Origin of the sequence: Rhodovibrio salinarum DSM 9154 (assembly GCF_000515255.1) — a bacterium.
Lineage (GTDB): Bacteria > Pseudomonadota > Alphaproteobacteria > Kiloniellales > Rhodovibrionaceae > Rhodovibrio > Rhodovibrio salinarum.
On sequence record NZ_KI911559.1, the window covers coordinates 3,394,891 to 3,451,615 of the forward strand.

Here is a 56,725-nt window from a genome sequence, read left to right on the forward strand (position 1 = left end):
GCCACGGGAATATTTGATGTTCATCACACCCTCGGCAGCCATGCTGCATTTCCGCTGGCGGGGTGAGGCATGATTCGCGAAGACGATATCGAGGCGCTGCGCCGTCTGACGCCTTTCTCCGAAATGACCGAGGAGAACCTGCAAGCCCTCGTGCGCGCCAGCTACTTGCAGCGATTCCCGGCAGCCACTCAGTTGATCGAGGAAGGCGACCGGGCGGACATGCTGCACATCCTGCTCGACGGCGTTGTGGAGCTCTACGGCAGCTTCAAGGACCGGGAAAGCACGATGATCATCATGCATCCGGTGCGCGCCTTCATCCTGGCGGCGATCGTGCAGGACCTGCCCTACCTGATGTCCGCGCGGACCATCTCGCCAGCGCGCATCTTGATGATCCCAGCCCCGATGGCACACGCATTGTTGCGCGAGGACCCGGCGTTCAATGATGCCATGATGCGCGCACTGGCCGAGGAGTTCCGGCGCGTGATGAAGGGGCTGAAATCGCAAAAGCTGCGCGACGGCACGGAACGGATCGCCGCGTATTTCCTGGAGCTACGGCACAAGGCCGACAATGCCGACGTCGTGCGCCTGCCAGCCGACCGTAAAACGATCGCCACCTATCTGGGCATGACCCGGGAAAACCTGTCCCGCAGCCTACAGACCGTCCGCGACCATGGTGCTGTTGTGCGCGGCAATGAGGTGCATTTCCGCGATATCGACAAGCTGCGCGCCCTGGCGCAGCCATCCCGGCTGATCGACAACGTCGACCCGGACCCCGAGCGTACCTGAAAGAAAGGCCCACCATGTCGACCAACAGCAAGCTTCCCACCGCCGCCCAACAGATCGCCCAATATCATCCGGACGTCTGGGATGCCTACGAGCAGCTGGGCAAGGCGGTTGCCGAGGCCGGCCCGCTGGACGCACGCACCATCCATCTGGTGAAGATCGCCGCGGCGATCGCCCAACGCTCGGAAGGCGCCACGCACTCGCACGTCCGCCGGGCGCTGGAAGCCGGGGTAAGCGCGGCGGAAATCCGCCACGTCAGCATGCTGCTCGCCCCCACCTCCGGCTTCCCGCAAGCGGTCGCGGGACGCACTTGGATCGAGGATATCCTGGCCGAGCAGGACACCTAGTCGCCTTCGGTGCGAAATCACCCTGTCGTGGCGCCGGGGCGCGACTTGGGGCACATTCCGACAGTAGACAGGCGTGATCCCAGGAGTGCGCGATGACCAGCCGCCGCCGTTTCTTCCTCTCCAGCGCCGCCATGGCCATCGCCGCCGGCGTGCCGGTCAGTGCCAGCGCGTTCCGCCGCGTCGACCCAACGCCTGAGGCCCAACGCGGCTACCAGGCCGCGTGTTCGTCAAGCCGCTATCATGAGGATCTGATCGACCAGGTTGTGCAGAATCTCGAGAAGCAGGGAATGGAGATCGGCGAAAGCGACGTCCGCAATCTGCTGGCGGCACGGACCTGTCCCTGGTGCGGCTGCTCCGTCGCAACCCGCACGCGCCCGACGCCGGAATCAGGCGAACGCCCCGCCGGTACTGACAGTTAAGACCAGCCGGTGGTTGTCGTTCCCCTGCGCTGGGGGGGGGGAACGATGCAGCAAGCCAGGCGACTGCGTGTCAGGCGTCCGCCCGCGAAACAGTGCGATCGACCGGGTTGGCACCTGACGGATCAGATGGGGGGCAGCTTCCAGCACGGACGTAACTTCCGGGCCGCCGGTGCCGCGCACCGACGTCTCCGGCGCGACCCATTGTGTGCCCGGGCCGCGGTAGGTGCACAGCAGCCGCATGGACAGGCGATCGACGTGGAAATAGCGGCACGCATCGTCGTCGATCGCAGCAAGCCGGACGTGCATGCGCCCGCCCCCGGTCACGGCGGCATAACGGCAACACAAGCCGGCGATGTCGCTCTCCAGCCATCGGCCCATCGCGCTGCCCGCCAGCGCCGACCGATCGATCGCCGCTCGGGCCTCGGCCCGCACGGACACCACGCCGCCCAGCACGTCGAAGGCCGGCAGACCGTCGAAGGCCAGCCGGTCGAGCTCCCGGGCGACGCAGTCCGCGATCTGGCGGTGCCATAACGCCAGGACGCAGGCCTCCTCGCGCGCGGCGAACAGAATAGAGCCACGCGGGCCGACACGCACGTAGGCGCCTGACATAACCCGACGGTCGATCGGGCCGCCGGACGTCGCCAAGTTCTTCGGTATCTCATTCATGCCACTTGTGTCTCCATGGCACCGGCGCCGGCGAGGCGCCCGGGTTGCGCGCGGCCCCGAAGCGGGTGCGTGGCGTCGACCGACGAGCAGTCGCCAACGCGCGCAGAACGTCGGCGCGTTGGAGGCCGTCGCGACGCCGCAGCAAAGCGGCGATCGGATCGTCGAGCAGCGCGGCCAAGCTCGGTTCCCGGCCTGCATACCGCCAGCGTGTATTCATCTCGTTCGATGCCAGCTGCTTATCGCGATCGTCTGTCATGACCATCCGAGCCGGGTCACGTCCGCCCGTCCGGGAGACAGGACAGACGTGACCCAAGACCGTTAAAGCGTCAGCTGCAGGCGCAGCAGACCCGTATCGACCGTCTCGTCTTGACCGCCCGGTTCGTCGGTCTCGCTGTGCAGATAGTTGACGCTCATCTTCACCAGCGTGTTGCGGCGGTGTGCTGCAGGCTCGAAAGGCATCTTAATTCCAATGTTATATCGTTACTTTCGATATCTCCAAAAACGCCCGGAGGCGCCGCGCGGGACGGCACCCCCGGGCTGTTGCGTTGGCTTATTCCTGGGCGGACAAGCAGTTGCGCAGGTCGGTCGCCAAATCGCGCATGGTCTGTGGGTAGGCGTCCGGTCCGGCCGTGTGGTCCACGCCCAGCGGGTCGAGCGTGCCGATCCGTGCCTGCGTGTTTTCAACGACCGTCGCCACCAAATCCGGGGCGAACTGCGGCTCCCGGAAGACGCAGCGGGCATCGAGCTCGGTGATCTTGTCCCGCACCTCGGTCAGCCGCTTTGCCCCCGGCTTACGCTCCGGGCTCAGGGTGATCGACCCGACCGCATTGGTGGCATAGTGCTGCTCGAAGTAATGGTAGGCATCGTGGAAGACGACGTAAGGTACGTCCTGCACCGGCGCGATCGTCTCCGCGATCGTGGCATCGAGTTCGGCGATCCGCTGCACCGCGGCTTCCGCGTTCGCTTGGTAGGTTTCGGCGTGCGCCGGATCCAGTTCGGCAAGCCGGTCCGCCAGCGCCTGCAGGATCAGCTGTGCGTTATCGGGATCGAGCCAGACGTGCGGATCCAGTTCGTCCTCTGGAATCCCCTGGACCTCGCCGCCGGCATGATCGTGCCCCTCGCCAGCATGCGCTTCGTGCGCATGGCCGTGATCATGCTCGTCCGCATGGTCGTGGGCATCAGCATGGTCGTGGGCGGCGGGGTCGTCCTGCTCATGCCCGTGCGCCTCCTCGGCTTCGTGGGCATGCTCTTCATGATCATGACCGTCGTGGTCATGATCTTCGTGATCGTGCGCATCGTGCCCTCCGCTGCCATGGTCGTGGGCGTGCCCTTCCCAGGCGCCGCCTTCGCGGGTGCGCAGCAGGTTCAAGCCGTCCAGATGCAGCAGCGGAAAGGAGGCGGACTCTTGCGCAATGTTGCGCACGGGGCGCACTAGGAAGGATTCCAGACTCGGGCCGACCCAGACGACGAGGTCAGCGCCCTCGAGCGCGCCGGCGTCGGATGGGGTCAGCGAATAGGTGTGCGGCGATTGCCCGGCCTCGACCAGCAGGCGCGGCGTGCCGACGCCGTCCATCACGGCGCTGACCAGGCTGTGCACGGGCTTCACGGTCGCGACCACCTCGGGCGCGGCCTTGGCCGGCCCAGCAAGCGCGGACGCGGCCAGCAGGCTGGTCGCCAGCCAGGCGGCGCGATGCGGGGTGCGCATGCGTACCTCCGTTGGTGGGATGTTGAATTCGACGGACGATCAAGATACGATATAACGTGTCTACGTCAACCCGATGGAGACGGCGATGGAGTCCTCGCAAACGCGCGCGGCGTTCGACCAGCACGAGCACGACCACCGCGACTGTATCGACGCCGCGCTGACGGTCGCCCAGGAAATCTGTGCGCGCGACGGCGCGCAGCTGACCAAGACCCGCCGCCGGGTGCTCGAGCTGATCTGGGCGCACCGCAAGCCGGTCGGCGCCTACCAGCTACTCGACGACCTGTCGCGCGAACGCGGCCGGGTCGCCCCGCCAACCGTCTACCGCGCGATCGACTTCCTGCTCGACCATGGCCTGATCCACCGGATCGAGAGCCTCAACGCCTTCATCGGCTGCCACCACCCGCGCGAAACCCACACCGGCTGCTTCCTGATCTGCCGCGCCTGTGGCGCCACCGCCGAGCTGGAAGACCCCAAACTGGACCGCGCGCTCAACGACGCCGCCGCCAACCTCGCCTTCCAGGTCGAACGCCGAACCGTCGAAATGCGCGGGCTTTGCCCTGTCTGCGCGCAGACCGCCGAAGGATCCCAGTTTGCGCACTGACAAGACCGACCTCCAGGCAGCCGAACGCCCGGCTACGCGGCCATCCGATCCCTCAAGCCAAACGCCGCTGATCGAGGTCAGTGATGTCAGCCTGCAGTTCGACGGCACGGCGGTATTGGAGCATGTCGACCTGAGCCTACACGCGGGAGAGGTCGTCACGCTGATCGGCCCCAACGGGGCGGGCAAGACCACCCTGCTGCGCATCGCCCTCGGCCTGACGAAGCCGACCACAGGCCGCGTCTGGCGCAAGCCGGGGCTCGCCTTCGGCTACGTGCCGCAACGCTTCGCCGTCGACCCGACCCTGCCACTGACGGTCGGGCGCTTCCTGTCGCTGCCGCGGCGGCGGGCGCGCCGGGAGATCGAGCTCGCGCTTGAAGAGGTCGGCGTCCCGGACCTGCTCGGACGTGAATTGTCGACCCTGTCGGGGGGCGAGTTCCAGCGGATCATGCTGGCCCGGGCGCTGCTACGCCGGCCGGACGTGCTGGTACTGGACGAACCGCTGCAGGGGGTCGACGTCACCGGTCAGACCGCCCTGTTCAAGCTGATCAATCAATTGCGCAAAAGTCACGGCTTTGCCGTCCTGATGGTCAGTCACGATCTGCACCTGGTGATGCGCCAAACCGACCAAGTGCTGTGCCTGAACCATCACGTCTGCTGCCGCGGCGAACCGGAATCCGTCAGTCAGCACCCGGACTATCAGCGGCTGTTCGGTCACGAGGCTGCCCGCACGCTGGCGGTCTACGCCCATGCCCACGACCATGCTCAAGACCACACCCACGACGCCCACGGCGCGGTCGTCCCGCTGGACGGCACCGACGTGCCAGCACATCGGCACAACGAAAACGGCCAGCCATGACCCTGCCCGCCCTGTTCCAGCTCGAATTCCTGCAACGCGCGCTGCTGGCCGGGCTCGGCATCGCCGCAGTGGCCGGGCCGCTCGGCTGCTTCGTGGTCTGGCGCCGGATGGCCTACTTCGGCACCAGTCTGGCCCACAACGCCTTCCTCGGCATCGCCCTCGGCGTGCTGCTGGGTATCGATCCGATGTTCGGGATCGCTCTCGCGGCGGCCGTGGTCGCGCTGCTGCTGGTCGGCCTGCAACGCCAGCACCGGCTGGCTGACGACACGCTGCTGGGCATCCTGGCCCACGCCGGCATGGCGCTGGGGCTGGTCGCGATCTCCTTCATGGAGGGCATGCGCGTCGACCTCCTGACCTACCTGTTCGGCGACGTGCTCGCGGTGAGTTGGCGCGACCTGGCCTGGATCTACGGCGCCGGCGGCGCGGTATTGGCCGGCCTGATCGTGCTGTGGCGCTGGCTGCTGATGGTTTCGGTGCATCCCGAACTGGCCGCCGCGGAAGGCATTCCAGTGCTCGCGGTGCGGCTGGCCTTCATGCTGATGCTGGCGATCCTGGTCGCAATCGCCATGAAGGTGGTGGGCGTGCTGTTGATCACCTCGATGCTTATTATCCCGGCAGCCGCGGCCCGGCGGTTCGCCATCTCGCCGGAAGGGATGGCCGTCTCTGCCGTAGGGGTCGGCTGGGTGTCGGTGATCGTGGGGCTCGCCGCATCCTACCAGTGGGACCTGCCGTCCGGCCCGGCAATGGTGGTCTCGGCAACCGCGATCTTCGCCCTCTCGCTCGGCGCTGGCGCCGCGCTTTCCCGCACCTAAAGACTTGGCGGACACAGATAGCTAGGCGCCCTGGGTCCAGTCGCTCGCCCCAAGAATGTACCGGACCGGGGCGGTCGTCTGCGGACGGTCATCGGCATCGCGCAGGGGCAGCAGCACACCGTAGCTCCGCTTTCTGCACCCGGTCACAGTGCGATGGCGCAGCACATAGAACAGCGGCGATTGCTCCCTGACGACGTCGTTCAGCGCCTGCCGGAACAGAACACCCGAGCCCGCCTCCACCTCCACCTCGGATAGGCAGCGCCCGGCCAAACCTGTCCCCATAACCTGTGCCGCATGCTCCCCGCACAGCCGCCAGCGGTAGTCGTCCCCGTCTTCGACAACCTCGATCAGGGTCAGATTGGGCAGAACCGCAGCCCCGAAGCGCACCGGATCAAGCTGCTGCCGGCAAGGTATCCGGCCCGCACAATGATCCCACCACACGGTGTAACTCGTTGCCGCAACCTGGAAGTACGGGACGGTGCGCGCCTCGGCTATCGCTACACGCTCGACGGCCGCCTGACACCAGGACGCGAAATCTCCGCGGTCTTTCACCCTGCAGCTCCCATAACGTGCGCCCGCCCACCTATTTATATAGTTAATATGTCCATTCGGACCCCGAGATAATTAACTCTTATCAGGTTCTAACGCGATAAATTTGTGGATTATCTAAAGTCTACAACTCAGGCAAAAGATTATACACCAATATAAACGAATATTATCTGTCTTGGTTGTTTGACTCGAATAGATGCACGCGACGCCAAACGCACAATTATCCGGTGAACACATACACCTGGGGTCGGGATTCAGGCGCAACATAAACAACGCGCGCTGAAGCACACACGGCAACGGCCTGATGGACCTCTTTGCACACAAAAAAGCCCGCCAAGGGAGTGGCGGGCTTCAAGTTAATTGCGGGGATTCGTATCCGAGGGTGCCGAGATGGCTGCGGCTAGAAGGTATAGCTCAACCCGAGAAAGGCGGTGGGAGACGTCTCCTGTTCGACCATGGGGCTGTCTGCAGCCTCCCCCAGTAGGTGGGTCACGCCGACCGCCCCGATCCCAGTGATGCTGTCGGTAATGCGGTAGCGGGCGCTGATACGCAACGAAACGTCCTTGAAGCCATTGCTCGGTTCGTATCTCCGCAACCCCGATGTCGCGGACTCCGACGAACTGATGCCAAAATAGCCGTCCATGTAAGTGCCGTTAGCCCAACTCAGGCTGATGCTTGGCTTGATGATGAAGCGCTTGCTCGCCGCCCATGGATAGGCAAGTTCTGCATCGATGAGCAGGCCACGGTCGGTATCGGTCACAGCCTGGGTAGCCCCGAGCGTGGCCTCCACCCCCTGAAACCGGGTCGACGCGAACAGACGTGCGCCAAGCTCCCCGTCGACGTCGTCAATGCCACGCGCGACGTCGTCGCCATCGTACCCTTCCATCCAATTGACGCTGGCGCCGACCGTGAAATCGGGCGTGTCGACGACATAGGCTCCGATACCATCGCTGGTTTTCGCAAAAAACCGACCGTACTGCACGTCGACAATCGGAACCGGGCTGGCGGCATACTCATCGGACCCTTCGAATTCAGGCCGCGCCGCAACCCCCGCGCCAAACGTCCAATGATCCGCGCTCTCCAAACCGGCCGCACTTGCGCGATCCGACCGGTCGGCACTCTCATCATCGCTCTGCGGACCTGCCTGCGCAGGCGCACCGACGCCACAGACCACCCCGATCAAAGCCACTGCGGTATACCCTCTGGCGGTCGCGCCCGGCCAGAGCCGCTCAAACCTGCTTGTCATGGCATCGCCTCGTGCATACGACTAATTCCCGTGCATAATTGTCATCACGATACACTCGCGCATCTTATAGGCGTCCTTTTCTTCGACCGTCAAGATGCGGATGTGTATCTTATTGGAGGAAGCGTCGGATGAGGCAACGTCGGCGCGGCGCAGACCTTGAGCGCGCCATCCTGGACGCTGCCTGGCTGGAACTGACCGAGCGCGGCTATGCCGGACTGACGATGGAGAACGTTGCCGCGCGGGCTCAGACCAGCCGGCCGGTCCTGGCCCGCCGCTGGAACGGGCGGGTCGATCTCGCGATCGCGGCGATCCGGCAACAGAGGCAGAAATTCCCGCTGGAGGTGCCGGACCAAGGCGACCTGCGCACCGAATTGTTGGAATACCTGGAGCGCCTATCCAACCGCGTCAGCGGAATCGCCGCCATTTTCACGCTGTTCGCGAGCGAATACTTCAACGAAACCTCATCGACCCCCCAGGACCTGCGCACGGCGCTGATCGCAGGCGAGAAAAGCGTACTCGCATCGATTCTCGACAGGGCCGTGGAGCGGGGCGAGATCGATCCCCAAAAGCTCACGCCGCCAATCAACTCGCTGCTCACCGACCTGCACCGCCATCACGCCATCATGACGTTCTCACCACCACCGCCGGAGTTGCGGACGGCCTGGGTTGATTCGATTTTCCTGCCGCTTGTGAAAACCAGCTAGCGCAACGCGCCTCCTACGAGCCCCCAAATCGCGGTGCTCATCATAGGTTTCGGGAAAGGTTGCTCGATGCAGTCGGACCTGGGAAGTTGCACAAAATCATTCCTGGAATAAAAATAATTTATAGAAAAACTCCAATTATTTGAATAAAGCTCGAAAAATCCACCGAAGTGGGCGATGTTTATATTCGGTAGCGGGAGGGTATCCCTGCCACCTCCCTCTCGCCATGCCTATTTTGAAACGTTTCATTGCATGAACGACAAAGCCCCCCTATACGACTCAACATCATCAAAGCGGTGCGGGCCGCAAGGCATCCTCGTTTCTCACATGCCTCCGCACGCGCCCCGTCGCGTCCAAGCCCCGGAGCCCTCTAACCTGAAGGCTCGCCCCCTGCCCTGTTCCGTTGCGCTCCGACGCGGCGGGAGCGCAGAGGACGTCCCGCCTATCCAAAAAGCCGGACACAGGCCGGGATAAGGACGCATCACGACCGAAAGGAGGTTCGAGAACGTCAGAGAACTCCAAAACCGCAAACACGTTACCGGACTACAGGCGGGCGATGGACATGCTCCGGTCCCGCCGATCAGAAGGAGTCATACGATGATCTTGTCACGCAAATCGCTGTGGGTGACCGCGACCGCGCTCTGTGCCGGGCTGGCCATGCCGGCAAATGCGCAGCCGGAAACTCCGGAGCCGGTGGGCCACCCGAACTCCAAGAGTCTGGGGATTTATATCGGCCACGAACTCACCGCCGACGGTTCGACGCTGGTCGGCGGCTTCGGACACGAGCCGTCCAGCCACTGGATCGAAATCGTGCCGCGGCGCTCCTTCCCCGAAGACGCCACGATGAAGGTCGGGGTGACCGACGCCGCCCGCATCCCGGGCGAGCTCACCACGATTCCGCAGGCGCGGCAGACCGCCAAATACATCACCTCGAACTATTCCGAGTTCGCCGGCTTCCCGCCGCCGCTCACCAATGGCGGCCTGAACGAATACGGTGTGGCAGCGCGTGACATCTGGTCGCCGTCGCGCCAGGAACTCGTCGACATCGCCAAACAGAACGCGCCGCAATCAGGCCCGAACTACTCCGATCTGGCGCGCGTGGCGATGGAGCGCGCGACCAGCGCGCGCGAGGCTGCCGCGCTCGTGGGACGTCTGATCGATGAGCACGGCTTCTCCACCTACGGCGGCAACTCGCACCTGTTCGCCGATTCCGAGGAAGCCTGGGTGTTCATCAACTACGCCGCCAAAGGCCTGTGGGCGGCGAAGCGCATCGGCCCGGACGAGGTTCGGGTGATGTATCCGGGCTACATCCACGCGTTTCCGGCCGACTTCAAGCAGCGCGACGGCTACATGGGCTCGGACAACCTGGTCTCCTTCGCCCGCGAACAGGGCTGGTGGGACGGCGAAGGCTCGCTGAACCTGCAGGAGGTCTACGGCAAGCCGTTCCCAGCGGACGTCGAGCAGGATTACTACCCGCAGTTCTATGCCGACGCCCGGAACCCGGTGGCCCGTGAAGCCGAGCTGCGCGAGATGGCCCCGGTGTCGGTTAAGGACCTGATGGCCTATGTCCGCGATCCGCGCTGGTCGACCGATTTCACCGGCTACAGTCAGGTCGCCCACATCCGCCCCGACGCGCCGAAGCAGTTGCATACGCTGTGGACCGCGATCACCAGCGGCATCACCACGCCGTTCGTCCCGATCCCGATCGCGACGACCTCGGTGCCGCCGGAGTTCAGTCAGCACCGCTACATGACCAAGAACGCGTCCTCGCACTTCCTGGACCCGGATTATGGGCCGCTGGAGGCGACGCGCTACGCGACCCGGACGTTCAAGCGGCTGCTGTACCACACCTGCGAGCACCCGAGCGATTTCCTGCATCCGGTAACCGGCGAGATCGAGCGCTTCGAGACCGGCCTTCTGGCCCAGCGCGATGACGTCGAGGCGCGCGCCAAGGCCTTGCTGGCCGACGGCAAGACAGACGCCATGCAGCGCCTGCTGACCCGCGACGTGCACGACAATCTGCTGGCCAGCCTGAACCTGGGCCAGGACCTCGTGCAGGCGGTCGAGCAGCAGACCCGGACCAAATACGGTATCCGCATGCCAGAAGGCGAGCGCGCAGCGGGCGAAACCACCCCGGCCACGAGCCAAGCCATGGCACGCCACGGATGGGGAGCGATGATCCACTGCTATCAAAAGGAGTTGGACGAGTACCCGCGCCCGCACGGCCTCTACAACGATAGTCCCGATCTGACCTACTAACCGCTGATCGGGAAGATTTCTGCTGTAAAGGTCGGGGCCGCCAGCAAAGCGGTCCCGGCCTTTGTCGCCTTCCGGCACCAATGGCCTGACAGCTGTGCCTTCGGACCGGTTTGAGTGAGCGGACTTCCTACCGCAGGCGCGGCGTCTTCGCCATCACGCACGCCCCGCCGTTAAAATGCTCGGAGCCGCCCCCGCCAGAAACTCATCAAGAGGATTGGGGCGGTTCGATATGGCGAACCGCCCCAGCCCGCTAATAGATGAGGCTTATTGATCAGCCTCCATATACTCGGCCTCGTTGGCTTTCTTCACTTCCTGCTTAAGCAGGCCGAGCATGTCGACGGCCTTATCGCCGTAATTGCTCTCGATGTAGTCGATGAAGGCCGGCCGTGTGGCATCGCGCATCTGATCACGCTGGTCGGGCGAAAGCGCGGTGACCTGCATCTCCTGGCGCACCCCCTTCAGCCCACGGTCGGAAGCCTCGATGATCCGCGCCATGCCCCGCGAAGCGGTGACGCAGGAGTTCGCGGCGTAGCGCAGAATATTCTGCTGCCGGGCGTCCAGACCGTCCCAGAAGTCCTTCGAGAGGAGCAGCGTGTAAGGCGAGAACAGGTGGCGCGTCAGCGTCAGGTACTTCTGCACCTCCTGAAAATTGGAGAAGGAGATGATCGGGATCGGGTTCATCTGACCATCGATCACGCCGGTTTGAAGCGCCGAATAGACTTCGCCCCAGGCCAGCGGATAGGCCTCGGCCCCGAGGGCATTCATGATCACCTTGTGGGACGGGAGTTTCATCGTGCGGATCCGGACCCCGTTGAAGTCCTCCACCGTAGCGATTTCGTGCTGGGAATTGGTCACGGCGAAGAACCCGCCCGTGTCCGGGAACCCGAGAACGACGACGTCTCCAAGCGTGTCTTCGATGTCCCGCTTCAACGCCTTGCCGAACGGCCCGTCGAACACCTGATAGGTCGCCGCGTTGTTGGCGAAGGCGAAGGGCAGGTTCAGGACGTCGATCCGCGGATAGTACGACGACATGGCGCCGGTCGAGACGATGGTCGCCTGGATGACGCCGTCACGCACCATTTGGATGTGTTCGGAGCCCGAACCGAGTTCGTTGTTCGGATAGAACTCGACCTCAATCTCCCCATTAGTGTCGGTCTCGACAATGCTGGAAAACACCTGCGCGCAGGCGTGGGCGGGATTGTCGGTTGGATCCGGCTTGTTATCGTGCCCGAATTTCAGGGTTGCGGCGTTGGCGACACCGGAAACCGCGATGGCTCCGATGACCAGAGACGACGCAAGCGCTCGAACGCTTTTACTCATATTAAGCCTCCCTTCTGTTGTCGTTCGGAATATCCGAGAGAACTTGCTCGGGCGCGGCCCGCGTCAGGCGAACCCGAACAATCTCGGCACGAAGAGGGCGGCATCGCTCCAGAAGGCGAAGAGGAGCAGCACCGCGACCTCCGCGAGCAGGAATGGCCAAAGCCGATAGGCGATCGCCTCGACCCGTTCACCGGTCACTGAAGACAGCACGAACAGACAGGCACCGACCGGTGGCGTCATCAGCGAGATGTTTAGGGCGATGACGAAGATGATCCCGGCGTGGATCGGCGTCAGGCCGATGTCGGCGGTCAGCGGGACCAGAACCGGCGCCAGGATGATCAGCGTGGCCGTTATATCCATCACCATGCCGATCACGAGCAGCAGGACGATAATCAGCAGCAGGACGACATGCTTGTTGGCGGAAACCGAGAGCACGGCCTCTGCCAGCATTTGGGGAATGCTATTGAAGCTCATCCACCAACCAAGCACGCTCGCGAACGCGATGATGACGAAGATCACGCCGGTGGTCCGCCCCGTGCGGAGCAGCATGTTGTAGAGGTCTTTCGGCGTGATGTTGCGGTAAACGACGACCCCCAGCCCGAAAGCGTAAGCCACGGCGACCGCCGCAGCCTCGGTCGGGGTTACAATGCCGCCCAGAATCCCGCCCAGGATGATCACCGGCATCAGCAAGGCGGCCAGGGACTGCCGGAACGCACTGGCGATTTCCCGGAAGTTGGCACGCCGCTCGCTTCGCGGCAGATTGCGCCGGCCCGCACCGAGCCAGATCACACCCATGCAGACCAGGCAGATGAGCAATCCTGGCAGGATGCCGGCCGCGAACAGCCCGCCGATCGATACGCCAAGAAGCGAGCCGTAGACCACCATCAGTCCCGATGGCGGGATCGTCGGGCCGATGATAGACCCCGCCGCGGTCACGGCGCAGGCATAGTCGCGTGGATACCCCTGCTTCACCATCGCCGGCACCAGCGTCTTCCCGAACGCGGCGGCATCGGCGGTCGCCGCCCCGGTCAAGCCGGCGAAGAACACAGACGCCACCATGTTGGCGTGCGCGATGCCGCCCCGGAAATGGCCGACCAGCACCTGGGCAAGATGCATGAGCTGTCGGGTGATCCCGATGTGATTCATGATCTCACCGGCCAGGATGAAGAACGGCATCGCGAGAAAGGGGAAGATGTTGAGGCCGTTGAAGATCTTGCTCGGCCCCATCGCGAGAAACCGCTCGCCGCCCATTTGCACCAGACCAAACAGGCCGGTCAGACCGATGGCAAAGCCGATCGGAACCCCGATCGTCAGCAGTAGGAGGAAAGCCAGTGCAACGAAGACCATTATTCAGACCCCATAGCGTCGCCCATGACCGGGTTCTGCCCCAGGTCCCGTAGCATCACGAGCGCGAGCTGAATGGCGCTAAGACCAGCCGCAACGGGAATCGCCGCGAACACGGGGGCAAGCGACAGGCCGAAGACCATGGCCTGCCGGTTGATACCGCCAGCAGCGAAATCCAGGCCGTACCAGAAGAGGTAAGCGAAGAGCGCAAACCCCAGAAGATCGGCGGCGATCAGGAGCATCCGTCGAACGACTTCCGGAACCAGTTCGATCGCCAGCAACAGCCCAATGTGCTCACGTCGCGCGATCGCACAGGAAATGGCCAGCAAGGCCGTCCAGATCATCAGATAGCGCGCGAGAATTTGCGGCCAGGGAAGCTGCCAGTGAAAGATGTAGCGATCGATCACACCGATCCACACCACCAACACAAGCAGTGCCATCAACAAGACGACGAGCGCTTCGACGACCCGGTTTAGATGCTTACTGCTCAAGGCCGCTAGGTTCCGCATGCCCCGCCCCTCCTGATTTGCTCGCCCTGCGGATAGATGCCTGCGCGCACGTTCAAACCACCCGACCGCGTGCGGCGACGGGAACCTCCTCGACACTGCCGTCAGGCGCCAACACCTGAACCCGCTCGAACAGGTTCGAGACCACGCAGGCATGGTTCGGCACCACACGAAGACGCTCGCCAATGGTCGGCTTGGTCGCACAGCGCGACACGTCGACGATGCCGTGCTCCTCGCTCAACTCGCCGATCACGGCGTCGGGGTATTCCCGTATCAAGCCGAAGCCGGTTTGCCCAAGCATATCCGTCGTCAACGCCTTGGACCCCGCATCGAGGATCGCGCGGTCCGGCGTGGGCGTGGAGACGACCGTGGTGAGGACGGTCAGGGCGCAGTCATCGAGGCTGCCGACCCCGTAGTCGACTTGCATGCGATCGAGGTAGATGTACGTGCCCGGACGGTACTCCGTGATCGGATCGGCCAGGTGGGCCGACCACATGTCGGGCGTCCCCCCGCTCGTTACCGTCGCGGGTGGCAGCCCGGCACCTTCCAGGGCGTTCACCGCCTCCGCCAGCCACTGCGCGGTTTCGCCAACGCGTCGCTTGGGCGGATAGGTCATGATCCCGCCAAAGGTCAGGCCAGGCGACGTCTCGATGGCGTGCGCCAACTGGACCAGCTCCGCCGGCGTCTGAACGCCGCAGCGGCCGGCACCGGTGTCACACTCAACCAGAACCGTAAGCGGCTGCTCGGCGCCCTCGAAGGCCGAGGCATACCCTTGCACGGTGGCCACGTTATCGGCCGTCACCGTAAGCGAGATCCGGTGGGCCAGGTTCCGCAGGCGCTGCAGTTTCGAGGCGCCCAGGATGTTGTAGGTCAGCAGGATATCGTCGATCCCGGCATCGGCCATAACCTCGGCTTCCCCGAGTTTCTGGCACGTGATGCCGACGGCACCGAGTGCGACCTGACGACGTGCGAAGCGCGGAAGCTTGTGGGTCTTGATGTGCGGTCGCAAGCGCAGCCGATGGGCATCTGCATACGCCTGAGCACGGGCAAGGTTGGCCTCGACACGGTCGAGGTCGACAACAGCAGCCGGAGTTTCGACGGCGGCTAAGTTGTGCATGATCGATCCCTCGTTCAATCGCCGATCGGGCGTGTCGGATCGCCCCTATTGAGGCTGGAAAGACTGGTGCGGATACGCCTGAGCCCCTCCAAAACGTCCGGCCCCAGGGTCTCGGCGGCTGCCATCGCAATCAGATCGACGACGATCAGCAGGGCGTAGCGTCCGGAGGTCGGCTTGTAGAGCTGATCGTCGCCGGGAAAGGGAGCTGGAAGGCACACATCCACCACCTCCCCGAGGGGGGAATCAGGGGCGCTGAGTGCCACCGTGCTGGCGCCGTACTGACGCGCGATCTTCGTCGCCTCGAGGGCCGAAGGCGCCCGACCCGACGAGGAGATGGCCACGATCACGCAATCGGAATTCGCGACCGAAGCGGTCATGCGCTGCATCTGCCCGTCCGTGTGGGCGACGACCGCGAGCCCCAGCCGGAATAGCCGGTTCTGAAGCTCGATAGCCCCCAGCGAGGAGACGCCGCCCGACCCGTAAACATAGATGCGCTTGGCCTGGGTCAGCAGGCCCGCCACCTGCTCGACCTTGGACATGTCGGCGGCTTTCGCCGCCGCGTCGACCGCAGCGTGGGCCCCTTCGCTGACGGCATTAACGATGCGCCGCGCACTCTCGCTGCGATCGAGCGGCTGGGGATAGAGGTAAAGCCCCCCGACGGCCAGCACCTGGACCAGCTGCATTTTGAAATCGCGTACGCCGTCGCACCCGAGTTCGCGGCAAAAGCGCGTGACCGATGGCTCGCTGACTCCGGCCGCCGCCGCAAGCTCCGCGATCGAAGCGCGGCATGCCTGCTCGAGATCGCTCAACATCGCCCGCGCCACGGCGCGATCCGCTTTGCTGCCCTCAGCGGCGGCTTCTCGGAGCTTGGCGATTAAGTCCAGCGGCATCGAGGGAACTCCTCGGCAAACTCCCCCGCAAGGGGGGTGTCACGGCATGTTGGCAAGCTACGGTGGCAGCGAAATTGTAACTAAGCAACATAAAATTTGGCCTTGAGCTCAAGGAAATTGCGCATAATGTAGGAAAGCAACATACATATGCCGCGCGCCCCGCAGCGAAGGCGAGGCGATCAGGCGGCCCGACCCAGAACCAGAGGAAGGTCAGCTATGCCGAGGACGTGTTACGGGAAAGCACCGGTTCCCCTGTCGCCCGCCGTACGTGCGGGCGACTTCGTCTACGTGTCCGGACAGGTTCCGATGGGCGAGGATGGATGCCTCGTCGACGGCGGCATCGAGGCGCAGACCCGACAGGTGATGGCGAACCTGGAAGCCGCTTTGAAGCTCGCCGGCGCGGGGCTTGAGGACGTGGTCAAGACGACCGTATGGCTCGACGACGCGCGCGACTTCGGGCGCTTCAATGCGGTCTACGGCACCTTCTTCTCGTCCGAGCCGCCGGCCCGGACGGCTGTCGAATCCCGCTTGATGGTCGACATCAAGGTCGAGGTCGAAGCGGTCGCGTATCGGCCGGAATCTTAAGACCCGTCACGAGCTCGTGCAGGAACGGCCGTGCCTGCGGCGTCCTGCCCAAAGGGAATCACAGCATGGCCGAACAACTGATCCTGAAGAATGCCAGAGTGGTCGACCCCTCCCAGAAGATCGACCGCGTTGCCGACATCGCTTTCGAAGACGGCCGCGTTGTGGGCCTCGGTTCAGATATTCCAGCCAACAAAAACGCCGACATTCGGGATGTTACCGGTAAGATCGTCACCCCGGGACTGATCGACCTGCACACGCATGTCTACTGGGGCGGCACCTCTCTTGGCATCGACGCGGACGACTACGCCCGTCTCAGCGCGGTGACCACGAGCGTCGACACGGGCAGCGCCGGTGCCGGCAACTTCCCGGGGTTCCGCAAGCACGTGATTGACCAGGCACAGGCACGGATCCTGGTCTATCTGCACGTCTCCTTCGCCGGGATCTTCGGCTTCACACCCTCCCTGATGGTCGGAGAAAGCCACGACCTCCGCCTTGTGTCGGCAAAGGAAGCGGCCCGGGTCATCGAGGCGAACCGTGACGTCATCGTCGGCATCAAGGTCCGCATCGGGCGTCACGCGAGCGGTCCGGCCGGAATCCAGCCGCTCGACGTCGCGCTGGAACTGGCGGAGGAAACCGGGCTGCATATCATGGCCCACATCGACGAGCCGCCGCCGACCTACGAAGCAGTGGTCTCGCGCCTGCGCGCTGGCGACGTCCTGACACACTGCTTCCGCCCCTTTCCCAATGCCCCGGTCACCGGCACCGGCGAGATCAAACCCGAAGTCCTGAAGGCGCGCGAGCGCGGCGTGCACTTCGACATCGGCCACGGCATGGGCTCGTTCTCCTGGAAGACCGCGCGCGCGATGCTCGAACGCGGCTTTCGACCCGACACGATCTCTTCCGATGTGCACGCCTTCTGCGTCGAAGGCCCCGCCTTCGACCAGGTGACGACCTTGTCGAAATTCCTCGCACTCGGTCTGCCGCTGGACGATGTCGTCGCCGCCTCGACCTCGACCCCCGCGGCCATCCTCGGACGCCCGGAGCTCGGGACGCTCAGACCCGGCGCGCTGGGCGACGCAAGCGTGCTGTCGCTGCGCGAGACCCCTGTCGACCTGGTCGACGTGGAAGGCGCAACTGTGCGCGCAGAAGAAAGCCTGCGCGCGGAAGGCGCCGTGATCGGCGGCCAGTGGGTCGCCCCCTTCGAGCCGCACGAGTTGCCTGCCGGCGCACGCCCGGCCCATCTCGCAGCACACCGCGGCTGAGGGGCGAGAATATGCGCTGGAGCGACCTCACAACCCGCGACGTCGATGCGTTGGCGCGCACCACGCCGGTGGTGCTGAACATCGCGGCGGTGGAACAGCACGGTCCGCACCTGCCGGTGGATACCGACAGCACCATCGGCGCACATTTCCTGGAACGGCTGGACACCGAGTTGGGGGAGAACGTTCTGACGTTGCCGCAGATCGCCGTCGGCTGCTCGGACCATCACCGCGACTTCACCGGCACGCTCAGCGTGGGCCATGAGACTTTCATCGCCTACGCAGGGGACATCGCAAGATCGGTGATGGGCGATGGGTTCCAGGCACTCCTGATCCTCAACTCGCATGGCGGCAACCGCGGCGCGGGACAGGTTCTGTTGGAAAAGCTCGGCCCAAGCTATCCGGACCGTCAGATCGCGCTCGCCACCTGGTGGCAACTGGCGGCCGAACCGCTCACCCAGTTGCGCGAGAGCGCGCCCGGCGGGGTCAACCATGCCGGGGAGTTCGAGACCTCGTTGATGCTGCACATCGCCCCAGAGCGCGTCCGTCGCGACCTGATCGGCGGCCACAGCTACGCCGCGACCCACGCATGGGCCGACGCGGACATGCTTCATCCCGCGCAGGCCACCCTCTATCGCAGCATGCGCGCGATGTCGGACGGTCGCGGGACGGTCGGGGACCCGTCGTTGGCCTCCGCGGACAAGGGTCGCCGGATCAGCGAGGCCGTCGTCAAAGAGCTTTGCACCGTGGTCGGGGATCTCCACGACGCAGCCACTCGGCAAGCACCATGAACGCCCGGGAAACAGAACGCCTGACCTGTGTTGCCTGCGGTCAGGTGCATGATATCGCCCAGGTCCCCTCGACCTGCAGTGCTTGCGGCGGGATTCTGGATCTGGACATCCCGGGACCAGAGCAGAACGCCATACCGCACGCGGACGAAGACACGCGGAGCCTCTGGCACTGGGCGCAATGGCTGCCCGACTGCGCGCGCGAAGACCGCGTTTCATTGGGCGAGGCTGGAACGCCCCTGCTGCCCTGCCCGCGCCTTGCGGCCGACAGTCAGCTTGAATCCCTGTGGATCAAGAACGACTCGATCATGCCAACGGGCTCGTTCAAGGATCGGGCGATCGCCCTTGCCGTATCGCTGGCCCGAACGTATGGACGCCCTGGGCTGGTCCTGTCCTCGAGCGGCAACGCCGGCGCCTCGGCCGCCGCCTATGCAGCCCGGGCCGGCATGCCGGTCGTCGTCCTCGTCCCGGCCACGGCCCCGGCGGCCAAGCTGCGTCAGATCGCGGTCACCGGGGCCCAGTTGGTCACGGTCGACGGCGCGACCAGCGATTGCTGCCGTCTGGCAGATGAGCTGGCGCGGAGCCGCGGCTGGGTTAATCTCACGACCACCTTCCACAACCCCTATGGGGTCGATGCCTACGCGACCCTGGCTTACGAGGTCGCGCAGGCGGCGCCGGACGTTTTGTTGCTGCCGATCTCAAGCGGCCCCCTCCTGGTGGGCATCATGAAGGGGTTCGCACGCCTCCAGGCCGCGGGCCTGGCCTCGAAAATGCCGAGGCCGGTCGCTGTCCAGCCAACCCGCTGCGCCCCGATCACGACGGCCTGGACCTCTGGCACACCGGTCACCTCGACGACACCCGGCAAGACGATCGCCTCGGCCTTGAGCGATACGCTTGAAGGCTACGCGGATCACGGCGCCTATACGTTGTCGTGGCTACGCCGGTACGACGGTGCATGCCTGGCCGTTGACGAGGACGAGATCGCCCATGCCGTGCAACGGACGGCCAGATGCGAAGGGATCGTCCTCGAACCGAGCGCGGCGGCGCCGATCGCCGCCGCCCCGCGGCTCGGCGAGGTACTTGGCATCACCCCTTCGACCCGCGTCATGGCGGTGGTAACGGGCCACGGACTGAAAGACCTGTCGATCGTCGAGACGGAAGACCTCGGCACCCCGATCCCGCCTGACTTCTCCGCCCTGACCCATCGCATCGGCACCTGACTCCCGGTGACTGCGACACGCGGCCCTTGATGTCAGCGGGGTCTTATCGACCCGTTGCCGCGTGGCGATCCGTGGCTGCGCCGCCCTCAGAGGACGGCGCGCAGGGAGGCCTCGATCTGGCCGCTGCACCATTCGTCGCCATATTCCGCTTCGCTCCACGCGCGGAGGCTCGCTTGCTGCGGAAGTTGGCCGATCCGGTCGGAGAGCGCCGCGATCGCAGGCGCCTGGGTCTCAAGCAACGGCCGCAGCGCCGGCAGCTGCGATGTCATCGTCCCCCAGAGGATGTGCGTCGTGAGATCCGCAAGACTTGGCGCGTCGGTCCCCAGGAGGTAGCCCTGCTCGGCCGTCAGACCGTGGCGGCGTCCATGCTCCTCGAAGATCGCCATCCAGCGCCCAAGACGCGGCCGGTAAGCTTCCCATCGCGCCTGCGTCCACATCTGGGCGCCGTTGTGGAGCGTCATTTCGTAGAGCACATCATCTGCATCGGCGGTGATCTTATGCGTCAGGGCCGCGCGGGCCGGATCGCCCGGGATCAGGCCGTACTTGCCCCCAAGATAGGCGAGGATCGCCGGCGTCTGCCCCAGCGAAAAGTCCGCCGCATGATCCGTCAGGACGGGCGGCCCCATGTGCGGAACCACCTGCTGCGCGGGTTCGGCGTCGTGAAGGGCGACCACCTCTTCGATGCCGGCTTCGTCCCACGAAGCCTCGACATGCGCGAGGACAGCGCGGACGAATTGGCCGCGAAACGGAGACGGCCAGTAATAGAGCGTGTAATCAGCCATCTGCTCCCATCCTTCTTCAAACCCGACAGGCAGCCCGGTTCAACGCTAGCCTAGCGATCCCCACGGCCGCCGCGAAAGCCGCCCGGAGAGATGTCCCGAATTATTGATAATGCGTCGCATTTGCATATACTCACCCGCGCGTGAGCACAGTTCGGTGTCGCGCCGGGGTTCCCGAGGCGTCTTGCCATTCGCTTCGAAAACGCCGCCCTCACCGGTCCTGTTAGCCAGTCCAACAGGATCGCGACCGCGCGTGGATCTGGACGCAGAGCAAATGAGCTATCACCACCAGTTCACCGGACACACGGAGGGGATCCATCCCACCGCGCCGCTCAAGTGGCGGGTGTTCGACGGTCTGGCAAGCGCCTTCTGGGAAGCCGAGGGAGAGGCTGGCGGCAAAGGCTACTATATCTCCGCCAATCCCAGGGTCAGCATCTTCTTTACCGATGTCTCGTCGATCCGCGTGACCAATCAAAACGACGCGGTGCGGCGAACGGGCCGGCCGATGGCACGCGCGTTCTATGTGCCCGCAGGCACGTCGATGTGGACATCTTTCACCTCGCCCCTCTCCTTCTCGCATCTGGACATCCATCTCACGCCAGAGAAGATGGTGAAGTTCCTCGCGCCGTCGCTGGGACGGACCGCCGCATTGGCCGTCGCGCGTCGCCCCGCCGAGGTGGATGAGCCTCGCGACCTTGAGATGCTGGCACGACTGCTGGTCGATGAAGTGACCAATCCGGCCCGCCATGACCTCTATGCGGAAAGCCTTGCCGGAAGCCTGGTTGCCGGCATGCTCGATCTGGGGGAAAGGCGGACGACCCGTGCAGACGGCCGGCTCACGCGCGCACAGATGCGCAAGATCGTTGCCAGGTTCGAAGCTGGCGGGGGACGCCGCCTGACGGTCGCCGAGATGGCCGAGGCCGTGGGCCTATCCGAAAGCTGGTTCACCCACGTATTCAAGAACACGACCGGTATGACGCCGCTGCAGTGGCAGTCGACGCGGCGTATCGATCTCGCGAAAACCTTGCTGGGCGAAGGCGTTCTGAGCATCTCCGAGATCGCCGACCGCCTCGGCTTCTCGGACCAAGCGCATTTAACCCGGGTTTTCAACCAGGTCGAAGGGGAGACGCCGGCCGTCTGGCGGCGCGCGCATCAAAGCGCCTAAGACCCGGACTGGCCACACGACCGCTCCAGACCGGGGACTTAGGCAAGACCGGGAGGGGAGGCCCCATCCGCATCGTGATGGACAGGGCCGCCCAATCGTCCGAAAAGATCACCAGCTGTAGCGCAGGGTCGCCATAATCTCACGGCCGGGGTTGTAGTAGTTGGCCGTGCCGCTGCCCACGACGTGCTGGTTGTCCAACAGGTTCGAAACGTCGAGGCGGAGATCGACGTTCTCCGTCACGTTATAGCCGACCGATGCGTCAAACAGGACGGTCGCATCGCTCTCGCCGTTGTCGTTCTGCTGGTTGAAGTAATAGGAGCCGACGAAGCGGGCCCCCGCCCCGAAAGTAAGGTCGCCGCGCGCGCCTGCGCCAGGCACCACGTAAGTCGCCCGGAGCGACGCCAGATGGTTCGGCACAGAGGCGAACTCGTTGCCTTCGACGTCCACGCCGTTCACCGGAGCCGCCTCGATCACCTCGGTATCGAGGTAGCTATAGCCGCCGATCACGCTCAGGTTATCGGTAATTTCGGCCTTACCCTCGAGCTCGAAGCCACGGACCCGGCTCTCGCCGATCAACTCCCGCTCGATCGAACCGTTGTTCTGCACCACCGCGATCGTGATGTCCTTCTTGGTCAGGTCGAATACAGATGCGGAAAACAGCGCGTTGATCTCCGAGGGCTGATACTTCACGCCTGCCTCGTACTGCTCACCCCGCTCGGGTGCGACACCGACCTGCGGCGGCGCGACCGATTCAACGTAACTGATATAGGTCGAGACCTCGTCAGTAACCTTGTAGGTGAGCGCGCCCCGGAAAGAGGATTCGGAGAAGTCGTCGCTGTCGTCGAAAGCGCCCCCGGAATCCCGCCCGGAACTGCTCAGATCCAGCTTGTCGTGGCGCACGCCACCGGTCACGATTACCCGGTCGTAGAAGGACAGGTTCTGCTGCAGGAACAGCGCCTTGGTGACATAGTCGGTATCCTCTTCACGGTAGGGAGAGATACCGCTGGGCGCGCCGGAATAGACAGGGTCCGAGACGTCGATCGACGACGTCGTGCCATAAAACGCGCTCGAGCTCGACGAGGCGTCACGATACTCGACGCCGGCCAGCGTGCTGCTGTCGACCGGACCGATGCTGGCGTCGTACTGCACCATGGTGTTGCCGATAAATTCCTGGGCCGAGGAGTCCTCGCCGAAGTAGTAACGGGACACCACATCGCCGGTTCGGCCCGGGAAATCGTAGAGATAGACATAGCCGGAATCGTCAGTCAGGTCGCTATAGCGTGCATTGGCGCGCAGGGACAAACCGTCGCCGAGACGATGCTCAAGCATGGCGGTGACGGTCCCGCGTTCGACCTCGTGGTCGTTGAAACCGGGCTCGCCGAAAAACAGATCGCGATCATATTCGCGGTCCAGAGGATAACCGCCGCTGTTGGGCGTTGAATCTCGTTTGAGGTAGTCGGCGACGACGGTTAGGGAGGTGTCGATGGTCGGCTCCCACGTCAGGCCGCCCATCAGGAATTTCTCGTCATCGCGCGAATAGTCGTATTCGCGTTCGCTGTCCTTGATCTTGCCCGTCAGCCGCAAGGCCAACGTCGAATCCTCGTTCAGCGGCTCTCCCACGTCGAAACCAGCTTCGCGGTGCTCGAAAGAGCCCCCCTGGATGTACCCTTCGCCGAACGAGTCGAACTTGGGGGTCTTGCTCACATAGTTCACGGACCCGCCCGGGTCGGAGGGGCCGAACAGGGTGGAGTTCGCGCCCTTGAGAACCTCGACCCGCTCGAAGGCGTAGGGCTCCTCGCGCACGCCACGCATCGAGCCCAGGGTCATGCCGTCGCGATAGGTCGAGGCCTGAAAACCACGCACCAGGAAATAATCGTTGCGGTCGTCGGTGCCGTAATAATCGGTGATGATGCCGGGCGTGTAGTTCAGCACCTCCTCGACGGTTTCGGCGTTGCGCTCCTCGATCTCCTTCTCGGTGATCACGGACACCGAGGCTGGCGTATCCAAAACGCTAGTGGCGACCTTGCCGCCGACCCAAAGCTCGTGGGCGACCACCGAGTTCGCGTCGTCGTCCGGCTGAACCCCGCTGTCGACGAGGATCGGCGACAGCCGATAGACCTCCTCGTCGGTTTCGGAGGCCTTTTCAGAGGTTTCCTGGGCGTAGGCGCCTGCCGGCACGACGGCGAGCGTCGCGCACCCCATCAGCAGGCAGCTCAGGCGACGGTTGTGGCGCCGACTGGCTTGCCTTTCTCTGTCCATGTTCATCCCTCGTTTCCACACACCCGACGGCAGCTCGCGCGAACGGGGCTCGGGCGCGCGGCCCGATCCTGTGCGCTGCTCCCTGGTCGACAGATTCCCCCTCGGCCGCCCGTCGGACTTATCCACGGGCGGCCACCCGGTCCGCGCAGGGCCGGCGACGCCATGACTGGCGATAAGAAGCCTTACAAAGCGCCAACAGCGGCGTATTGAATCTTCCAACTGGGATTGTCGGAAATTACGGGGAATTCGCTCTCAAGACCGCTGGACCTCGCTGTGGAACCGTCCTTCGGCTTGACGCTGGTGTCTTTGGAGTGGAAGTCCGATGCGCCAGTGCAGCCGCCGTCCCGTGATCCCGGAGTCCTTCGAATGTCGTGCTTTTTTCGATTTGCTCGCACCCTTGTTCTGGGCGCAGGCCTCATCCTCGCTATCCAAACGGGAGATGCGGCCGCACAGGACTTTCCGATCACCATCGAGCACGCGTTCGGCCGTACGACGATCCCGGAACAGCCCGAACGCGTGGCAACGGTCGCCTGGGCGAACCACGAGGTCCCGCTGGCGCTTGGCGTGGTCCCGGTCGGGTTCGCACGGGCTAATTTCGGCGATGACGACGGTAACGGGCTGCTGCCTTGGGTGGAGGAACGGCTCGAAGAACTCGATGCCAAAGCGCCGACACTGTTCGACGAAGGCGACGGGATCGACTTCGAGGCTGTCGCCGCCACCAACCCCGACGTGATCCTCGCGGCCTATTCCGGGCTAAGCCGAGCCGACTACGACATACTGAGCAAGATCGCCCCGGTGATCGCCTATCGGGATGGGCCCTGGACGACGGACTGGCGCGAGATGATCCGCCTGAACGCCACTGGCATGGGCATGGCCGCCGAGGGCGAGGCGCTGATCGCGCGCATCGAAGACGAAATGTCCAAGGTCGTCGCCCGTCACCCGGAAATTGAAGGCAAGACGGCGATGTTCGTCACCCATCTCGAGGCCCGGGATCTGAGCGTCATCCGCTTCTACACGGCGAACGATACGCGGGTGAAGTTCCTCTTGGATCTCGGTTTCGACCTGCCCCGCAGTGTCCGGGAGGCAAGCGCCGATAGCCGCTATGCAGGCGAGATCAGCGCCGAGCGGATCGACGCGTTCGCGGACGTGGACATCCTCATCGCCTACGGCGGGGAGGCGTTGCGGGATGCCATTCAAGAGAACCCGCTGGTCCGTCATTTGCCGGCGGTTCGGAATGGGGCGGTTGTGCTTCTCGACAACGATCCCGTAGGCACGGCGGCCAACCCGACGCCCCTGTCGATCCCCTGGGTGTTGGAGGATTATGTCGGGCGCCTCGCCGAAGCGGCGCGTCAGGCCAAATGAGCGGCACCGCAACACCCTCGGCCACCGTGGAGTCACTACGGCGGCCGGGCCGCGCCAGGTTCGGATGGCTTCTGACGGTCCTGGCCGCACTGCTCGCTGCCTGCTTTCTGTCCGTATCCCTTGGCACACGCGCGGTCGCCTGGCCCGACATCGCCGCCGGCCTTACAGGACACACAGACACGCTTGGCCAGGCGGCGGTGGCCATGCGCACGCCGCGCACGCTCCTGGCGGCGCTGGCCGGGGCGGCGCTCGGGCTGGCCGGCGCGATCATGCAGGGCGTCACCCGCAACCCACTGGCCGATCCGGGCATCCTCGGCGTCAACGCGGGCGCGGCCATGGCCGTGGTCATCGGGATCGCCTGGTTTCGCATGGACTCCCTGCAGGCCTTCCTCTGGACCGCCATCTTCGGCGCAGGGGTCGCGGCCTGCTTCGTCTACGCGATCGGATCGCTTGGCCGCAGCGGCGCAACGCCGCTGAAGTTGGCCCTGGCGGGCGCCGCAACCTCGATCGCCGCCGCGTCGTTGACCATGGCCATCGTGCTGCCGCGCCCGGACATCGCCGGCGGCGTCCGCGCCTGGCAGGTCGGCGGCGTCGGCGGGGCAACCTACGAAGGCATCGTTCCTACCCTGCCCTTCCTCGCCGCCGGCTTCGCAATCAGCCTGCTGTCGGCGCGCGGCCTCAACCTGCTGGCGCTGGGCGAAGAGGCCGCCGCCGGCCTTGGCGCACGCGTGGCGTGGACCCGTGGCGGCGCCGCACTCGGCGCGGTCCTGCTCAGCGGCGCGACCACCGCGGCTTGTGGCCCGATCGGATTCGTGGGGTTGGTGGCGCCGCACTTCTGCCGGCTGCTGGTCGGCGTGGACCATCGCTGGCTCTTGCCGTTCTCGGCGTTGACGGGAGCGGTCCTGCTGATCGCGGCGGACGTGCTCGGCCGGATCTTGGCGCGCCCGAGCGAACTGGACGTGGGCATCGTCACGGCCTTCGTCGGCGCCCCGGTCTTCATCTGGATCGTTCGACAGCGACGGGTCGGGACCCTATGAGCGCCCCGGCCCATCCAGACCTGGTCCGCAGGGTCACGGCGATACGCCAGGGACGCGCCCGGCGGCGCGGACGTTTGCAATTCGGTCTGCTCGCGCTGCTGGTGACCGGGGTCGCGCTCACGCTCAGCCTTGGCCAGTCCTGGACACCGCCGGGCGAGGTGCTGCGCGTTCTCGCGGGGCAAGATGTGCCCGGCGCGGCCTTCGTCGTGCATGAGCTGCGGCTGCCGCGCGCCGTGCTCTCGATCCTCGTCGGGGCAAGCTTCGGCCTCGGCGGCGCCACCTTCCAGAGCATGCTGCGCAACCCTTTGGCCAGTCCCGACATCATCGGCATCAGTTCGGGCGCCAGCGCCGCCGCCGTGTTCGCCATCGTCGTGCTGGGCTGGAGCGGCCTTGCGGTTTCCGTCTTCGCCGTCACCGCGGGGCTGGGAATCGCCATGACCATCTACCTACTGTCCTGGCGGGACGGGGTCGCCGGCGCGCGGCTGATCCTGATCGGCATCGGGATCTCGGCGATGCTGGAAAGCTTTATCGCCTACGTGCTGTCCATCGCCCCCGCCTGGACCCTGCAGGAGGCGTTGCGCTGGCTCACAGGCAGCGTCAGCGGCGCAACGCTGGAACAGGCCCGCCCCGTGCTGATCTCGCTCGTCCTCTTCGGCGGGCTGCTGCTGAGCCGGTGGCGCGATCTCGAGACGATGCGGCTGGGGGACGACGCCGCCGCGGCGCTCGGGGTCGCGCTCGGACGGACGCGGGCACTGGTGGTGATCGCCGCCGTCGGCATGATCGCCGTGGCCACCGCCGTTTCCGGCCCGATCGCCTTCGTCGCCTTCCTGTCCGGACCGATCGCCATTCGGGTGGTGGGCCCGGAGCGTTCGCCGTTGATCCCGGCTGCCCTGACCGGGGCCTTGCTCGTCCTCTTCGCCGACTACGCCGGGCAGTTCCTGTTGTCGACCCGCTATCCGGTCGGCATCGTGACCGGCGCGCTCGGCGCGCCCTACCTGCTCTATCTGATCGTCCGAACGAACCGCACCGGAGGCAGGACATGAGCATCCGGTCCTTCGTTGCCCAGGAGCTGCAGGCCGGCTACGGCGACCGCACCGTGCTGCAGGGGCTCGACCTCGACCTGCCGCCGGCGCAGATCACCGCCATCGTCGGCGCCAACGCCTGCGGCAAGTCCACGCTCCTCAGATGCCTGTCGCGGCTGCTCGCGCCGGCGCACGGACATGTCCTGCTGGACGGCAAGTCGGTCCATCGGCTCCCGGCCCGCAAACTCGCACGTCGGCTCGGCCTGCTGCCGCAGTCGCCGCTGGCCCCCGAGGGCATCACCGTCGCGGACCTGGTCGGGCTCGGCCGCCATCCCCACCACGGCCTCTTGTCCCGCTGGACGCAGGAGGACGACGCGGCGGTGGCCGCCGCATTGGAAACGACCGCCATCGCCGAGCTGGCTGAGCGCGCGGTGGACGAGCTGTCAGGCGGCCAGCGTCAGCGCGTCTGGGTGGCGATGGCACTGGCCCAACAAACCGACGTGTTGCTGCTCGACGAGCCAACAACCTTCCTCGACATCAATCATCAGATCGAGATCCTGGACCTACTGACCGACCTAAACCGCGTGCGCGAGGCGACGATCGTGATGGTGCTCCACGATCTGAACCTCGCCGCGCGCTACGCCGATTTCCTCGTTGCCATGGTCGACGGACGGGTGCACACAGCCGGCCAGCCACAGACAGTGCTGACCGAGGCGATGGTTTGGGAGGTCTTTGGGCTGCACAGCCGGATCATCGCCGACCCCACCTCCGGCAAGCCCATGATGCTGCCGGTCGGCCGCCACGGGATGCTGCGCGCGCACGAGCCGGAAAGTACCTCATGAGCGACCTGCCGCCACGCCTACATTCCGAGATCAAGTGTACGACCGCCAAAGACGGCCGCGCACGATTATCCGGGCGGATATGATCCGGCCCATTTCATACTCGCCATGCGCCGCTTCCGTTCAAAATGCCAGTTGCGATGTCCAGCAAGAGTTCCGGCGCCCCAAAACCACCGGACTTGGTCAGCAGCCAGACCGCGCCCCAAGGCGCTTCGCATCTGCAAAGCGGCACACCAGGCCGGAGCTCATCGACAACTTGCAAAATGTCTATCCCTAAACGGTCCAGAACCAGATTGGCCGTCTCGCCGCCGCTCAGCAGCAGCGTCGCCGGACGTTGATCGTTCAACCGCTTAGCGATCCCGTCCGCAAAGCGCGCGCCGACCGTCTCGCTGGACAGACCTTCGTCGCCATCCGAGATCGATACGACACAGAGTTTATCCGTGCGAACAGCGGACGGCACGCGCCCATCAGGGGCGTCTATGACCTGGAACCGAGAGCGCAGGGCCGCAACCTGGGCAACCGTGAGAGGATCGCGGGAGCCGTTGGCAAAGAAAGCGGGCCACGGCAATTCCGGAACGTCGGGAACCCGCCTTCCCCACGTCGCCCGCGCGAGCGCATGCGCAAGCCCACGCGCCCCAACCCAAAGCACATTCTCGTCAGTTTGCGTGGCGACGAGCCGGTCGAGATCGTCATCGCTCGTTGTGTCGGGCACCGCCACGTCCGGCCCGAAAAGCTCCCCTATCTTCACGTGGCCATCGATGCCTGTCCCGGACAAAAGTCCCGATTTGACCGTGCGCCCCATATCCGGGATCGCCGGGGCCGCAATGATACGGTCAGGGGCATACATCCGGGCCAGCGTTTCGGTTTCCGGCCCGACATGGCCCTTCAGGCGTGAATCGACTTTCTTCATGACGCCAGCGATCTGGGACACATCCACCTGCGCGAGCGCGGATCGAACGCGGGCACACGCGCAGTCGGGCGCAACCTCGCGGCTCGCCGTGTTCACAGCCAGAACATCGGGCCGGCGCTGCAGCACGGCCGGCACCGCTTCGGCTTTCCTTGCCACCAGGACGGTCTGCCGGCCACCGGCAAACGCCACGGCCGAATCGAGCGCCCCCGTCAGGTCATCGGCAACGATCAGCATCTCGGGCATCCCGAGTCTCCCAGCACACATGGCGTAAATTTCATTACATATTTGGCGACCCGACAGAACCAATATATGTATGGGAGTTTGACCAAAGCGCCGTCCACGAAACGAGAGTATTGATATCTATTTTACCTATAGGTCAATAAAGGCAACTTACCTACAAAGCGGAGATCCTGAATGACCGAGCCAATTGTCATCACGATGGGCGACCCGTCGGGGGTCGGGGCCGAGGTCACGGTCAAGGCGCTCGCCAGCAGCCCCGCCGCTCTACGCGCTTCGGCCATCATGGTCGGCGACCGGGATACGGTCGCACGCGCGGCCAAGGTCTGCGACGTTGCCCTGCCGGTGATTGCCCCGAACGACGCCGGTGACGGCATCCGCGTCGATCATGTGCCCGTCGACAACCTTCCGGGGAAGTTCGGCGTGTTAAGCCCGGCCTGTGGCGAAGCATCTTTCCGCTATATCGAGCGCGCCGTGGAAAGCACCATGTCCGGTTCGGCCGCGTGCATCGTCACCGCCCCGATCAACAAGGAAGCCCTGAATGCGGCGGGGCATCACTACGACGGGCACACCGGGATGCTCGCCCATCTTGTGGGATCGGCGTCCTCATGGATGCTGCTGGCCTCGGAACGGCTCAATGTGGTGCACGTCTCAACGCATGTCTCGTTGAAGGACGCAATAAACCGAGCCACAACCGCGCGCGTGCTGGAAACCATACGCACAGGGCACCGGCATCTCAGACGCATGGGGTTGGAAGCCCCGCGCATCGCGGTCGCGGGCATCAACCCGCATTGCGGTGAAAACGGCCTATTCGGGACGGAGGATGATGATTTCGTCGCGCCCGCCGTGCGGGCCGCCGAAGCCGAAGGCATCAATGTACGCGGACCGATTTCGGCCGACACGGTCTACCATCGCGCCTACCAAGGGGACTTCGACCTCGTCGTCGCGCAGTACCACGATCAGGGTCATATCCCGGTCAAGCTGGTTGCCTTCGACAGTGCCGTCAACGTCTCGCTCGGCCTGCCGATCGACCGCTGTTCGGTTGATCACGGCACTGCCTTCGACATCGCCGGCACGGGCAAGGCGAACCACGTCAACATGCTCTCCGCCCTCGACTACGCCGCGCGCATGACCGGCAAGCCCCCCGCCCGCACATCCTCGTAACAAACATCGCCGAACAGCGTCGCGCAGACGTGGCGGCCACGCGCCGGGTCCGGGTTTGGCGCGGGCTGCGCCAGGCGCAAAGGCCGACCAGCCTGGGTGGCCGGAGGAATGCGGGCATTCCTCCGGCCACACCGACGATACGAACGCTTAAACGTACGATGGCTCTAGAAAGCCGGCACGATGGCACCGTCGAACGTGTCGCGAATGTATTGCCGCACTTCCGGGGTCTGGTAAGCCTGGATCAGGGTATCCACCCACGCCGCGTTGCGATCCTCCGACCGGACAACGATAATATTGGCGTAGGGGCTGTCGGCATCCTCGACCGCGATCGCATCCTGGCGCGGATCGAGATCCGCCTCCAGCGCATAGTTGGTGTTGATGGCCGCCGCGTCGACGTCGGGCAATGCCCGCGGCAACTGCGCCGCGTCGAGCTCGACGAACTCCAGTTCCTTGGGATTGTCGGCGATGTCCGACACGCCGGCGGTTAGACCGGCCCCCTCACGCAGCGTGATCAGGCCCTCGCGCTCCAGCAGCAGCAACGCGCGACCACCGTTCGACGGATCGTTGGGGATCGCGACCGTGCCGCCTTGCGGCAGCGCCTCGAGGCTCTCGTAATCTTCGGCGTAGACCCCCATCGGCTCGATGAAGTTCTTCGCAACCGCGACGAGATCGTAGCCGTGCTGCTCGATCTGGGCATCCAGGTAGGGCTCGTGCTGGAAGGAGTTGGCGTCGAGGTCGCCAAGGGCCAGGGCCCGGTTCGGGATGACGTAGTCGTTAAAGGTGACGATCTCGATGTCCAGCCCGTCCTTCGCGGCCTGCTGCTTCACAACCTCCATCACCTTTTCGTGGGTTCCGGGCGTGACGCCGACGGTGATGGACTCCTGTGCCATCGCCCCCTGCGCGACGGCCAGAACAGCGAGACTGCAGGCAAGCTGCATGAGCTTCCGCATGATCAACACACTCCGTTTGCTATCTGGGATTTCGGCCGGTCGGCGCGTCAGACGTGCCGTTTATCGAGCCGCCGGGCGAACCGGTCACCGACCATTTGGATGCCCTGAACCAGGGCGATCAACGTCAGCACCACCGCGACCATCACGTCGGGGCGGAAGCGCTGGTAACCGTAACGAATGCCGAGATCTCCCAAGCCGCCACCGCCGATGACTCCGACCACGGCGGAAAACCCGATCAACGTGATCGCGGTCAGGGTGATCCCCGAGATCAGCGCCGGGCGCGCTTCCGGCAGCAACACCTTCCAGACGATCGCAAGCGGTCGCCCGCCCATCGCGCGCGCTGCCTCGACCAGTCCGGGATCGACCTCACGCAGGGCGCTCTCGACAATGCGGGCCAGGAAGGGCGTCGCGGCGACCGCAAGGGGCACCACGGCAGCCGCGGTGCCGATCGAGGTGCCGACCACGAAGCGGGTGAACGGGATGATCGCGACCGCCAGGATGATGAAGGGAACCGAGCGCGTCGCATTGACGATCCCGGCAACCACCGTGCGCAGCTGGGGGGCTTGCAGAAGCTCGCCCTTGCCCCCGGTGGCCAGAAAGACCCCGAGGGGCCCACCACACAGGATGCCAAGCACCAAGGCCACTGCGACCATCGAGATGGTCTCCAGCGTGGCTTCAAGCAGCAGCGATATCAGATCGGGCATCGCCGAGCTCCTCGAGTGCGAGATTGTGGGACTGCAGCCGCGCGAGCGCGTCGCGCCTCGCCGCGGGATCGCCGCCGATCGAGACCTCCAGCTGACCAGCGGTGCGACGCACCGTGACGCTCACGCCCTCAACCGCGGTTAAGTCCAGCACCGCCCGCTCGGCCGCCTCCCCTGCGGGCAAGCGAAGGGTCGGCGCCTCGGTATGGCCGCTTTCGCTGTCGAGCAGGGCCTTGGTGACGGGATGTTCCGGCTGGGAAAGCAGCTTTGCCACCGGGCCGAGTTCGACCACGGCCCCCTGGTCCAACACGGCGACCCGGTCGCAAAGCTGCCGCACCACCGACATCTCGTGCGTGATCACCACCACGGTGATGTCCAACTCCCTCCGGAGCCGGTCGATTAACCGAAGAATCTGGCGTGTCGTCTCCGGATCCAGAGCGCTGGTGATCTCATCACAGAGCAGCAGCTTCGGGTCGACGGCCAAGGCCCGGGCGATGCCGACACGCTGCTTCTGGCCACCGGACAGCTGCGCCGGGTACTTGTCCGCGTGCGCGCTCAAGTCGACCAGTTCCAAGAGCCGCTGCACCCGCCGTTTCGCCTCAAACGGTTTGACGCCGACGAACTCGAGCGGTAACGCCACATTGGCCGCCGCCGTGCGGGAACTCAGCAGGTTGAAGTGTTGGTGGACCATGGCGACGCGTCGGCGCAGTTCACGCAGTTCGGCGCCCTGCGCCGCGCCGATATCGACGCTGTCGACAAGCGCCCGCCCCTCGGTCGGTCGCACCAGCCCGTTCAATAGGCGCAGCAGCGTAGACTTGCCAGCACCGCTGCGCCCGATCACGCCGAACACTTCACCATCTCCGACCTGCAGGTCGATGCCCTGCAGCGCGGCGCCCTCCTGTGATCCGGCAAAGCGTTTCTCGACTCGGTAAAGGTCGATCATCCAGATCTCCGAAATCAATAAACCCGCCACGACTGAAAGGCCGGGCGGGTTCCGCGGAGAACCGTATCCAGCTCGCTTTCAGCCGCATTTCTAAAGCGCCCGCAAGCTGAGCGGTCAAATCGGCGCTACCCCATTCATCGACGTTCGCACGCGGTGCGACAATGCTATTTTACGTTTTCCTGGTATGCATGAAACACATTTCACAAAGCATGATCGTATTTTTTTGCTGAACCGTCGCCCTATGGCGCCGCCACACGCTGATGGGGTGCGTTTCAACATAGCCATATCGTCCTCGATGTGCTTGTCGAAGCGCGTCTCGATGCGGCGCAGGCGCTCGATCCGGTTGAAGCAGCGCTCGCTGGGGTTGCGGGCCTAAAGCGCCCAAAGGGGCGCTGCGGTGACGGCAGATCTATCGCCGCATGCGGGCTGTCAAAAATTTTTACACCCCTGAGTGCGCGCATTGACGCACCCTGGTCGCACAAAAATTCCACACGAAACTAACTAAGCCTCTGTATTTGAAATATTATAAAAACCTGCGCCAAACCGGGTCACGCTAGCAGCCTATGAACGGTTGGCTTACAGCCAGTGTACCGGTATCTTTACAAGACCTCTTGTTTGTTAAAAATGTTAAAATCAGATCAACATGATACCGGCTGGCATGAAGGTTGCTTCCTCAATCGCCTGCGGCGGCACAGCCGTAGTAAGCTAAGTGTAGTGGAGGCAAAAATGGCACTCGACTTCCTAAAACGGCATCGAATCGCCGCTTTGGCCGTCGTATTGGCCGCCTTCTTCAGCCAAGCCCCGGCCCAAGCTGCTCCAATGGTCAGCTTCGACGACGACGCATTTCCGACAAGCGGGACCGTCTCTCATACCGCCGGCGGTACAGCGGTAGGCACGGATATCACCTTCTTCAGTGTCATTGGACTTGACACGCCAATCAACAATGGTGTCCGGCTCGACTGCGTTGACTGCCTTATGAACTTCGAGACCGGGACGGTCATCAGCGAGGGCTCATCCGCCCCAGGGGATGGCTGGACCTTTGGTCCAGGGGGCTCGATCACGATTGAAGGCTCCCTCGTGGACGGCGGCGGCGGTACGGTCGCAATTGGTACGCTGCTGAGCGGTAGCTTCTCGGACGCCAGCGTGTCGGGTAGCGGCAACTCGCTGACCTTCGATGGCTTCGGCATCGACAGCAAGCATCCTGATCTGCTGGCGTACTGGGGCATCACCGCCGATGACTTTGACTTCGTGAACACCACCATCTCGCTTGGAAACGTGAGCTTCAATGGCGCGAATTTCCAAGCCTCGGTTGTCAACGCGGACCTCGACAACCTGGCACGGGTCCCATCCCCGGCGACGTTGATGCTGTTCGGCATGAGCCTCATCGGACTTGGTGCTTTGACCCGCTGGAAAGTTTACACCGCCTAAAATGCCCAGTGCCGATGTTGAGGCTGTGGCTGGCTTCGTCACAGCCTCTTTTTTCTTCACGGAAGAGTATGAAATAAGGCCGGGCTATCGGCAGGAAACAAGCTCCTTGGCTGCAGGTACACGCCTCCACGCGGAGGCCGCGTTCAAGCAAACCGAGCTAGAGGAAGGGACGCCAGGTCCCGCAATTAGCGGATCGCCAACGGAAAGACAGCAATATCGCTCTTGCGCTCGCCTTCCGCCCCTTCATCAGGCGTGAAAGGAGATGCGGGGCTCCTGGTGGTCGACGGCTGGATTTTTGCACATGGACGACCAACCGCCCTTGAAAAGATCACAAGCTCGATGATCCAGGACACGACGCGCCCACATTCGACCTGCCGACAGGGCGCTCCAGAGCTGCGATCATACGGAAAGCAACGCATGGTCGCGAACCCTGTAAGGCGGAAGGGTGATTCCGAATGCCGCGTTTTCGGAGCCAGCGACCTTTCCGTCGCTGGCCCGGCCGCCTCCCCGAAACGGACCATCGTCCAACTCACTTGACGACTGGCCGAACATCTAGCCTACCTGACCGCACCGCCAGTCCGCCCCGTTCAACCGCGGGAACGGCCGCCAATACCCTGGCGGGGACAGGCAGCCGCTCCTCAAGCTGCATCAGGCAACCGATGGGGTTTTCTTCATCGGCTTGGAACCGGGGATTTCGACGTGACTCGGTTCCCCATCCCGCAGGTAGCGGGGCACTTTCTTGCCGCCGGCTGCTCATGTTTTGGCTTCCGGGTTTCGCGCCCGGTCTTCTTCTGCGACTTGGCCATGTCCGTTGCTCCTGAACAGACACCCGCACTTTGCGGGGATGGCATTAAGATGGGCACAGTTTTGTGCCGCCAGCCATGATTATTCCGCAAACCCTCAGCGCTCAAAACTGCGATAGGTGCAAATCGAGCCGTGCTGGAGAGGAGTTTTTTTGCCTCTCAAGGTCCCAATTTACGCAAGCTGGCCAGTAAGCTTCTGGCCGATGGGTCCATGCCTCGCCCGAGCCGGTGTCCACGACAGCAACACCGACCCGCGCGTCGAGGCTTTGCTCGATCTGCACCTACAAAAACACCCGCCGCATCGAGTGATGGGCGGGTGCTGACATCGTTGGTTGCGGGGGCACGCAACCACCGAGAGTTCTGCCCGCTTGTGGTGTCGGTATGACCCCAGTGGAGCACATGATCCGCCCACAGAACATTAGCGTCGTGGTGTGTATCGGCGCCAGGGTCACACCGACAGAATCATTCAGCATCAGGTGTTTGGCACGCCGATCGGCGCCGTGACCCCGCGCCGATCAACAATTCTTGCCTTGCCCCGCTGACCAACGCTGCCTGTTCGAATGACCGTTTAACAATCATGCCCCACCGTAGGATCCGCTGAATCATCGAATGCCACAACGCCAGCGTCACGAGACTTGGTACCGCTACCCAAGGAGGAAGTTAAGCCATCTGCGTTAAATGCGCTCTTAGGTCCCTGTCCTCTCGAACAGGAAATTTGACGTGGTGGCGGCTCGCTAAAGGATGGGGTCTTGCGATGTCCTCGAATTCAGGCAGCGACAGGCGTTCCATGACGTGTGCCGCGAGCTCGCCTGTGGACGCATACCTCGCATTGTGGATGTCTTCTACGCACAAACGAAGGATGCGGGACATGTCCTGGTTGACCTGACGAGGCTCTCGGTCCAACTCAACAAATGTTTGCCCTTGGTGGACGAGATGATTTCGAAGACTATACAAGTCAATGAAACTTTGGAGGATACCTTCGAAAAGCTCAGCGTTTCCCTTGGATGCCACCGCCGCCACCCAAATTCGCTGACGGAACCCCTTCAGCTTCCCCACGCCCGTTAAGGCGTCAGTTGCATAAAGCATGGAGAGGAACGACGCTTCGGGCTCGGTAAGGTAGTAAGCTTGGCCAAACGTACGTACGGCCGCTTTGACTGAAGACGCCAAACCTAATGTCCAACTACCATCAAGTACGTCCGCGATGGGCGCCGCAGCATCGACGCTTAGAGCTTGAGCCTCAAGCCCGCGCCAATTGTTAGTTACGCGAAGAACATTAGGCTTAGCAGAGAGCAGCTCGCCCTTTTTCGGACCAAACTGAGGCTCTATGTAGGCATAAGCGAAATCACCAACCCAGCCGGCCTTGTTAGGCAGGTATTCGAGTCTGCGATAAGAGCATAACGCCCATCGCAATATATTCAGCGCGAGATCAGCGTCCGAGATAACGAAGTTTAGGAACTTCTCTTGGCCGCGCACACTGCTTCCGCGGCCGTGAAAGATCTTCGCCGGCACATCAATTTCTCGTTCAACCAAAGGATAAGCGAGAAGATCCGTGGTTCCGCAAAGGTTGTTCTTCTTCTCGGCTGCCCATCCTGACTGAACATCCGCACCGGGGACATCGCACAGCGCCATCCCCCAACGGTGCCTCTCAACGTCAACCTCTTCCCCATCCAGCGGAGCATGGAAACTGGTATTCCCAATCGAAAAACTCTCAAGTAACAGAAGCTGATCAACGGGTACGAGATACTTCACTCGGACTGCCGCCTGGGCATCATCGTCCAACAAGTCAGTCAGCTCCACCCGTCCACTCGGACCATCCTTCTCGACAACTTCAATGGGATCGAATGACTCAGAAAGATCCACAAGAGCCTGCGCACAATCATATTCCGCCCCTTCCCGCTTGAAGGTGATCCCATCACCTTCCGGAAAAAAACTGACCCAGTAGCCTCGCTCCCGAAACCGCTCTGCTCCCGCGTGCAGCAAGGTCAGTGCCTCTGATGTAGGTGAATACGGCCACAGGATGTTGCCCATGACGTTCCCGTCGGGATGCAAAACAAGAACTTTCAAGATTCCCCTCTCAGCCCAGAACAAGAGATGCCCGACTTTTCAAATTCCCCACTCATTCGCTGCCCCGAAGATTCCGTCTGCTTGCAGATGGGTCAAGAAAGATGCCGTAAGGGTCAGTACAAGCTGGGCATCCGCTCGTGTATAGCGATTTATGCCTCCTTCGCTATCTCCGTGATGGGCTTGATGGGTGTAGTGACGCAGGCTGGCCCACATCGCCGCCTCCCGCTCGTCCTTGGCCATGCTATTCCGGTCGGCTGCAAGGCGTTTCAGGAGCGGTGCCGCCCAATCCTTGTTCTTGAAGCGATGAAAGCCGAGCTCCTGCACGACAGTACGGCAGGAAGCGACACAAGCATGGTAGTCACCGAGACGGAATTGCTCTTCGGCGCGCCGGAGGCTATCGGCAATTCCATCCCATTCCTCCGAGGTCTCACCAATCGGGAGCGGCACTTCCAGAAGCAGGATGTTCCGTACCCTCGCATCACTAAGCTTTTTGATCCAATCCGAACGGGAAACATGAGCCCGCCAAGTATCCTGGACTTGCTGCTCGCCGTTCTTATCAAAGCCCGTCCCGACCACCGTAAGCTCAAAATCTAGGTCCGATGTGCCACGTAGCGTCTCCAGAGCGGCCACCTGGCCGGGCTGCAGAGGTAGGATCAGGGCCGGTGTCATTGACGACTGGAAATCGTGCTGCTTGATGTAAAACGGCTGCTCGGGACGCGCGTAGCCAAGCTCACACCTGCGCCCTTCCGCCCCGCTCACAGAAATTCGCGCGCCCGCGATTTCCGCACGCATTGGCGCCTCGCGCGCGGCATGTATCGTCAAATACAGGCCAAAGAGCAATTCATAGGCGCCGAGAACAGGGCGAATCGTGACACCCTGAATCCTCGTTTCTGCAATTATCAAGCTGTTAATTGTCAAGCTCATAGCTATTCTAACCCGGATATTTCACGAAAGAAGGTGCATCGGGGTCTGAAATAGGCGAAAGTGTGAGTGTAGGCAAACACTTAACGCGACCCCCCCGATGCAAACACAGTGTAACCCGGAGTCCATGTTCTTCGCACGCCTCGATCGCCACGACCTGTTCGCGGATTTCGTGGGCGGGGCGATCACCTCGGACGCCGGGGCGCTGCTGCTGGGCACGGCTGAAGGGCGATCAACCGGGTGGACCGGTTCGCCGTCTGCTTCACCGACGGGCGCATGGCTGGTCGTGTCGTTCATGATGTCCGTACCCTGGTCGGCCAGCCCGTGTTCGGCATCGCGCTCGGCTACGAGGACCTGAACGACCACAATGACTTCCGCCGCGACCCGGTGCTCGGACCGATGCTGGGCCGATTGGAGGCGCGCCGGACCCGCTTGTGCCTGCGTCCCAGCGAGTGGTGTCAGAGTAGCCGCCGGCCGCGCGCGCGGAGCGCCAAGTAACGCGTAGCGCGGGCGGCCGGCGGCGGCCATCGGGTGTCTCCGTTACGGTCGGGTTGAACCACCTGACCAACGGCAAGGTAGACGATCCCGATGGCCAAACCCAAGATGGACCAGCTGCAGGCCGCAGTGCAAAACGCCGACGACGGGGACTTCCTTCGCGAACAGATCGGTTTTGTTGCGCAGCGGCTCATGGGCCTGGAAGTCGAGGCGTTCACCGGCGCCGGCTACGGCGAGCGCAGTGCGGAGCTGGCCTGATCCCCTCAAAATCTCCTGCCGCATCCGCTCCCCGCTCACCAAACGACGTCCGTACGGACGTCGTTACGGACGTCAGCCTACGCACAGCGTTCGCTGCGGGAAGGCGGCCCTCGCCGGCCGGTTACGCTCGAACGGCTAAACAAGTAGGTGAAGCGCCGCACCAACGTGGTCGGCATATTCCCGAATGAAGAGGCGGTCGAGCGCCTGGTCGGCGCCGTGCTGCTGGAGCAGCACGAGGACTGGGCGGTCACCCGCCGCTACATGTCTGTGGAAACGCTCCAGGCGCTATGCCAGTCTGAGGACACTGACACTCCGCCGGCGCTCGCCGCGGAGTAGCCGCGCCTACCGCGGCGACATCCAGATGGCCACCTCTGTTACACCACGCCACTGGACGCAATTCATCTACGCAGCCGCGACCATCACTTCAGATCCGCTCGAGAACCGCTTTCCAAAGGTGTCCACCTGATGAAGCCCGCGAATACATCGCCTTGGCCGAGGAAGTAACCGACCAGTTCACGCAGTTTTCACGCTGAACGAATACGACTCTTCTATTGCAGCTGGACGGCTTCGTTGCCAAGATTCGCTTGCGACGGGAGCATCGTGCCGACGGGTGAGATCTTGGTTGGTTATAGCAAAGCTACACGTCCTTGTTCCACGTCGCTCTGGGCAAGCCGCATGAGTTCCTGAAGAAGGTCGACAGGCAGGTCCTGAATTTTCGCATCGATCTGATTTTCGTGAGAAACCGTGTAAACAACCGCCGTCACTGGTCGATTGTTCTCGAAAACACGGACCTTCCAGCCTTCGTTTTCGGCCGCCGCTCTCACTTCAAAAGTGCGGCCGCCGTAGGTGAAAGTGCGCGGTTTGATATTCATGCTGCCTCCGTTATTTCATTCGCTTCGTCATAGATAGATCGACCTAAGCTTGCGAAGGTCGCCCAAGGCGACCTTCAATGTGCCTTTGTCAGGAATGCCGTCATCATGCTTTGCTGGATTAAGCTCGCTTCCTATGGAACGCAGCTTGCCGGGGTGCGAAGGGCATTCCCCGAGAAGTGGTTCCACCTGTGGACTTAGCTGGCCAAGATTTTTGCCGTCGAAATCGCTCAACGCGACCTGAGCCTGACCTTTAGCCCATCGCTCCCGCACAAGCATCTCCTTACAGAACCGCTCCGCTGCATTCCGCAAAAGTTCCCCTGCCTGTTTTCGCATATCGGCGTGACTGCCGCGCGCCAGAATCTCAATGCGCGTCAGCATCGCCTGGAGACCGTCACCGTTGTTCGTGACAGTCGTGCCGTTCGCCGGATCAACCATCTCGATCTGGAACATATCGATGTTCTGGTGCACGTACCGGTGCTCAAGGTCTTTCCATGACTTCTGATCCTGCGTAAGAATGACCACCTGAATGCCCCGCGAAAGTAGCTCTTCCACGACATTCGCCTTAAAATAAGCGCGGTAGTCTTCATCGCTGGAAAGGATTGGGTCATCGAGAATGATGAACCCGGCATTCTCATGAACCGCACGCGCGATGAATAGAGCAAGCCCTAGACAGTGCAATTGTGATTGGCTGAATACGGCAATTACATCACGAACTTCTACGCCTCTCCGTTCATTACTCGAAGCAAGGCCCGCTTTAAAATCCACGGTACGGCGCGCGCCCTTGCGCGGTTTCACTGAAGAGAAAAATGTATGTTCGTCGGGACGTAGCAGGTCCCACCAATACTGAATACCTTCACTGAGATCGCCAAATTTATCGTCGAGGACTTTTTCATTCCCCTTGTCGATTTGGCTCAGCGCCTTCGATAGTTCCGCCTTGAGCGCGGTTCGAGCATGCCGGTCTACAAGCGCTTCGCGCAAACCCTCAGGATCATCGCAAAGATCGATCAGCTGCTGCCAGCCCTCGGTATCGCTGGCTCTGTCAACCACTGCATCCAGAAGCTCGCGCAGTAGCAGTTCCGCCTCGTTATATGCGGTCAGTTTCTTCACATACTCCTGATAGGTGTCGCTAAAATCGTCGAAAGCCCGTTTAAGTGGTTCAACGTCATCAAATCGCTCCGCATTGTCGAGATATTCATTGATTTCTGCTGTGAGCTGCCGTGCATAACGGCGGAAAGGACGAAGAGTCTTCGAAAGCCGTTTCACCGCAGCGATCCAGGATGTGACAGAGGCTTCGTTCTCATCGCCGACCAGAGCGTTGATGCGGTCTATACGAAACCCACTATCACGCCTCCGGGCAGACAAGGTCTTCATGAAAGCAGGTACGGCCGCATCAATCGACCCAACACTGGAACTGACCTTGGTCTGCAGACGGTGAAGCGCCTCCAGCCCCGCCTTCTCTGCGGATCGGAAATCCTCAGCCTCTTTCACCCGGCCCCGTAGAAACTCGATGCGCTCCGGGGTTAATGCGCCGCCGGCACCGCAAAGAACGCAATCAACAGCGTCTGTGGCCCCATCGATTTCTGGGATGGCAAGAGCTTCCTGGAAGAGGGAGACGAGCCTCCTTGCTTGCTCATCAATGCGAGACCGCTCTGCTAGGTATTGTGAAAGTTTCTCCCAGTCAGTATCCGCCGGGCTCGTCCATTCAGCCGGTATCTTGCGGTCAAAACCGCTCACCGGGAATGTCTTGGCACGGCGTTCGGCGAGAAGCGTACGAAGCGCTTCAAGCCGCTCAGTGATAGATTCCGGCACATCCGCGCCTTCGATTTGAAGGAGCGCCGTGACGGCATTGTCAAGCGCCTCAGCAAGCTCTTGGGCGGTTGGGACAGCCCTCGTAAGCGGCTCCAGGGAAGGTCTTGCTTCCGCAATTTTTGACGCAGTGGTTAGCCTGTCCCAGTACGCAGATTCCCCTGGCTTTAACTCAGCCTCAAGCGCAGCGATTGCGCCGCGCAGAGTTTCGAGATCAGTCACTTCCAAAATGGTCTTAAAATATGATGCGCGGTCCTGAGGCTTTGCCGAGAACAGGTAGCCAAGGGTATGCTGGGCTAATACCGGCGCTGAAAGTGGCGGCTGAGACAGCGAGATGCCGAGCGCCGCGAGCCCCGTCTCATCGGCTTCAGCATCGTTGATATGAAGCACCGACTGGCAATCCTGTCGCTTGGCATAGTCAGAAGTGAGGCTGCGCCTGACGGAAGACGTTTTACCATCCTTGCCCCTTATCTGCGCCTCTATATAGACTGGCAGATTGTGGGGCATGTGAGCATTGCGGAGAGCGTCGGCAAACTCGTCCTGAGAGCTCGCCATAAGCTGGCGGCGAACAATCTGGCCGGTGAGAAGAAATTCAAATGCCTCAGCGAGACTGGTTTTACCCTGGCTATTAGGCGCCCACACCGCAGATACCGGCGCACGCAGGACAAGCTCTTGCGCCTCCTTACCGAAAGCGCGGAAACCCTGAATTTTTATGCGTTCAATTCTTGGTATCGCCATGTCCGTCCTTAAGCTCTTCAAGTCTTTCCCGCATCACATCCAAGAGTGCTGACTGGGCGGACTTCTCGGTCTCGGCACCGGCGTAAGCGGTGACCAGTTTCGCGGCAAGACTGTCGGTCTCAAGGTGCGACAGAAGCCGGTCTAAATTTGTCTCCGGCGTTCCTGGGTTACCGTCCCCCAACGCCAGCTTATCAGAAGTATTCTGCTCAAATTCGTTTGCCATCATGCGCCCTCTGACTCGCGCCAGACTTCGTGCCCAAGCGAAATAAACTGGCTTACGGCCATAGCCCCACGCTCGTTTCGGGCCTTGCTTCCCGGCTTCGCAAGAGCCGCCGCAATTGATGTGCGATTCAGTTCATGGATGGTACGCGGCCTAAATTCCTGATCGAGAAGAACCAACATCACGCAATCCCATTCGTGTTCCAGGCGAATGGAACCAAGCCTCTGGCCGGTAAGTCTAGTATCCCGTGGAATGCAGCGCGCCTTAATCTGGATCTTACGGCCGCTACCATCAATAGCGTCGTAGCCTGGCGCCCTGGCGTCAGCCAACTGGAGATGGAGTATCTTGGCGGCAAGGTATTCGCCGATTTCGCCCGTGATACCAAGCGGCTTGCCGGTCAGCCGGTAGTAATCGACCGCTGCCAGGCGCGCCCGTTCGAGGACCTCTCCTGCACGTTCGAGATCAATCAAGGCGCGTCTTCCCCATTCACCTCGGCAGAAGCGACACCCGTCCCAAGAATACTCGCGCATAGGCGATCCAGCTCCTGAAAGCTCTCGCCGTCGGCAAGCTTCTCGCGCAGCTTTCTCCGGCGGACCGGCAACGAACGATCGGGATCGCCGATATAGGCATCGCCGGCCACGATTGCCGCCGCCTCTTCTGCGACACTCTGCGCGGCGCTCACAACGGCGCGGTGATCATCGTTAGCGGGATCGTATGGCGGCATCAAGCGGTATGGGAGCGTATGGATGTGACGCGGCCCAAAGTCACCTTCGGGATTGAACGGCAGGATGGCTTCGGTAAGCGCAGCGCTGTTGAGAATACCTATTCTGAACCAGGCATCGGCCTCACTGCTTACAACCTGCCAATACAGCGTCTGATCGATGACGAGTTCGCTGGCCTCGGCAACCGGAAGACAGGCAGCGCAGATGTGCTTGCCGCCAGCGCCCGACAACACGACGAAGCCCTCGTCGCCGAAGTCCTGAATGGTAAGCTTCCGCCGGAAGTCGATACGGTATGCTAGAGTACTGTCCCCAATGGTTGCGAGTTTGTCATCGATTTCGGCAAAACGGCGAGCCGTCCGCGTGAAGCCCATGCGGCGAATATCGGCCGGCTTGTAACGCTGCCACGTGCCGTGCGCATCCCTGCAAGCAGGGATGGCGACCGGCGCGCGGTGCGGACCGAAGACAAAGGGCAACAGGTTTTCCGACTGTGCCATGCGATGGATGAATCGCGGTGCGACGTAGCCCGGAAAGCGCTCGCCCTTGAGCTCCTTCGCCTGCTTGATCGTAAAGCCCCACTCCGTACCGGGCCGCGGGCTGTTTACGCGGTATTCCTGGCCGCTGCTATTTAGGATTTCTATGCACACGGCGCTGCGGGGCATGATGTCCGCACCCTGCCGCGACACCTCATCACCTCCGGCCGCCGCAGCGGGCATGCCGCCGCTCTCAAGAACCCAGGCGGTACGGGCATCACCGATTTTGCGGATGACGAGATCGACAGCCTCAACCTCGTCCGGACGTGCTACAGCGCCGGTCGCAACGGCGTTATCAGCGTCAGCAGCGCTGTCTTCCTTTTTCCCGATGAGCGCGGCGCCAGGGTATTTGAAGGTGCCCGGCGGGACCTGCCAAACTTCGGTGACTGATAAGGCGACCGGCCGGTCGCTCCCGATAAAGCCGCGCTGGCGAAACCGCTCATGGTGATTACCGTTCAGGATGGTTCCCGGAACGAGACAGGCAACCGCAGCATCCGGCTTGAGATACCGATCTACCGCGTGAAGCAGGTGCGTCGTGCCGAGTTCGAGATGAAGAAAGGACTGTCCGGCCGGACGGACGCCGTAGAGCGCCGCGCGCCGCGAGAGCATCTCGCGGTAGGGATTGTCGGCAAGTGCGCTCATCGCCAGCCACGGCGGGTTCGAGACAAGCCCGTTGAATTGTCCTGCGAGAAGGCCAGGCCTGTAAGTATTGCGTAGGATGAAGGCCCAAATGCCGTTGCGTCCCACGTCAGCGAGCTCTTTCATCCGGCGGGCAAGCGCCAGCACCGCTTCAGCTGCGGCGTCTCTCAACTCCGCTGACAGCGTTACATGCGAATCGGCTGCCACGGTATCCAGCGTTGCCCGCGCGTTCTCTAATGTCGGCGGCACGCCACCGTCTTCGTGCGCCTCATCGTAGGCCCAGTCGACAAGCCCACCGAACAGTTCGCGATATTCGGGCTGCAACAGGCCAACAGGCAGCTGAACCGTCTCGCCATCGAGCGTGATGTCAATTGCATCGCCCTCACCGAGCATCGGTAGCGACGCCGAAACCGGCGTCACTGCGAAGAGGGAATCCGCGTGAAAAACCGGGATTGTAACCGGAGCAGCGGCGGCGTTGATCTCGTCAGCGAGCGTGATCACCCAGGTCGTTTTCGCAAATGCGACAGCCAGCGGGTCGATGTCAAAGCCGGTCGCCACGTTCCCGAGATCGACAATGTCATTATGACGGTAGCGTTCCTTGACGGCCTTGATCACTTCGGCAAGCATTGCTCCCGAACCGCAGCACATATCGACGATCTCGGGAGCTTCACCCTCCGGCAGATCATCGAGGCAACGTTCAGCAAGATGGCGCGCAAGCCATGAAGGTGTCCATTCCTGCCCGAGAAGCTTGCGCTGGCTACGGCGGGCAAGTTGCGCCATGAGGCGGCCGAACAGGTCTTCCTCCGCCCGCCAGCTGAAATCATAGGCGTAGAGGTCACGCTGGATTTCGCGGGCTACCGGGAGGAACCCGGCGACATGTGCCGGTTGAGCAATCCAGCCGAAGTAGTCCTTTTCGACTAGATTATCGAGCTGATAGGTGTCCCGAAAGAAACTGCCGTTGAGTATCGCCTGCAGTTCCGCATCCACGCTTACGATGGCCGTGCCTGCGAGGGCATTGGCGCTGAGCAGCCGCGCAAGGATGTTCAGATAAACTTCGTCAACATAGGGACCGATACGAAAAGCTCCGCCCTCGCCTTCGAGATGGTCGACAAAATGCGACCACAGGTCTGTCGCGAGGGCGATCGAAGGATCTTCCTCGCGGCCTGTTTCGACGAGGCCGGTCAGCGCATCGACATTGCGCCTGTAGGCTGGGCTTTCCAGTCCGAGATCAAAAGCAAGGTTATCGGCGATAAGGGGCCGGGACTGTTCGCGGGCGAGATGCCTGCGCAGAAACAACGTCAACCGCTCTGCGGTTGGTTCGTCGTCCGTCGCCGGTTCAAACCTTTCAACCTCGACAAGTTCGACGTCCTCGACTGAACAGCTGCCGGGATCAGCCCCGGGGTCGAGCTTGACATCGTAGGCATACCAGTCGACGGTGTCGGATAATATCCCGCGCACCTGTGATACGGGAACACCGCGCCGAATCAGCCCCGCCGCATGTTCCTTGACCTGTCCGAACCCCTCGTCACGTTTGGCAGGAATGCGCAGGTCCGCCTCATATTCAATCGTCGTGGAACCGATCAGATTGTCAATGAACCGGTTCGCGGCCGCACCGCCAGCTATTCCGACCTTCGTATGCGCTTCTGCACCCTCGCCATAGTGATTGATCCAGCTTTCATCTTCGGGATCAGGAAAGATACGCCGCAGGCGCGACTGGAACTCGCCGCGCAAAACCGCTTCGACAACTCCCTTATCTCTAAGCGCACGGCAGCGCCCGATCGCTTCGCGAACTTGAGTCAGATCGGCACTCATGCTGCACCTCTTTGACGGCCTGCGCCCATGGCAGCACGGCGCTCGTTCAGGCGCTCTGCAAATGCGTCGATTTCGGTATCATCAGGGTCGCCGCTCAGCAGGGCGCGAAGCACAATCCGGTCGATCCTCCGTCGGCTCTCCCCGTCTTGCGCGCATTCCCCGGCGTTGTTCAGGTCCTTCACCGTCTCCGGCGCAAGATGCGGCACAGGCATCCTGCGAAGGTGAACAGCTTCCAGCTTAAGGGCGCCTCCACCAAGCGGGGTTCCCGTCGCCTCCATGACGGCGCGGCACCAAGAACTGTTCAGAAAGGCCGCCAGCCCGGCGGGTGTCCAGCCCTTGCGCTCCGTCCAGAACGTCGAAAAATTGGCATCGATTAGAATTGCAGGTTGGGTATTGGCATAGACCCGCGGCGTTTCGTGAATGATCCGCGGTACGAATGCCTGCGGCAAGTGGCGCGGCATGAAGTCGGGGAGCATATACCAGAAGCGCGGCAACGCACCTCCGCGCGCAGATCGGACATTCGTCTTAACCGCCGACAAGGCGGCGATAGGCTGAGCCCTTTCGCCGCTTCCAAACGGCGTCTTCCCGGCTTCACGCACATACGCAGCAAGCTCTTCCGGCATGACGGCGGGCAGCCGACCATCTGGCAGAAATTCATGCGCCACGGCGCTGCGTAAGCCATCCATATCTTCCGGCAGCACCATGCTGCGGAGGTCGAGAACGCGCGTTGCGGGAAGCAGTCCCTTGCACCAGGCCTCAAGGTCAGCCTGGCGGTGCAGCACTGGCTGAAGTGCAGCGGTCGGCACTGCCAGCAGGCGTCCGTCAAGTGCCGGATCGGTTTCGACCCATGAGGTTCCGTCTTCGTTCATCTCGACAAGCTTCAAATAGAAGAAGCGATTACATCCCGTGCGCAGGCCCTGGCCAACACGAACGCCTGCCTCATCAAGAGCGCACAGCACCTGCCCATCAAACGCTTCCGGCAAATCGTCCCGCAACGCTTCCGGTACTGATGCCGCCGCGTCGCTACGCTCTGCGAACAGGGGTAGGTCTGGCGCGGACTGCTCTAGGGCTTTCATCCACGAACGACCGGCGGCTTGGGTCCGCAGCGCCCGCCACTCATCTTCCAGCGAAAATGCGCGGAAAGTTATACCGGGTACGTCGGGCCGTTTCGGTTTGCCGCACCATTCTGCGAACGCCGCCTCGGACCGGTGACCCGGAAAAGCATTGCCGACCAATGACTCGGATGAGGCAGCTTCGGGGGCGACCTGTACCCATAGAGCATCCGGAAAGCTGGCGCGGATGCTGAGCTTCTCTGCGGCCCGATCTTCCGGCAGCCGCCGCGCCACAATCAGATGTGTGCGGACAAGCGCGTCCGAAAACCACCCCGGCTGAGTGTCCTCAACGATCAACTCAAGTGCAAAGCAGCGCAACAGCAGATAGCGGATGACGTCGGCATAAGCGCGTGAACGCCAGGTTGCCGGTACAACTAGAGCAAGGCGCCCCCCCGGCCTGACCAGAAGTGCACTTAGAAGCCAAGCCGGAATCGACAGATCTGCAAGCCCCGAATATCCATTTGAAAGCGCCCTCCATACTTCTTGCGCAGAACCGGAAAGACGCTGGTCCACAATCGCCGACAAGCCTCGCCGGACCTTGTCTCCGCGCCCGTTGAGCGACTGGTAGCGAACGTAGGGCGGGTTGGTAATGACGAGATCGTATCCGCCGCGAGCAATTGACTCTAAAGTCGCGGGACTGAAAGCATCGCCGGAAACGACGTGCGGTGTGGTATCTTGCGGATCACAAACCCTATGCAGCCGCTTTTCGCAAATCGCGGCAGTGGCCACATCGACCTCTAACCCATCGAGGCGCTGTAACACCGCTCCATGCGCAATAGCTGCTTCATGCGCCGCGTCGAGCAAATCACCGCTCCCGGCCATCGGATCGAAGATGCTATTCGTTTTACCGTCGACCGCCAGATGCGCAAGAACACGCCCGAGCGGTATGCCGGTAAAAAACTGGCCTAGCTCTTTGCGCTGATCGGGCGGCAGCGCCTCTTCGAAGGCGCGCGCCTCGTTGCGGATCGCTATATGTGCTTCACACCCCTGCACAACCAGCTACCTTCGTCGCTTACTGCGCGTCATGCCAGCGGTAGAAATCGTGGGCATCGAGGGGCACTGTCTGGTGACTCGTCAGAAAATGGCTGACAAACCTCGAATAAAGCCGCTGCGGCGTCTGCTCGGACGGATCGAGTGACAATGCTGCCTGACTGAGTTGTTCAGCTACGGTCCAGACGCATTCCGGCGCCGATTTTTCGGCGGAAGGGTCCTTTCCGAGAAGCAACACGGGATCGCCGCGCACCGCACCTGACGTGGTGACTTGTTTGAAGCTGCCCTGCGTTTTGTCGAGTACGCCGGCGCGCTCGATGTTTAACCCGGCATCGGTATAGGAAGCCTGCAGCGCGTTCCAGACCTCGGCCGAGGCCGAGTGAAACACTAGCGTCGCCTGCCCTTCCGGTTTAAGGATTCGCCGCACCTCGGAAAGCGCTGTGGTAAGAAGCTCCTGATACTCGGCAATGGTCTTCTGCTGGCTGTTGCTTACGATAATCTCCTCCGCGCGGTCGGTGTACTCGCCCAGCCATGCCTCATTGATGAAGCTGATTTCTGCATAGGGAATATTCCCGCCGAATGGCGGATCGGTAAAAACATAGTCAATGCTGCTGTCGGGCAGGTCCACGGCACAGCTTGATCCCTGACATACCTCGACCTTCCCCGTTCGCCCGTGAATGACAGAGAAGGCTTCCGCTATCGTCTTGAGCTTGCGCTGAAGGCCGGCGAACAGATTTTTTTCTACCGGCAGTCCGCTGACATAGAGAACGCCTGGCTGAGCGCTCGTCACAACAAGGTCTTTCTGCCCGGACTTCGCAACGACGCGCGTCATCACCGTCGCATGTGAAGCGTTGTAGCTGAGCAGCCAGAATCGAAGGGCGTCGCGTAAGGCACCCTCGTACTCTCCTGCCAGCTCCCACAGCCGAGCGAACACGATCAGGTTCCGACGCGTATAGAAATGATGCAGATGAGTGATGCCCTGATGGTAGCCACGCCGATAGAGATCGCCCCAGGGAATGAGGACATTCGGCACACAGTCCGGGAGCGGCTCCTGTGCAACGCGGTCGAGCAGAGCCGCATCCGCGTTCGTCGGTGAACGCGACCAGCGTGTCTTGCCAGTGACACCGTAAATCCGCGCGAGCTTTCGCATTCTGCGCTCAGTCTTAGCGCCGGTTACGTCATCATCAACGGTCTCCGTAAGGCGCTCTACTTCATCGAACCCGGCTTCGTGGCTGCAGCATGGGCACTGAAATTCAGATGATATACGGGCAGGGTTGATAGAAACGCACGCGCCCCACAACGTCACTTCGCGGCGGCACGCCGGACAGCGAAGCAGATCGCTCCAGACCGCGTGACGGATAGCGCCATTCTTTCCGTCGGGATCGACAGCCTCATACATCCAGCTCGTCTCGCGCTGGGCGTGACGCAGGATTCGGTCAGCGGCCTTTCGGAAAGATTTGGGATCTGGGGGATTCGTCAGTGCTCTGCCGACAAACGATCCGAGCGCGCCCAGCTCGTAGAGCACGGCATTTCTTGCGCCCCACTCCACATTAAGGCCAAGTCGATCCGCCTCGGCCTGGAGCTCATCCGAGGGGTTTTCGCAGAGCAGAGCCGCAAGCCCCGTGGTGCCGCTGCCGGCAAACCCATCGAACACGGTGTCGCCGGGCCTGGTATGGGAAGCGATGTAGAGTGCGATCGCCTCGGGCGAGATTTTGGTTGGATAGGGAAACGCGCCGTAGAGAGGACCGGTCCGTTTGGCCGGCAGGGCGCGCTCATACAGAACGCTGACTTCTGATTTTCCCGGCTTCTTCCTGTGCTTTGACCCGTTTGTATGCGTCACTGGCTCCCCTCGCGCGTCATCGCTTGTTATCAGCCCGGTGAGCAGACCTCTCCACCTTTTGCGGCACGCGCAAAGGCAGGGCAGGTTCGGCCTCGTGGCGGTGGTTGTCGAGATACTCGTCAATTGCGCGCCGCACCACCCATGACACGGACACATCATCCTTGTCAGCGAGCGCCGATAAGGCGTCGTAGTCACGCCCGGTCAGGCTGACTGTGAGACGCGGGCCATACTTTTTTATCTTTCGTGTCATGCCACCACCACGTAAGTTCGCGTTTCGTTCATGGTAACCGTTCCATCACCATCCTGCAACACAGTGATGCACTGCGCATAATCTTCCACATTACCGCAACGATTGTGCCATGTGCCATCAAGCTCCCCATTCCGCTCTCACCAGCCGAGTGATCGCCGCCGGATGCACACCGAAGAACCGGACCTGTCAATCGGCACCGAATAATGTGCCCGATCTGGACTGCCCCTTGCCGCCGGACAGGACATAAGCGAGATTTTGCCCACTCTGTGCGGGCCTTGAGATTGAAAGGCCATGCCCCACTGAAACCGCCGCCATGAGTCCGGCGACGGCCGACTTATCCCTACCGGAAGCCTCAGAATGGATCGTGCCACGTAGCGTGGTGTAACAGAGGCGACCATCTGGATGTCGCCGCGAGTTGGGCGCGGCTACTCCGCGGCGAGCGCCGGCAGAGTGTCGATGTCCTCAGGCTGGCATAGCGCCCGGAGCGTTTCCACCGGCATGTAGCAGCGGGTGACCGCCCAGTCCTCGTGCTGTTCCAGCAGCACGACGCCGACCAGACGCTCGACCGCCTCAATGTCGACCTTGGTAGCGACCTTCGCGTCGCGCTGCGCCATTACCTCGGTAACGGCTGGACGTGGCGCTCTTCAAAGCCGGCCTCGATGAGCTTCTTGGAGACGCTGTGTGTACCCATCTTAGTTTCGGCCGTATTCGGATCTTCAAGATTTCATTTGTGAACCGTGCAGTGGCGAATGCAACGGGACCACATTAAATGTTTGATATGCAATGGTATGGTATCATGCTAGGATTTATAGTTCCTAGAAATCTTTATAAACGCTGTTATGATTGAAAAAGCGCTCCAGGGTACGATAACTCGTCATCCGAATGCTCATTGCCACCGAACCTCCAGACACTCAATGTTTGGGTGATAAGGATTGAAAGATCGAGATTATGGCAATTGTTCTGATCGGCGGTGAGAAGGGAGGGGCCGGCAACACGACCATTGCCGTCCACCTAGCCGCCAACCGCGCGCGCGCCGGCCGCGACGTGATGCTTGTCGATGCCGACCGCCAGGGCTCCGCCTCGAATTGGGTTGCGCTCCGCGACGAGACGGACGCTCCACGTATTGAATGCGTCAGCTTGCAAGGCAAGGGGATGGTGACCCAGGTCCGCGAACTGGCCAAGCGGCACGACGAAATCATAATTGATACCGGCGGACAAGATAGCGTCGAGCTTCGCGGCGCCATGACAACGGCGCACCGGATGATTATTCCGGTCCAGGCGAGCTTATTCGACACCTGGACTATCGACAGCATGGCCAAGCTTGTTGAGGAAGCGTCCGGGTTCAATCCCGAGCTATACGCGTATGCGTGCATCAACCGCGCCAGCACAAACCCGCGCGTCCGCGAGGCGGACGAGGCGCGTGAACTGATCGGCGATTACGACAACCTCGGCTTTCTCACCACCATCCTTTGCGACCGGATCGCGTACCGCCGGGCCGTGCGCACCGGCCATTCCGTTGAAGAGAATAGCGATGACCCACAAGCGGCCGCTGAAATCTCTCATTTAGCCAGCGAGATTTACCGTTCTATGTCATCGCCACCGCATCACCCCGCGCGACCGAACAAACCCAAGAAAGAGCCGAATCCACCAGATCAATCTGCGCCTCCGATTATCCCAACATGAGCATCTGGCGGAGTGGGCGAAGCTCGTGTCGCCACGCGACAGCACTCACGCGCTAATTATAAAAGCGGTCCGCGAGAAGCTTGACCGTCTAGATAGTGGGCTTGACGACAGCTAATGTGAATTAAAGGGCTCACCTGAGCCGACCGCAGCCACATGACCACCAGAGAGGGAATCGGGTCAGGCGTCCGGTGGAATTGCCGGCCTGGGGTTGAGGGCGCTCCGAGTCGCATACTGCAGGGCCGCAACAGCAGCCCGGTTATTGCTGATGCCGTGCAGCTTGGCCAAGAAGGAAAGTCGCTGAACCCAGTCGTCTGGGACTTTGCGCTTGATGGCCGCAACCGACCCGTCCGGTTCCGGAGGGACGCAACCTGCTCCTTCAAAATAATTTAGGCCGACGTCGAGCAGAGTTATATGCCGGTGTAAGTAGCGTGGCGCCCGGATATAAAGCGTCTTCATCGTTCCTAAGCCTTGGCCCCACAATAAGCCAATCCCATCAATTTGCCCCCGGCGTTAGATGCCGCAAATGATCCGCTCACCGGCGTTAGATGCTGACAACCGATTGCTGTCCGAACTCATGGACACAGGTTGAGCAGCCATCCGTTAAGGAAATGCAACCAACAGGATGGCACCTCGCGCACCCGCCTCAGTGCTGTGGGTAAGTCGGCCGCCGCAGCGACCACCACGAGTCCAGCGGCGGCGACCGACTTATCCATAGCCAAAGCCCCAGTATGAGGCCGGATTACGTCGCCTTCCTATCGAGCAGTCCACGCACCCGTTGGATAGCGGCCTGCATCTCCCCCCGGACCTCATCGAATTCCGCGTTAGCCGGCATCTGGCTATGTCGACCTATTTATACGGCGTGGAGGTTCCGCAGGAGCGCATTGAGCTTGATGCCGGCACCACGGAGCTGCTCGGCGGCCGCATGATACGCCTCGATCTCCTCGTGCGTGAGATAGGCCTCCGCGGTCGCAGCTTCGTCGCACGCCTTCCTGATGAACGCGGATAAGGTCAGTTGCTCCTGCGCGGCCGCCGCCTCCCAGATCCTGCGTTTGGATGGCTGGAGGCGGATCCTGACGCGAGGCGATCCCCTGTGACCTGCTCTCATCCCGATCCCCTTCGTGTCGGCACCGGTCGCCTTTGCGGCCGGTAAGTTACCCGGTCTTCAACGCTATCGCGCCAAGCGTTGAGAACGGGGTTCGGCAAAGTGTCCGGACACTTTGCGTATCCTGCCCCACACTTCGTTCACTTGGCTCTCTGTGAAATCAATGGGTTAGCGGCCCTCGAAAACTTTTTTCGGGTTGCATTTGGCCCCTGAGCGATCCGTTAACGGGTTGCACGCGCAAAAAGCCGGGTTGCACGGCCGATTTCCCGGGTTGCACCGACCAAAATCCCCGTTGCACCCCGATTTTGCCGGGTTGCACACCGATCCGCGGCCGAACCGTAGCGCTCTGGTTTAACCGTACATTTCCGTTGCAGCCGGTAGTTGCGGCGGCCACGCTTTCCTGGACGTTGATCGTTTCAGCACCAGGAGGGTTGCTCATGTCGGATACCCGTTTCCGCCCGGCCACGACGGCCGATCCCCGCGAGGCGTTCAAGGCGCTCGCCCGCCTGCTGGCCCGCGACTACGCCCGCGAGCTGATCGCGCAGCACCTGACGGACGGCGCCGCGCGCCCGCCCGCCAACGACGCCGGCCCCGTCGATACCGCCCCGTACGATCCGGCCGGTCAGAGAGACGGACTGGCATCGGAATACGAAATCGGCTCAACTGATGAGGCCTGACCACACGTGAGGACGCATATGGCTCGATCGCTTGCCCGCCAGTCGGACCGCCTGCGCGCGGCCGTCTACGCCCGTTACTCGACCGACGGCCAACGGGACGCCTCGATCGGCGACCAGGTCGAGGTCTGCCGCCGCTACGCCGAGCGGCAGGGCTTCGAGGTGGTGGATGTCTATTCGGACGCCGCGCAGTCAGGCGCGAGCATCCACCGGCCAGGCTACCAGAAACTCGTCGCCGACCTGACGCTTGGCCGCTACGACGTCGTGCTGGTCGAGGCGCTTGACCGCCTCAGCCGACGCTTGGCCGACACCGCCCATCTCTATGACCGGCTTGCCTTCCACGGGATCGCCCTACACGCGAGCGACCACGGCGAGATCACTTCGCTGCACGTCGGCATGATGGGCACGATCTCGCAGATGTACCTGAGCGACCTGCGCGCTAAGACCTGGCGCGGCCAGCTCGGGCGAGTACGCGACGGCCGCAGCGGTGGGGGCCTCGGCTACGGCTACCGCGTTACCGGCGACGGTACGGACGACCGCGGTGGCCGGACCATCGAGCCCCGCGAGGCCGCCGTGGTCGAGCGGATCTTCCGGATGTATGCCGGCGGCGAGAGCCCGCGGGCAATCGCCCGCACGCTGAATGCCGACGGCATCCCCGGCCCGGCCGGGCGGCCCTGGATCGATACCACGATCCGGGGACAGCGCGACCGCGGCACCGGCATCCTCAACAACGCCCTCTACGTCGGCCGCCTGGAATGGAACCGCTGCCGCTACGTTAAGGACCCGCAGACCGGCCGGCGCGTGGCCAGGCCAAATCCGCCAGAGCAATGGGAGATCACCGAGGTGCCGGAACTGCGTATTCTGCAGGACGCGCTCTGGCAAGCGGTCAAGGATCGCCAGACCCACACCACGCGGGAGATGAGCCGTGACGGCGACGGCAACGCGCTCAACCGGGCGCACCGCCGCAAGTTCCTGCTGTCCGGCCTGCTGACCTGCGGGGAGTGCGGCGCCGGTTACACCATCATGGGCAAGGACCGTTACGGCTGCGCTACCCACCGCAACAAGGGCACCTGCAGCAACAGCCGCACGATCGGCCGACAGGTGGCGGAGCAACGCGTCCTGAACGGCCTAAAGGACCACCTGCTCGCCCCCGACATCGTGGCAACCTTCGTGGAGACGGTGCGCAACCAACTCAAGGCGGCGCAGGAGAGCCACGGCGCCGAGCGCCGCGCAGTCGAGAAAGAGCTGGCGCAGACCGAGACCGCGCTGCAGCGGATCATCGATGCGATCGAGACCGGCGCCTGGAGCGAGAGCCTGCGCACCCGCCTCGCCGACCTGGAGCGCCGCAAGGCCGAGTTGATGGCGCAGCTGGAGCAGCCTGAGCCGAACCCGGATTTCACGCTGCACCCGAACCTGGCCCAGGTCTACCGCCGGCGCGTCGCCGAACTGGAGGCGGCGTTGGACACGCCGGAGATCCGCACCGAGGCGATGGAGACGCTGCGGGGTCTGATCGAGCGGATCGACGTGGCGCCGTCCGGTAACCTCGGCGTCGACCTGACGCTACACGGCGATCTCGCGCGTCTTCTTCAGCTCTGCACTGCCGCGGAGTCCGAACGCAAAAACGCCCCCGGCGGCGGCGCGTCGGGGGCGGATTTACTGTCGGTGGTTGCGGGGGCAGGATTTGAACCTGCGACCTTCAGGTTATGAGCCTGACGAGCTACCTGGCTGCTCCACCCCGCGGCAGTGTTGAGTGTGCCCTTGAGAGGGGTGTTGGGGACCGGCTGACGAGGTGGGGGTTATGCGCTTGAAAGACCTGGCGGCGACCTACTCTCCCGCATCCATTGATGCAGTACCATCGGCGCTGGCGGGTTTCACGGCCGAGTTCGGAATGGGGTCGGGTGTATCACCGCCGCCATAGCCACCAGGTCGTTCAAGCGCCCGTCCCTTAGGTCCCGCGTGTGCGGGGTGGGGACGGACCCTGGGATGACGTGAGATCGCGTATTTGGGTGCGTCTCTTGAGCTGTTGGGGTTCCGGGCCTGTCGCGTCGCGTTGTTGCGGGGTTTGCCGCTGTGCGCGAGGCGAGGTCCGGGATCAAGCCGATCGAGCGATTAGTACCGGTCAGCTTCACGCATTGCTGCGCGTCCACCTCCGGCCTATCGACGTGGTGGTCTACCACGGCTCTGATAGCGAGACCTGGTTTTGAGGGGAGTTTCCCGCTTAGATGCTTTCAGCGGTTATCTCGTCCGTACGTAGCTACCCGGCGATGCGGCTGGCGCCACAACCGGTCCACCAGAGGTACGTCCATCCCGGTCCTCTCGTACTAGGGACAGCTCCTCTCAGGTCTCGAACACCCACGGCAGATAGGGACCGAACTGTCTCACGACGTTCTAAACCCAGCTCACGTACCACTTTAATCGGCGAACA

Annotated in this window: 51 protein-coding genes, 1 tRNA gene, 2 rRNA genes and 3 pseudogenes (1 of these 57 cut by a window edge); 26 read left to right on the plus strand and 31 right to left on the minus strand. The window is 62.7% G+C overall.

The annotated features are described in order from the left end of the window. The first annotated feature begins 69 nt into the window (after window positions 1-69). From RHOSA_RS0115730 to RHOSA_RS0115740, 3 genes are all read left to right on the plus strand, one after another. Window positions 70-786, plus strand: coding sequence for a helix-turn-helix domain-containing protein (locus RHOSA_RS0115730; protein WP_051432212.1), 717 nt, complete (start codon window positions 70-72; stop codon window positions 784-786). A 14-nt stretch (window positions 787-800) separates the two neighbouring features. Further along, window positions 801-1,130, plus strand: a complete 330-nt coding sequence (locus tag RHOSA_RS0115735) for a carboxymuconolactone decarboxylase family protein (protein WP_027289434.1) — start codon at window positions 801-803, stop codon at window positions 1,128-1,130. A 92-nt stretch (window positions 1,131-1,222) separates the two neighbouring features. Then, complete coding sequence (locus RHOSA_RS0115740; RefSeq protein ID WP_027289435.1) at window positions 1,223-1,549, plus strand: hypothetical protein; 327 nt, start codon at window positions 1,223-1,225, stop codon at window positions 1,547-1,549. On the opposite strand, the gene RHOSA_RS24425 is transcribed toward RHOSA_RS0115740, so the two are convergent. The 3 genes from RHOSA_RS24425 to RHOSA_RS0115760 all read right to left on the minus strand — a co-directional run bounded on the left by RHOSA_RS24425 (window position 1,517) and on the right by RHOSA_RS0115760 (window position 3,920). Beyond that, a complete protein-coding gene (locus tag RHOSA_RS24425; protein WP_051432213.1) occupies window positions 1,517-2,215 on the minus strand; it encodes a DUF1826 domain-containing protein in 699 nt (232 codons plus the stop codon). The two genes, RHOSA_RS0115740 and RHOSA_RS24425, sit on opposite strands and share 33 nt — an antisense overlap. Before the next feature lie 318 nt (window positions 2,216-2,533). Beyond that, window positions 2,534-2,674, minus strand: a complete 141-nt coding sequence (locus RHOSA_RS25225; protein ID WP_156092766.1) for a hypothetical protein — start codon at window positions 2,672-2,674, stop codon at window positions 2,534-2,536. Between the two features lie 91 nt (window positions 2,675-2,765). Further along, the gene (locus RHOSA_RS0115760; protein WP_027289437.1) at window positions 2,766-3,920 is read right to left on the minus strand and encodes a zinc ABC transporter substrate-binding protein; all 1,155 of its coding nucleotides are present in this window, start codon (window positions 3,918-3,920) and stop codon (window positions 2,766-2,768) included. Between the two features lie 85 nt (window positions 3,921-4,005). Here RHOSA_RS0115760 and RHOSA_RS22960 point away from each other — a divergent pair, with 85 nt between their 5' ends. Genes RHOSA_RS22960 through RHOSA_RS0115775 form a run of 3 tightly spaced genes read left to right on the plus strand, consistent with a single transcriptional unit; the run spans window position 4,006 to window position 6,189 of the window. After that, window positions 4,006-4,521 (plus strand): Fur family transcriptional regulator, encoded by a 516-nt coding sequence (locus RHOSA_RS22960; RefSeq protein ID WP_037258728.1) that lies wholly within the window; start codon window positions 4,006-4,008, stop codon window positions 4,519-4,521. Beyond that, window positions 4,511-5,377 carry an ATP-binding cassette domain-containing protein gene (locus RHOSA_RS0115770; RefSeq protein WP_200371972.1) on the plus strand — a complete coding sequence of 289 codons (867 nt, stop codon included), beginning with the start codon at window positions 4,511-4,513 and terminating at the stop codon, window positions 5,375-5,377. Before RHOSA_RS22960 ends, RHOSA_RS0115770 begins: the two co-directional genes overlap by 11 nt. Continuing rightward, a complete protein-coding gene (locus tag RHOSA_RS0115775; protein ID WP_027289439.1) occupies window positions 5,374-6,189 on the plus strand; it encodes a metal ABC transporter permease in 816 nt (271 codons plus the stop codon). Before RHOSA_RS0115770 ends, RHOSA_RS0115775 begins: the two co-directional genes overlap by 4 nt. A 21-nt stretch (window positions 6,190-6,210) precedes the next feature. Here the strand turns inward: RHOSA_RS0115775 and RHOSA_RS0115780 are convergent, their stop codons facing one another. Beyond that, window positions 6,211-6,741 (minus strand): PAS domain-containing protein, encoded by a 531-nt coding sequence (locus RHOSA_RS0115780; RefSeq protein WP_027289440.1) that lies wholly within the window; start codon window positions 6,739-6,741, stop codon window positions 6,211-6,213. Window positions 6,742-7,138: 397 nt separating this feature from the next. After that, entirely contained in the window at window positions 7,139-7,984 is an 846-nt protein-coding gene (locus RHOSA_RS0115785) for a MipA/OmpV family protein (protein WP_081728768.1), read from the minus strand. Window positions 7,985-8,112: 128 nt separating this feature from the next. Between RHOSA_RS0115785 and RHOSA_RS0115790 the strand changes: the two genes are divergently transcribed. After that, window positions 8,113-8,688 (plus strand): TetR/AcrR family transcriptional regulator, encoded by a 576-nt coding sequence (locus RHOSA_RS0115790; RefSeq protein WP_027289442.1) that lies wholly within the window; start codon window positions 8,113-8,115, stop codon window positions 8,686-8,688. 594 nt (window positions 8,689-9,282) lie between these two features. After that, entirely contained in the window at window positions 9,283-10,944 is a 1,662-nt protein-coding gene (locus RHOSA_RS22965) for a C69 family dipeptidase (RefSeq protein WP_200371973.1), read from the plus strand. Between the two features lie 264 nt (window positions 10,945-11,208). On the opposite strand, the gene RHOSA_RS0115800 is transcribed toward RHOSA_RS22965, so the two are convergent. From RHOSA_RS0115800 to RHOSA_RS0115820, 5 genes are all read right to left on the minus strand, one after another. Further along, the gene (locus RHOSA_RS0115800) at window positions 11,209-12,264 is read right to left on the minus strand and encodes a TRAP transporter substrate-binding protein (RefSeq protein WP_027289443.1); all 1,056 of its coding nucleotides are present in this window, start codon (window positions 12,262-12,264) and stop codon (window positions 11,209-11,211) included. A gap of 63 nt (window positions 12,265-12,327) precedes the next feature. Next, entirely contained in the window at window positions 12,328-13,611 is a 1,284-nt protein-coding gene (locus RHOSA_RS0115805; RefSeq protein ID WP_037256488.1) for a TRAP transporter large permease, read from the minus strand. Further along, complete coding sequence (locus RHOSA_RS0115810; protein WP_027289445.1) at window positions 13,611-14,117, minus strand: TRAP transporter small permease; 507 nt, start codon at window positions 14,115-14,117, stop codon at window positions 13,611-13,613. Before RHOSA_RS0115810 ends, RHOSA_RS0115805 begins: the two co-directional genes overlap by 1 nt. Window positions 14,118-14,169: 52 nt before the next feature. Continuing rightward, the gene (locus RHOSA_RS0115815) at window positions 14,170-15,231 is read right to left on the minus strand and encodes a D-TA family PLP-dependent enzyme (RefSeq protein WP_027289446.1); all 1,062 of its coding nucleotides are present in this window, start codon (window positions 15,229-15,231) and stop codon (window positions 14,170-14,172) included. 14 nt (window positions 15,232-15,245) lie between these two features. After that, window positions 15,246-16,121, minus strand: a complete 876-nt coding sequence (locus tag RHOSA_RS0115820; RefSeq protein ID WP_037256489.1) for a MurR/RpiR family transcriptional regulator — start codon at window positions 16,119-16,121, stop codon at window positions 15,246-15,248. A gap of 216 nt (window positions 16,122-16,337) precedes the next feature. Here RHOSA_RS0115820 and RHOSA_RS0115825 point away from each other — a divergent pair, with 216 nt between their 5' ends. The 4 genes from RHOSA_RS0115825 (at window position 16,338) to RHOSA_RS22975 (ending at window position 19,973) form a co-directional block, all read left to right on the plus strand. Then, the gene (locus RHOSA_RS0115825) at window positions 16,338-16,706 is read left to right on the plus strand and encodes a RidA family protein (RefSeq protein WP_027289448.1); all 369 of its coding nucleotides are present in this window, start codon (window positions 16,338-16,340) and stop codon (window positions 16,704-16,706) included. 65 nt (window positions 16,707-16,771) lie between these two features. After that, window positions 16,772-17,968, plus strand: coding sequence for an amidohydrolase/deacetylase family metallohydrolase (locus RHOSA_RS22970; protein ID WP_081728769.1), 1,197 nt, complete (start codon window positions 16,772-16,774; stop codon window positions 17,966-17,968). Between the two features lie 11 nt (window positions 17,969-17,979). Next, window positions 17,980-18,756 (plus strand): creatininase family protein, encoded by a 777-nt coding sequence (locus tag RHOSA_RS0115835; RefSeq protein ID WP_027289449.1) that lies wholly within the window; start codon window positions 17,980-17,982, stop codon window positions 18,754-18,756. Continuing rightward, window positions 18,753-19,973 (plus strand): threonine synthase, encoded by a 1,221-nt coding sequence (locus tag RHOSA_RS22975; RefSeq protein ID WP_051432214.1) that lies wholly within the window; start codon window positions 18,753-18,755, stop codon window positions 19,971-19,973. The genes RHOSA_RS0115835 and RHOSA_RS22975 overlap by 4 nt, the downstream gene beginning before the upstream one ends. 86 nt (window positions 19,974-20,059) lie before the next feature. Here the strand turns inward: RHOSA_RS22975 and gst are convergent, their stop codons facing one another. Continuing rightward, on the minus strand, window positions 20,060-20,755 hold the full coding sequence (gene gst, locus RHOSA_RS0115845; protein ID WP_027289450.1) for a glutathione transferase, Atu5508 family: 696 nt from the start codon (window positions 20,753-20,755) through the stop codon (window positions 20,060-20,062). 250 nt (window positions 20,756-21,005) lie between these two features. Here gst and RHOSA_RS0115850 point away from each other — a divergent pair, with 250 nt between their 5' ends. Continuing rightward, window positions 21,006-21,917, plus strand: coding sequence for a helix-turn-helix domain-containing protein (locus tag RHOSA_RS0115850; RefSeq protein WP_200371974.1), 912 nt, complete (start codon window positions 21,006-21,008; stop codon window positions 21,915-21,917). Between the two features lie 108 nt (window positions 21,918-22,025). Here RHOSA_RS0115850 and RHOSA_RS0115855 read toward each other — a convergent pair whose 3' ends face one another. Beyond that, on the minus strand, window positions 22,026-24,176 hold the full coding sequence (locus tag RHOSA_RS0115855; RefSeq protein WP_027289452.1) for a TonB-dependent siderophore receptor: 2,151 nt from the start codon (window positions 24,174-24,176) through the stop codon (window positions 22,026-22,028). Between the two features lie 366 nt (window positions 24,177-24,542). Between RHOSA_RS0115855 and RHOSA_RS0115860 the strand changes: the two genes are divergently transcribed. From RHOSA_RS0115860 to RHOSA_RS0115875, 4 genes are all read left to right on the plus strand, one after another. Further along, entirely contained in the window at window positions 24,543-25,538 is a 996-nt protein-coding gene (locus RHOSA_RS0115860; RefSeq protein ID WP_037256491.1) for an iron-siderophore ABC transporter substrate-binding protein, read from the plus strand. Continuing rightward, window positions 25,535-26,575, plus strand: coding sequence for a FecCD family ABC transporter permease (locus RHOSA_RS0115865; RefSeq protein ID WP_051432215.1), 1,041 nt, complete (start codon window positions 25,535-25,537; stop codon window positions 26,573-26,575). Before RHOSA_RS0115860 ends, RHOSA_RS0115865 begins: the two co-directional genes overlap by 4 nt. A 74-nt stretch (window positions 26,576-26,649) precedes the next feature. Further along, complete coding sequence (locus RHOSA_RS0115870; protein WP_200371976.1) at window positions 26,650-27,618, plus strand: FecCD family ABC transporter permease; 969 nt, start codon at window positions 26,650-26,652, stop codon at window positions 27,616-27,618. Beyond that, a complete protein-coding gene (locus RHOSA_RS0115875; RefSeq protein ID WP_027289456.1) occupies window positions 27,615-28,439 on the plus strand; it encodes an ABC transporter ATP-binding protein in 825 nt (274 codons plus the stop codon). The genes RHOSA_RS0115870 and RHOSA_RS0115875 overlap by 4 nt, the downstream gene beginning before the upstream one ends. Before the next feature lie 94 nt (window positions 28,440-28,533). On the opposite strand, the gene RHOSA_RS0115880 is transcribed toward RHOSA_RS0115875, so the two are convergent. Next, window positions 28,534-29,589, minus strand: coding sequence for a four-carbon acid sugar kinase family protein (locus tag RHOSA_RS0115880; RefSeq protein ID WP_051432217.1), 1,056 nt, complete (start codon window positions 29,587-29,589; stop codon window positions 28,534-28,536). A gap of 171 nt (window positions 29,590-29,760) precedes the next feature. Here RHOSA_RS0115880 and pdxA point away from each other — a divergent pair, with 171 nt between their 5' ends. Continuing rightward, window positions 29,761-30,747 (plus strand): 4-hydroxythreonine-4-phosphate dehydrogenase PdxA, encoded by a 987-nt coding sequence (gene pdxA / locus RHOSA_RS0115885; RefSeq protein WP_027289458.1) that lies wholly within the window; start codon window positions 29,761-29,763, stop codon window positions 30,745-30,747. 164 nt (window positions 30,748-30,911) lie between these two features. On the opposite strand, the gene RHOSA_RS0115890 is transcribed toward pdxA, so the two are convergent. The 3 genes from RHOSA_RS0115890 to RHOSA_RS0115900 are packed head-to-tail and all read right to left on the minus strand — an operon-like array spanning window position 30,912 to window position 33,341. Further along, window positions 30,912-31,697: a MetQ/NlpA family ABC transporter substrate-binding protein gene (locus RHOSA_RS0115890; protein WP_027289459.1), complete on the minus strand. Its 786-nt coding sequence runs from the start codon at window positions 31,695-31,697 to the stop codon at window positions 30,912-30,914. Window positions 31,698-31,744: 47 nt separating this feature from the next. Further along, entirely contained in the window at window positions 31,745-32,401 is a 657-nt protein-coding gene (locus RHOSA_RS0115895) for a methionine ABC transporter permease (protein WP_027289460.1), read from the minus strand. Then, the gene (locus tag RHOSA_RS0115900; RefSeq protein ID WP_027289461.1) at window positions 32,373-33,341 is read right to left on the minus strand and encodes a methionine ABC transporter ATP-binding protein; all 969 of its coding nucleotides are present in this window, start codon (window positions 33,339-33,341) and stop codon (window positions 32,373-32,375) included. The genes RHOSA_RS0115895 and RHOSA_RS0115900 overlap by 29 nt, the downstream gene beginning before the upstream one ends. A 726-nt stretch (window positions 33,342-34,067) precedes the next feature. On the opposite strand from RHOSA_RS0115900, the gene RHOSA_RS0115905 reads away from it, so the two are divergent. Then, window positions 34,068-34,769: a hypothetical protein gene (locus tag RHOSA_RS0115905; RefSeq protein ID WP_156092770.1), complete on the plus strand. Its 702-nt coding sequence runs from the start codon at window positions 34,068-34,070 to the stop codon at window positions 34,767-34,769. A gap of 1,463 nt (window positions 34,770-36,232) precedes the next feature. On the opposite strand, the gene RHOSA_RS0115910 is transcribed toward RHOSA_RS0115905, so the two are convergent. Then, on the minus strand, window positions 36,233-37,636 hold the full coding sequence (locus tag RHOSA_RS0115910; RefSeq protein ID WP_156092772.1) for a hypothetical protein: 1,404 nt from the start codon (window positions 37,634-37,636) through the stop codon (window positions 36,233-36,235). A 39-nt stretch (window positions 37,637-37,675) separates the two neighbouring features. Further along, a complete protein-coding gene (locus tag RHOSA_RS0115915; RefSeq protein ID WP_027289464.1) occupies window positions 37,676-38,560 on the minus strand; it encodes a hypothetical protein in 885 nt (294 codons plus the stop codon). A gap of 237 nt (window positions 38,561-38,797) precedes the next feature. Here RHOSA_RS0115915 and RHOSA_RS24430 point away from each other — a divergent pair, with 237 nt between their 5' ends. The 3 genes and pseudogenes from RHOSA_RS24430 to RHOSA_RS24435 form a co-directional block, all read left to right on the plus strand. Continuing rightward, window positions 38,798-39,055 (plus strand): transposase, encoded by a 258-nt coding sequence (locus RHOSA_RS24430; protein ID WP_027289465.1) that lies wholly within the window; start codon window positions 38,798-38,800, stop codon window positions 39,053-39,055. 90 nt (window positions 39,056-39,145) lie between these two features. Beyond that, window positions 39,146-39,310, plus strand: a complete 165-nt coding sequence (locus tag RHOSA_RS25230) for a hypothetical protein (protein ID WP_200371979.1) — start codon at window positions 39,146-39,148, stop codon at window positions 39,308-39,310. 147 nt (window positions 39,311-39,457) lie between these two features. Next, window positions 39,458-39,646, plus strand: a pseudogene (locus RHOSA_RS24435) (transposase); the annotation flags it as partial. Window positions 39,647-39,936: 290 nt separating this feature from the next. Here RHOSA_RS24435 and RHOSA_RS0115935 read toward each other — a convergent pair. The 9 genes and pseudogenes from RHOSA_RS0115935 to RHOSA_RS22990 form a co-directional block, all read right to left on the minus strand. After that, window positions 39,937-40,182 (minus strand): hypothetical protein, encoded by a 246-nt coding sequence (locus RHOSA_RS0115935; protein ID WP_027289466.1) that lies wholly within the window; start codon window positions 40,180-40,182, stop codon window positions 39,937-39,939. A 27-nt stretch (window positions 40,183-40,209) separates the two neighbouring features. After that, on the minus strand, window positions 40,210-42,726 hold the full coding sequence (locus RHOSA_RS0115940) for an ATP-binding protein (RefSeq protein WP_027289467.1): 2,517 nt from the start codon (window positions 42,724-42,726) through the stop codon (window positions 40,210-40,212). Then, a complete protein-coding gene (locus RHOSA_RS0115945; protein ID WP_027289468.1) occupies window positions 42,707-42,952 on the minus strand; it encodes a hypothetical protein in 246 nt (81 codons plus the stop codon). The genes RHOSA_RS0115940 and RHOSA_RS0115945 overlap by 20 nt, the downstream gene beginning before the upstream one ends. Then, on the minus strand, window positions 42,949-43,416 hold the full coding sequence (locus RHOSA_RS0115950; RefSeq protein ID WP_200371980.1) for a DUF6998 domain-containing protein: 468 nt from the start codon (window positions 43,414-43,416) through the stop codon (window positions 42,949-42,951). Before RHOSA_RS0115950 ends, RHOSA_RS0115945 begins: the two co-directional genes overlap by 4 nt. Beyond that, window positions 43,413-46,649, minus strand: coding sequence for an N-6 DNA methylase (locus RHOSA_RS0115955; RefSeq protein WP_027289470.1), 3,237 nt, complete (start codon window positions 46,647-46,649; stop codon window positions 43,413-43,415). The genes RHOSA_RS0115950 and RHOSA_RS0115955 overlap by 4 nt, the downstream gene beginning before the upstream one ends. Beyond that, window positions 46,646-48,754 carry an N-6 DNA methylase gene (locus RHOSA_RS0115960; RefSeq protein ID WP_081728770.1) on the minus strand — a complete coding sequence of 703 codons (2,109 nt, stop codon included), beginning with the start codon at window positions 48,752-48,754 and terminating at the stop codon, window positions 46,646-46,648. The genes RHOSA_RS0115955 and RHOSA_RS0115960 overlap by 4 nt, the downstream gene beginning before the upstream one ends. 19 nt (window positions 48,755-48,773) lie before the next feature. Then, window positions 48,774-50,591, minus strand: coding sequence for a DNA methyltransferase (locus RHOSA_RS0115965; protein ID WP_051432218.1), 1,818 nt, complete (start codon window positions 50,589-50,591; stop codon window positions 48,774-48,776). 16 nt (window positions 50,592-50,607) lie between these two features. Then, window positions 50,608-50,841 (minus strand): ribbon-helix-helix protein, CopG family, encoded by a 234-nt coding sequence (locus RHOSA_RS0115970; protein WP_027289473.1) that lies wholly within the window; start codon window positions 50,839-50,841, stop codon window positions 50,608-50,610. Between the two features lie 425 nt (window positions 50,842-51,266). Continuing rightward, window positions 51,267-51,413 (minus strand): annotated as a pseudogene (locus tag RHOSA_RS22990) (IS256 family transposase); the annotation flags it as partial. Window positions 51,414-51,789: 376 nt separating this feature from the next. Between RHOSA_RS22990 and RHOSA_RS22995 the strand changes: the two are divergent. The 4 genes and pseudogenes from RHOSA_RS22995 to RHOSA_RS25990 all read left to right on the plus strand — a co-directional run. Then, window positions 51,790-52,524, plus strand: a complete 735-nt coding sequence (locus RHOSA_RS22995; protein WP_081728772.1) for an AAA family ATPase — start codon at window positions 51,790-51,792, stop codon at window positions 52,522-52,524. 775 nt (window positions 52,525-53,299) lie between these two features. Further along, window positions 53,300-53,530 carry a hypothetical protein gene (locus RHOSA_RS25235; protein ID WP_156092774.1) on the plus strand — a complete coding sequence of 77 codons (231 nt, stop codon included), beginning with the start codon at window positions 53,300-53,302 and terminating at the stop codon, window positions 53,528-53,530. Window positions 53,531-54,063: 533 nt separating this feature from the next. Beyond that, window positions 54,064-54,303, plus strand: a complete 240-nt coding sequence (locus tag RHOSA_RS0115990; protein ID WP_027289475.1) for a hypothetical protein — start codon at window positions 54,064-54,066, stop codon at window positions 54,301-54,303. An 18-nt stretch (window positions 54,304-54,321) separates the two neighbouring features. Continuing rightward, a pseudogene (locus RHOSA_RS25990) lies at window positions 54,322-55,371 on the plus strand (recombinase family protein); the annotation flags it as partial. A 57-nt stretch (window positions 55,372-55,428) separates the two neighbouring features. Here RHOSA_RS25990 and RHOSA_RS25810 read toward each other — a convergent pair. The 4 genes from RHOSA_RS25810 to RHOSA_RS0116020 form a co-directional block, all read right to left on the minus strand. Next, window positions 55,429-55,707, minus strand: coding sequence for a hypothetical protein (locus tag RHOSA_RS25810; RefSeq protein ID WP_027289477.1), 279 nt, complete (start codon window positions 55,705-55,707; stop codon window positions 55,429-55,431). Between the two features lie 256 nt (window positions 55,708-55,963). Further along, window positions 55,964-56,040, minus strand: a tRNA-Met gene (locus RHOSA_RS0116010). A gap of 71 nt (window positions 56,041-56,111) precedes the next feature. Continuing rightward, window positions 56,112-56,226, minus strand: a 5S ribosomal RNA gene (rrf, locus tag RHOSA_RS0116015). Window positions 56,227-56,388: 162 nt separating this feature from the next. Continuing rightward, window positions 56,389-56,725, minus strand: a 23S ribosomal RNA gene (locus RHOSA_RS0116020); it runs 2,421 nt beyond the window's last position.

Excerpts from the sequence above, each read along its gene's own strand:
- RHOSA_RS0115785 (WP_081728768.1), bottom strand. The coding sequence starts at position 7,984 with ATGACAAGCAGGTTTGAGCGGCTCTGGCCGGGCGCGACCGCCAGAGGG.
- RHOSA_RS0115880 (WP_051432217.1), bottom strand. The coding sequence starts at position 29,589 with ATGCCCGAGATGCTGATCGTTGCCGATGACCTGACGGGGGCGCTCGAT.
- RHOSA_RS25225 (WP_156092766.1), bottom strand. The coding sequence starts at position 2,674 with ATGCCTTTCGAGCCTGCAGCACACCGCCGCAACACGCTGGTGAAGATG.
- RHOSA_RS0115875 (WP_027289456.1), top strand. The coding sequence starts at position 27,615 with ATGAGCATCCGGTCCTTCGTTGCCCAGGAGCTGCAGGCCGGCTACGGC.
- RHOSA_RS0115940 (WP_027289467.1), bottom strand. The coding sequence starts at position 42,726 with ATGGCGATACCAAGAATTGAACGCATAAAAATTCAGGGTTTCCGCGCT.
- RHOSA_RS0115905 (WP_156092770.1), top strand. The coding sequence starts at position 34,068 with ATGGCACTCGACTTCCTAAAACGGCATCGAATCGCCGCTTTGGCCGTC.
- RHOSA_RS0115865 (WP_051432215.1), top strand. The coding sequence starts at position 25,535 with ATGAGCGGCACCGCAACACCCTCGGCCACCGTGGAGTCACTACGGCGG.
- RHOSA_RS0115800 (WP_027289443.1), bottom strand. The coding sequence starts at position 12,264 with ATGAGTAAAAGCGTTCGAGCGCTTGCGTCGTCTCTGGTCATCGGAGCC.
- RHOSA_RS0115775 (WP_027289439.1), top strand. The coding sequence starts at position 5,374 with ATGACCCTGCCCGCCCTGTTCCAGCTCGAATTCCTGCAACGCGCGCTG.
- RHOSA_RS0115990 (WP_027289475.1), top strand. The coding sequence starts at position 54,064 with ATGTCGGATACCCGTTTCCGCCCGGCCACGACGGCCGATCCCCGCGAG.
- RHOSA_RS0115835 (WP_027289449.1), top strand. The coding sequence starts at position 17,980 with ATGCGCTGGAGCGACCTCACAACCCGCGACGTCGATGCGTTGGCGCGC.
- RHOSA_RS0115760 (WP_027289437.1), bottom strand. The coding sequence starts at position 3,920 with ATGCGCACCCCGCATCGCGCCGCCTGGCTGGCGACCAGCCTGCTGGCC.
- RHOSA_RS0115730 (WP_051432212.1), top strand. The coding sequence starts at position 70 with ATGATTCGCGAAGACGATATCGAGGCGCTGCGCCGTCTGACGCCTTTC.
- RHOSA_RS0115735 (WP_027289434.1), top strand. The coding sequence starts at position 801 with ATGTCGACCAACAGCAAGCTTCCCACCGCCGCCCAACAGATCGCCCAA.
- RHOSA_RS0115855 (WP_027289452.1), bottom strand. The coding sequence starts at position 24,176 with ATGGACAGAGAAAGGCAAGCCAGTCGGCGCCACAACCGTCGCCTGAGC.
- RHOSA_RS0115970 (WP_027289473.1), bottom strand. The coding sequence starts at position 50,841 with ATGACACGAAAGATAAAAAAGTATGGCCCGCGTCTCACAGTCAGCCTG.
- RHOSA_RS24425 (WP_051432213.1), bottom strand. The coding sequence starts at position 2,215 with ATGAATGAGATACCGAAGAACTTGGCGACGTCCGGCGGCCCGATCGAC.
- RHOSA_RS22975 (WP_051432214.1), top strand. The coding sequence starts at position 18,753 with ATGAACGCCCGGGAAACAGAACGCCTGACCTGTGTTGCCTGCGGTCAG.
- RHOSA_RS22970 (WP_081728769.1), top strand. The coding sequence starts at position 16,772 with ATGGCCGAACAACTGATCCTGAAGAATGCCAGAGTGGTCGACCCCTCC.
- RHOSA_RS0115915 (WP_027289464.1), bottom strand. The coding sequence starts at position 38,560 with ATGAGCTTGACAATTAACAGCTTGATAATTGCAGAAACGAGGATTCAG.
- RHOSA_RS0115810 (WP_027289445.1), bottom strand. The coding sequence starts at position 14,117 with ATGCGGAACCTAGCGGCCTTGAGCAGTAAGCATCTAAACCGGGTCGTC.
- RHOSA_RS0115815 (WP_027289446.1), bottom strand. The coding sequence starts at position 15,231 with ATGCACAACTTAGCCGCCGTCGAAACTCCGGCTGCTGTTGTCGACCTC.
- RHOSA_RS0115890 (WP_027289459.1), bottom strand. The coding sequence starts at position 31,697 with ATGCGGAAGCTCATGCAGCTTGCCTGCAGTCTCGCTGTTCTGGCCGTC.
- RHOSA_RS0115860 (WP_037256491.1), top strand. The coding sequence starts at position 24,543 with ATGTCGTGCTTTTTTCGATTTGCTCGCACCCTTGTTCTGGGCGCAGGC.
- RHOSA_RS0115945 (WP_027289468.1), bottom strand. The coding sequence starts at position 42,952 with ATGATGGCAAACGAATTTGAGCAGAATACTTCTGATAAGCTGGCGTTG.
- RHOSA_RS22960 (WP_037258728.1), top strand. The coding sequence starts at position 4,006 with ATGGAGTCCTCGCAAACGCGCGCGGCGTTCGACCAGCACGAGCACGAC.
- pdxA (WP_027289458.1), top strand. The coding sequence starts at position 29,761 with ATGACCGAGCCAATTGTCATCACGATGGGCGACCCGTCGGGGGTCGGG.
- RHOSA_RS0115790 (WP_027289442.1), top strand. The coding sequence starts at position 8,113 with ATGAGGCAACGTCGGCGCGGCGCAGACCTTGAGCGCGCCATCCTGGAC.
- gst (WP_027289450.1), bottom strand. The coding sequence starts at position 20,755 with ATGGCTGATTACACGCTCTATTACTGGCCGTCTCCGTTTCGCGGCCAA.
- RHOSA_RS25230 (WP_200371979.1), top strand. The coding sequence starts at position 39,146 with ATGGCCAAACCCAAGATGGACCAGCTGCAGGCCGCAGTGCAAAACGCC.
- RHOSA_RS0115900 (WP_027289461.1), bottom strand. The coding sequence starts at position 33,341 with ATGATCGACCTTTACCGAGTCGAGAAACGCTTTGCCGGATCACAGGAG.
- RHOSA_RS0115935 (WP_027289466.1), bottom strand. The coding sequence starts at position 40,182 with ATGAATATCAAACCGCGCACTTTCACCTACGGCGGCCGCACTTTTGAA.
- RHOSA_RS22965 (WP_200371973.1), top strand. The coding sequence starts at position 9,283 with ATGATCTTGTCACGCAAATCGCTGTGGGTGACCGCGACCGCGCTCTGT.
- RHOSA_RS0115820 (WP_037256489.1), bottom strand. The coding sequence starts at position 16,121 with ATGCCGCTGGACTTAATCGCCAAGCTCCGAGAAGCCGCCGCTGAGGGC.
- RHOSA_RS22995 (WP_081728772.1), top strand. The coding sequence starts at position 51,790 with ATGGCAATTGTTCTGATCGGCGGTGAGAAGGGAGGGGCCGGCAACACG.
- RHOSA_RS0115805 (WP_037256488.1), bottom strand. The coding sequence starts at position 13,611 with ATGGTCTTCGTTGCACTGGCTTTCCTCCTACTGCTGACGATCGGGGTT.
- RHOSA_RS0115895 (WP_027289460.1), bottom strand. The coding sequence starts at position 32,401 with ATGCCCGATCTGATATCGCTGCTGCTTGAAGCCACGCTGGAGACCATC.
- RHOSA_RS0115740 (WP_027289435.1), top strand. The coding sequence starts at position 1,223 with ATGACCAGCCGCCGCCGTTTCTTCCTCTCCAGCGCCGCCATGGCCATC.
- RHOSA_RS0115955 (WP_027289470.1), bottom strand. The coding sequence starts at position 46,649 with ATGAGTGCCGATCTGACTCAAGTTCGCGAAGCGATCGGGCGCTGCCGT.
- RHOSA_RS0115825 (WP_027289448.1), top strand. The coding sequence starts at position 16,338 with ATGCCGAGGACGTGTTACGGGAAAGCACCGGTTCCCCTGTCGCCCGCC.